At 44.5% G+C, this 57,671-nt stretch carries 46 protein-coding genes (1 of these 46 only partly in view); 28 read left to right on the top strand and 18 right to left on the bottom strand.

Features of this window, described 5'->3' with window-relative positions; genetic code table 11:
• From AB4138_RS12225 to AB4138_RS12215, 3 genes are all read left to right on the top strand, one after another.
• A protein-coding gene (locus AB4138_RS12225; protein ID WP_108208854.1) for an efflux RND transporter periplasmic adaptor subunit crosses the window boundary here: on the top strand, positions 1-445 show its final stretch. The gene continues 641 nt to the left of window position 1, outside the view; 445 of the gene's 1,086 nt are visible here — the last part of the coding sequence; its start codon lies beyond the left edge, outside the window; it ends in the stop codon at positions 443-445.
• Positions 438-3,548: an efflux RND transporter permease subunit gene (locus tag AB4138_RS12220; RefSeq protein ID WP_108208853.1), complete on the top strand. Its 3,111-nt coding sequence runs from the start codon at positions 438-440 to the stop codon at positions 3,546-3,548. Before AB4138_RS12225 ends, AB4138_RS12220 begins: the two co-directional genes overlap by 8 nt.
• 76 nt (positions 3,549-3,624) lie before the next feature.
• Entirely contained in the window at positions 3,625-4,191 is a 567-nt protein-coding gene (locus AB4138_RS12215) for a DNA-3-methyladenine glycosylase I (protein ID WP_017065337.1), read from the top strand.
• A gap of 244 nt (positions 4,192-4,435) precedes the next feature.
• Here the strand turns inward: AB4138_RS12215 and AB4138_RS12210 are convergent, their stop codons facing one another.
• Both AB4138_RS12210 and cls read right to left on the bottom strand, forming a co-directional pair.
• The gene (locus AB4138_RS12210; RefSeq protein ID WP_017065338.1) at positions 4,436-5,620 is read right to left on the bottom strand and encodes a cystathionine beta-lyase; all 1,185 of its coding nucleotides are present in this window, start codon (positions 5,618-5,620) and stop codon (positions 4,436-4,438) included.
• Positions 5,621-5,802: 182 nt separating this feature from the next.
• Entirely contained in the window at positions 5,803-7,257 is a 1,455-nt protein-coding gene (gene cls, locus AB4138_RS12205; RefSeq protein ID WP_017065339.1) for a cardiolipin synthase, read from the bottom strand.
• Positions 7,258-7,623: 366 nt separating this feature from the next.
• On the opposite strand from cls, the gene AB4138_RS12200 reads away from it, so the two are divergent.
• The 4 genes from AB4138_RS12200 to AB4138_RS12185 all read left to right on the top strand — a co-directional run bounded on the left by AB4138_RS12200 (position 7,624) and on the right by AB4138_RS12185 (position 12,679).
• The gene (locus AB4138_RS12200; RefSeq protein WP_050543975.1) at positions 7,624-9,057 is read left to right on the top strand and encodes a sodium-dependent transporter; all 1,434 of its coding nucleotides are present in this window, start codon (positions 7,624-7,626) and stop codon (positions 9,055-9,057) included.
• A gap of 166 nt (positions 9,058-9,223) precedes the next feature.
• A complete protein-coding gene (locus AB4138_RS12195; protein WP_372306211.1) occupies positions 9,224-10,840 on the top strand; it encodes a methyl-accepting chemotaxis protein in 1,617 nt (538 codons plus the stop codon).
• A 178-nt stretch (positions 10,841-11,018) separates the two neighbouring features.
• Positions 11,019-11,717 (top strand): TIGR01621 family pseudouridine synthase, encoded by a 699-nt coding sequence (locus AB4138_RS12190; protein ID WP_017060318.1) that lies wholly within the window; start codon positions 11,019-11,021, stop codon positions 11,715-11,717.
• Between the two features lie 8 nt (positions 11,718-11,725).
• On the top strand, positions 11,726-12,679 hold the full coding sequence (locus tag AB4138_RS12185; RefSeq protein WP_017068057.1) for a class I SAM-dependent methyltransferase: 954 nt from the start codon (positions 11,726-11,728) through the stop codon (positions 12,677-12,679).
• Positions 12,680-12,772: 93 nt separating this feature from the next.
• Here AB4138_RS12185 and AB4138_RS12180 read toward each other — a convergent pair whose 3' ends face one another.
• The 5 genes from AB4138_RS12180 to AB4138_RS12160 form a co-directional block, all read right to left on the bottom strand.
• Entirely contained in the window at positions 12,773-13,390 is a 618-nt protein-coding gene (locus tag AB4138_RS12180) for a CDP-alcohol phosphatidyltransferase family protein (protein ID WP_017060320.1), read from the bottom strand.
• Positions 13,380-14,030, bottom strand: coding sequence for an ATP-binding cassette domain-containing protein (locus AB4138_RS12175; protein ID WP_017065359.1), 651 nt, complete (start codon positions 14,028-14,030; stop codon positions 13,380-13,382). Before AB4138_RS12175 ends, AB4138_RS12180 begins: the two co-directional genes overlap by 11 nt.
• Complete coding sequence (locus AB4138_RS12170) at positions 13,996-15,696, bottom strand: ABC transporter permease (RefSeq protein WP_017065762.1); 1,701 nt, start codon at positions 15,694-15,696, stop codon at positions 13,996-13,998. The genes AB4138_RS12175 and AB4138_RS12170 overlap by 35 nt, the downstream gene beginning before the upstream one ends.
• A gap of 5 nt (positions 15,697-15,701) precedes the next feature.
• Positions 15,702-16,868, bottom strand: a complete 1,167-nt coding sequence (locus tag AB4138_RS12165; protein WP_372306208.1) for an ABC transporter substrate-binding protein — start codon at positions 16,866-16,868, stop codon at positions 15,702-15,704.
• A 428-nt stretch (positions 16,869-17,296) separates the two neighbouring features.
• Entirely contained in the window at positions 17,297-17,743 is a 447-nt protein-coding gene (locus tag AB4138_RS12160; RefSeq protein ID WP_004734625.1) for an META domain-containing protein, read from the bottom strand.
• Between the two features lie 188 nt (positions 17,744-17,931).
• Here AB4138_RS12160 and AB4138_RS12155 point away from each other — a divergent pair, with 188 nt between their 5' ends.
• Together AB4138_RS12155 and AB4138_RS12150 are read left to right on the top strand one after the other, a co-directional pair.
• Positions 17,932-18,195: a DUF1289 domain-containing protein gene (locus tag AB4138_RS12155; protein ID WP_017060324.1), complete on the top strand. Its 264-nt coding sequence runs from the start codon at positions 17,932-17,934 to the stop codon at positions 18,193-18,195.
• A 109-nt stretch (positions 18,196-18,304) separates the two neighbouring features.
• Positions 18,305-18,472: a hypothetical protein gene (locus AB4138_RS12150; RefSeq protein WP_017060325.1), complete on the top strand. Its 168-nt coding sequence runs from the start codon at positions 18,305-18,307 to the stop codon at positions 18,470-18,472.
• A 57-nt stretch (positions 18,473-18,529) separates the two neighbouring features.
• On the opposite strand, the gene AB4138_RS12145 is transcribed toward AB4138_RS12150, so the two are convergent.
• The 3 genes from AB4138_RS12145 to AB4138_RS12135 all read right to left on the bottom strand — a co-directional run bounded on the left by AB4138_RS12145 (position 18,530) and on the right by AB4138_RS12135 (position 20,673).
• On the bottom strand, positions 18,530-18,832 hold the full coding sequence (locus AB4138_RS12145; RefSeq protein WP_017065764.1) for a thiamine-binding protein: 303 nt from the start codon (positions 18,830-18,832) through the stop codon (positions 18,530-18,532).
• A 127-nt stretch (positions 18,833-18,959) separates the two neighbouring features.
• A complete protein-coding gene (locus AB4138_RS12140; RefSeq protein ID WP_017057116.1) occupies positions 18,960-19,181 on the bottom strand; it encodes a hypothetical protein in 222 nt (73 codons plus the stop codon).
• Between the two features lie 253 nt (positions 19,182-19,434).
• Entirely contained in the window at positions 19,435-20,673 is a 1,239-nt protein-coding gene (locus AB4138_RS12135; protein ID WP_372132421.1) for a DEAD/DEAH box helicase, read from the bottom strand.
• 209 nt (positions 20,674-20,882) lie between these two features.
• Between AB4138_RS12135 and AB4138_RS12130 the strand changes: the two genes are divergently transcribed.
• Both AB4138_RS12130 and AB4138_RS12125 read left to right on the top strand, forming a co-directional pair.
• Positions 20,883-21,509: a LysE family translocator gene (locus tag AB4138_RS12130; protein WP_017060328.1), complete on the top strand. Its 627-nt coding sequence runs from the start codon at positions 20,883-20,885 to the stop codon at positions 21,507-21,509.
• A gap of 267 nt (positions 21,510-21,776) precedes the next feature.
• Positions 21,777-22,133 (top strand): hypothetical protein, encoded by a 357-nt coding sequence (locus tag AB4138_RS12125; RefSeq protein ID WP_017060329.1) that lies wholly within the window; start codon positions 21,777-21,779, stop codon positions 22,131-22,133.
• Between the two features lie 143 nt (positions 22,134-22,276).
• On the opposite strand, the gene AB4138_RS12120 is transcribed toward AB4138_RS12125, so the two are convergent.
• Entirely contained in the window at positions 22,277-23,401 is a 1,125-nt protein-coding gene (locus AB4138_RS12120) for a M14-type cytosolic carboxypeptidase (protein WP_372132426.1), read from the bottom strand.
• A 135-nt stretch (positions 23,402-23,536) separates the two neighbouring features.
• Positions 23,537-23,812 carry a nitrogenase-stabilizing/protective protein NifW gene (locus AB4138_RS12115; RefSeq protein ID WP_017060331.1) on the bottom strand — a complete coding sequence of 92 codons (276 nt, stop codon included), beginning with the start codon at positions 23,810-23,812 and terminating at the stop codon, positions 23,537-23,539.
• 307 nt (positions 23,813-24,119) lie between these two features.
• Between AB4138_RS12115 and AB4138_RS12110 the strand changes: the two genes are divergently transcribed.
• From AB4138_RS12110 to AB4138_RS12100, 3 genes are all read left to right on the top strand, one after another.
• Positions 24,120-25,214 (top strand): NapC/NirT family cytochrome c, encoded by a 1,095-nt coding sequence (locus tag AB4138_RS12110; protein WP_017060332.1) that lies wholly within the window; start codon positions 24,120-24,122, stop codon positions 25,212-25,214.
• 22 nt (positions 25,215-25,236) lie between these two features.
• Entirely contained in the window at positions 25,237-27,684 is a 2,448-nt protein-coding gene (locus AB4138_RS12105; protein ID WP_017071931.1) for a molybdopterin guanine dinucleotide-containing S/N-oxide reductase, read from the top strand.
• A gap of 141 nt (positions 27,685-27,825) precedes the next feature.
• Positions 27,826-28,038, top strand: coding sequence for a TIGR02450 family Trp-rich protein (locus AB4138_RS12100; RefSeq protein ID WP_017071930.1), 213 nt, complete (start codon positions 27,826-27,828; stop codon positions 28,036-28,038).
• A 29-nt stretch (positions 28,039-28,067) separates the two neighbouring features.
• On the opposite strand, the gene AB4138_RS12095 is transcribed toward AB4138_RS12100, so the two are convergent.
• The gene (locus tag AB4138_RS12095) at positions 28,068-28,805 is read right to left on the bottom strand and encodes an HAD-IIB family hydrolase (RefSeq protein ID WP_102321519.1); all 738 of its coding nucleotides are present in this window, start codon (positions 28,803-28,805) and stop codon (positions 28,068-28,070) included.
• 640 nt (positions 28,806-29,445) lie between these two features.
• Between AB4138_RS12095 and proV the strand changes: the two genes are divergently transcribed.
• Genes proV through proX form a run of 3 tightly spaced genes read left to right on the top strand, consistent with a single transcriptional unit; the run spans position 29,446 to position 32,731 of the window.
• Complete coding sequence (proV, locus tag AB4138_RS12090) at positions 29,446-30,633, top strand: glycine betaine/L-proline ABC transporter ATP-binding protein ProV (RefSeq protein ID WP_048614446.1); 1,188 nt, start codon at positions 29,446-29,448, stop codon at positions 30,631-30,633.
• A gap of 3 nt (positions 30,634-30,636) precedes the next feature.
• Entirely contained in the window at positions 30,637-31,731 is a 1,095-nt protein-coding gene (proW, locus tag AB4138_RS12085; protein WP_372306205.1) for a glycine betaine/L-proline ABC transporter permease ProW, read from the top strand.
• Complete coding sequence (proX, locus tag AB4138_RS12080; protein WP_372306202.1) at positions 31,724-32,731, top strand: glycine betaine/L-proline ABC transporter substrate-binding protein ProX; 1,008 nt, start codon at positions 31,724-31,726, stop codon at positions 32,729-32,731. The genes proW and proX overlap by 8 nt, the downstream gene beginning before the upstream one ends.
• A 209-nt stretch (positions 32,732-32,940) precedes the next feature.
• Here the strand turns inward: proX and AB4138_RS12075 are convergent, their stop codons facing one another.
• The gene (locus AB4138_RS12075) at positions 32,941-33,315 is read right to left on the bottom strand and encodes a nuclear transport factor 2 family protein (RefSeq protein WP_372136201.1); all 375 of its coding nucleotides are present in this window, start codon (positions 33,313-33,315) and stop codon (positions 32,941-32,943) included.
• A gap of 141 nt (positions 33,316-33,456) precedes the next feature.
• On the opposite strand from AB4138_RS12075, the gene AB4138_RS12070 reads away from it, so the two are divergent.
• On the top strand, positions 33,457-34,323 hold the full coding sequence (locus AB4138_RS12070; RefSeq protein ID WP_372136202.1) for a LysR family transcriptional regulator: 867 nt from the start codon (positions 33,457-33,459) through the stop codon (positions 34,321-34,323).
• A gap of 28 nt (positions 34,324-34,351) precedes the next feature.
• On the opposite strand, the gene AB4138_RS12065 is transcribed toward AB4138_RS12070, so the two are convergent.
• On the bottom strand, positions 34,352-36,211 hold the full coding sequence (locus tag AB4138_RS12065; RefSeq protein ID WP_372306198.1) for a helix-turn-helix domain-containing protein: 1,860 nt from the start codon (positions 36,209-36,211) through the stop codon (positions 34,352-34,354).
• Positions 36,212-36,517: 306 nt separating this feature from the next.
• On the opposite strand from AB4138_RS12065, the gene AB4138_RS12060 reads away from it, so the two are divergent.
• The 3 genes from AB4138_RS12060 (at position 36,518) to AB4138_RS12050 (ending at position 51,467) form a co-directional block, all read left to right on the top strand.
• Entirely contained in the window at positions 36,518-46,912 is a 10,395-nt protein-coding gene (locus AB4138_RS12060; protein ID WP_372306230.1) for a hypothetical protein, read from the top strand.
• Positions 46,913-46,939: 27 nt separating this feature from the next.
• Positions 46,940-50,455 carry a hypothetical protein gene (locus tag AB4138_RS12055; protein WP_372306195.1) on the top strand — a complete coding sequence of 1,172 codons (3,516 nt, stop codon included), beginning with the start codon at positions 46,940-46,942 and terminating at the stop codon, positions 50,453-50,455.
• A gap of 61 nt (positions 50,456-50,516) precedes the next feature.
• Positions 50,517-51,467 (top strand): OmpA family protein, encoded by a 951-nt coding sequence (locus tag AB4138_RS12050; RefSeq protein ID WP_372306192.1) that lies wholly within the window; start codon positions 50,517-50,519, stop codon positions 51,465-51,467.
• 106 nt (positions 51,468-51,573) lie between these two features.
• Here AB4138_RS12050 and AB4138_RS12045 read toward each other — a convergent pair whose 3' ends face one another.
• Together AB4138_RS12045 and AB4138_RS12040 are read right to left on the bottom strand one after the other, a co-directional pair.
• Complete coding sequence (locus AB4138_RS12045) at positions 51,574-51,993, bottom strand: BLUF domain-containing protein (protein WP_372128963.1); 420 nt, start codon at positions 51,991-51,993, stop codon at positions 51,574-51,576.
• Between the two features lie 206 nt (positions 51,994-52,199).
• Positions 52,200-52,391, bottom strand: coding sequence for a hypothetical protein (locus tag AB4138_RS12040; protein WP_017065380.1), 192 nt, complete (start codon positions 52,389-52,391; stop codon positions 52,200-52,202).
• Between the two features lie 528 nt (positions 52,392-52,919).
• On the opposite strand from AB4138_RS12040, the gene AB4138_RS12035 reads away from it, so the two are divergent.
• From AB4138_RS12035 to AB4138_RS12005, 7 genes are all read left to right on the top strand, one after another.
• Complete coding sequence (locus AB4138_RS12035; protein ID WP_372125363.1) at positions 52,920-53,345, top strand: hypothetical protein; 426 nt, start codon at positions 52,920-52,922, stop codon at positions 53,343-53,345.
• Positions 53,346-53,563: 218 nt separating this feature from the next.
• A complete protein-coding gene (locus tag AB4138_RS12030; RefSeq protein ID WP_017065382.1) occupies positions 53,564-54,376 on the top strand; it encodes a hypothetical protein in 813 nt (270 codons plus the stop codon).
• 146 nt (positions 54,377-54,522) lie between these two features.
• The gene (locus AB4138_RS12025; RefSeq protein ID WP_017065383.1) at positions 54,523-55,044 is read left to right on the top strand and encodes a GNAT family N-acetyltransferase; all 522 of its coding nucleotides are present in this window, start codon (positions 54,523-54,525) and stop codon (positions 55,042-55,044) included.
• A 123-nt stretch (positions 55,045-55,167) separates the two neighbouring features.
• Entirely contained in the window at positions 55,168-55,419 is a 252-nt protein-coding gene (locus AB4138_RS12020; RefSeq protein ID WP_372306189.1) for a TIGR03643 family protein, read from the top strand.
• A 58-nt stretch (positions 55,420-55,477) separates the two neighbouring features.
• The gene (locus tag AB4138_RS12015) at positions 55,478-55,873 is read left to right on the top strand and encodes a DUF3465 domain-containing protein (RefSeq protein WP_017067223.1); all 396 of its coding nucleotides are present in this window, start codon (positions 55,478-55,480) and stop codon (positions 55,871-55,873) included.
• 50 nt (positions 55,874-55,923) lie between these two features.
• The gene (locus AB4138_RS12010; protein WP_372145962.1) at positions 55,924-56,460 is read left to right on the top strand and encodes a GNAT family N-acetyltransferase; all 537 of its coding nucleotides are present in this window, start codon (positions 55,924-55,926) and stop codon (positions 56,458-56,460) included.
• A 2-nt stretch (positions 56,461-56,462) separates the two neighbouring features.
• Complete coding sequence (locus AB4138_RS12005; protein ID WP_048609469.1) at positions 56,463-56,996, top strand: GNAT family N-acetyltransferase; 534 nt, start codon at positions 56,463-56,465, stop codon at positions 56,994-56,996.
• An 87-nt stretch (positions 56,997-57,083) separates the two neighbouring features.
• Here AB4138_RS12005 and AB4138_RS12000 read toward each other — a convergent pair whose 3' ends face one another.
• Positions 57,084-57,605 carry a type II secretion system protein gene (locus AB4138_RS12000; RefSeq protein WP_065608044.1) on the bottom strand — a complete coding sequence of 174 codons (522 nt, stop codon included), beginning with the start codon at positions 57,603-57,605 and terminating at the stop codon, positions 57,084-57,086.
• Positions 57,606-57,671 lie beyond the last annotated feature (66 nt).

Below are 57,671 nucleotides of genomic sequence, written 5' to 3'. Positions count from 1 at the left end.
TGTGGTAAGAGTACCCAGTGGCAATGAATACACGGCGGCTATTAAGGAGTTCACCACTGAACCTGACCCAAGCACGGGCACGTTCACGGTGACGCTTGCTCTACCTATGCCGGAAGATGATTTAATTCTGGATGGTATGGCCGTTGAGGTGACGTCAAATGGGCGAGATATCGGCTTGGAGTTAAAAGCTGGGGTACTTATCCCAATCGAAGCTGTGTTTAATGCGGATGGCGATGATTTAACGCGCCAGAACTCTTATGTATGGGTGCTTAACGACGACAAGACAGTCTCGAAACAACAAGTCGTGTTAGGAAAAGCAAACCAGGAAACATTGCAGGTAGTGAAAGGATTGGAAATGGGGCAGCATGTCGTTGTTGCAGGCGTATCGCGATTGCGAGATGGGATGACAGTGGAAGTATTGTCTCAGGAGACGAACAATGAGTGAAGTAAATAACAAGCCCCAAAATGACGATCAACAGGGTGATGATCAGATCACAGGTGTTGCTTCTTACTTTATACGTAACAAAGTCATTAGCTGGATGCTATCTCTGATCTTTCTTATTGGTGGTGTTTCAGCATTCTTCGGTTTGGGGCGTTTAGAAGATCCTGCCTTTACCATCAAAGATGCAATGGTCGTGACTTCATACCCGGGGGCAACGCCTCAGCAGGTGGAAGAAGAAGTTACCTACCCACTAGAGAAAGCGATTCAACAGCTTACCTATGTCGACGAAGTGAACTCTATTTCAAGCCGTGGCCTGTCTCAGGTAACGGTAACGATGAAGAACAACTACGGCCCAGACGATCTTCCGCAAATTTGGGATGAACTTCGCCGAAAAGTGAATGATCTTAAGGTTGAACTGCCACCTGGGGTCAATGATCCTCAAGTCATTGATGACTTCGGTGACGTTTACGGGATCTTGCTTGCGGTGACGGGTGATGGTTATAGCTACAAAGAGCTGCTGGATTACATTGATTATCTAAGGCGAGAGCTGGAGTTGGTTGATGGGGTCAGTAAGGTCTCTGTTTCTGGTCAACAACAAGAGCAAGTATTCATTGAGATATCGATGAAGCGGATAAGCTCTCTGGGTCTGTCTCCAAGCACGGTATTTAACCTTTTATCGACTCAAAATATTGTATCAAGTGCAGGAGCAGTAAGGATTGGTGATGAATATATTCGAATCCATCCAACGGGTGAGTTCCAGAACGTTGAACAGCTTGGAGATTTGATTCTTACGGAAGGTGGCGCTCAAGGGCTTATCTATCTAAAAGATGTGGCGAATGTAACTCGTGGTTACGTTGAGGTACCGAGTAACATCATTGGTTATAACGGCGAACTCGCGCTTAACCTGGGTGTCTCTTTTGCGCAAGGCGTGAACGTGGTCGCAGTGGGTGAAGACTTTGATCGAAGACTCGCCGAGCTTAAATATCAACAACCCGTCGGTATCGACATCTCCGAGGTTTATAACCAACCTAAAGAGGTGAACAAGTCGGTAAGCGGATTTGTGGTGAGTTTAGGGCAGGCGGTTGCGATCGTAATCGTGGTGTTACTGTTCTTCATGGGAGTACGATCGGGTCTGTTGATTGGTTTGATACTGCTATTGACCGTATTCGGCACCTTTATTTTCATGCAGTACTTCAAAATCGACCTTCAACGTATTTCACTGGGCGCGTTGGTTATTGCCTTGGGGATGCTGGTGGATAATGCCATTGTGGTGGTGGAGGGGATATTGATCGGCACGCAGAAGGGGCGAACCCGGATGCAGGCCGCCACTGATATCGTGACCCAAACCAAATGGCCACTGCTCGGTGCAACGGTGATTGCGGTCACCGCGTTTGCTCCAATTGGTTTGTCTGAAGATTCAACGGGCGAATACTGTGGCACCTTGTTCACGGTACTATTGATTTCATTGATGCTGAGTTGGTTTACTGCTATCTCGATCACGCCGTTTTTTGCCGATATCTTCTTCAGAGGACAGAAGGTTGATCCCGATAACGAAGGCAAAGACCCATACAACGGGATGGTTTTTGTTATCTATAAAAACTTCCTTGAGTTCTGTATGAAACGCGCGTGGCTAACCATGATCGTTCTGGTGATTGGTTTAGGTGCGAGTGTGTACGGTTTTGGCTTTGTGAAACAAGCATTCTTCCCATCTTCAACTACTCCGATGTTCCAAGTGGATGTTTGGATGCCAGAAGGTACGGATATTCGAGCAACTAATACCAAGTTGAGAGTGCTTGAGAGTTGGTTGTCGGAACAAAGTGAAGTTGAACATATCACGACCACGGCCGGTAAAGGTCTGCAGCGTTTCATGTTGACCTACTCACCCGAGAAGAGTTATAGCGCGTATGGCGAAATCACGGTTCGTGTGACAGATTATCAGGTACTTGAAGGGCTGATGCGTCGCTTCCGTGAACACGTTGACAGTCAGTTCCCTGAAATTGATTACAAACTTAAGCAAATTGAATTAGGCCCTAGTGGCGGTGCGAAAATTGAGGCTCGAATCGTCGGTTCAGACCCAACCGTGCTACGTTCAATCGCAGCTCAAGTTATGGACATCATGCGTGCTGATGACGGAGCATTTAACGTTCGTCATGATTGGCGTGAAAGAACTAAGGTATTAGAGCCTCAGTTCAATGAAAGCCAAGCGCGTCGTTATGGTATTACCAAGTCTGACGTTGATGATTTCCTAGCGATGTCTTTCTCTGGTAAGTCGATTGGTGTGTATCGTGATGGTACTACGTTGATGCCTATTGTGGCTCGTTTACCTGAAGATGAGCGAGTTGATATTCGCAACATCGAAGGTATGAAGATTTGGAGCCCGGCATTAAGCGAATATATTCCGTTGCAGCAAGTGACGCTTGGCTACGAATTGGAATGGGAAGATCCACTTATCATCCGTAAGAACCGTAAGCGTATGCTGACGGTAATGGCCGACAACGACCTATTGGGTGAAGAAACGGCTTCGACGTTACAGAAACGCTTACAGCCACAAATTGAAGCGATTGAGATGCCACCGGGTTATTCGTTGGAGTGGGGTGGTGAATATGAGTCATCTGCTGATGCACAAGCGTCTCTGTTTACCACTATGCCGATGGGTTACCTGTTCATGTTCTTGATTACCGTGTTCTTGTTCAACTCGGTCAAAGAACCGCTAATTGTTTGGCTAACGGTTCCATTAGCGCTAATCGGGGTAACGACAGGCTTATTAGCCTTGAATACACCATTTGGCTTCATGGCATTGCTAGGCTTCTTGAGTTTATCCGGGATGCTACTTAAGAACGGTATCGTACTGCTTGACCAAATTGAGATTGAGATGAAGTCCGGTAAAGATCCATATGTAGCGGTTGTTGATGCGGCACTGAGTCGTGTTCGTCCGGTATGTATGGCTGCGATTACCACCATTCTAGGTATGATCCCTCTACTACCGGATATCTTCTTCAAACCAATGGCAGTAACCATCATGTTTGGTTTAGGCTTTGCGACTGTACTCACGCTAATCGTAGTGCCTGTGCTGTATCGTTTGTTCCATAAAATTGAAGTGGCTTAACGTCAACTGACCTTTGAAATAATGCCCCTAATTGGGGCATTATTTTTATGTATGATTACTAAAAGAGACCATCGAAATGGAAGCTAATACAGTGGATAGAACGTGTGCATGGGCGCTTAAACATGAGCTTGAAAGGGAGTACCACGATGCAGAGTGGGGCGTGCCTGTTTATGATGACCAAGTTCTGTTTGAGTTCATTACTTTAGAAGGTGCTCAAGCAGGTCTGAGTTGGATTACGATCCTTAAAAAGCGTGAAGGCTATCGTGCCGCGTTCGATAATTACGATCTAAACAAGCTAGCTGAGCTGAATGAAGACAACGTGCCGCACATCATTGAAAACTTCGATGTGGTTAAACACAGGGGTAAGATTGCTTCGGTATACAACAATGCACGAGCAACGCTTGAATTACAGAAAGAGTTCGGCTCTCTTTCTAATGCCTTATGGCAATTTGTTGATAATGAAGTGATCGTGAATCAATGGACTGAGATGTCTCAAGTTCCCGCTTCTACCGAGCAATCTAAAGCGATGAGTAAGTTTTTGAAGAAGAGAGGCTTTAAGTTTGTAGGAGAAACAATCTGTTACGCATTTATGCAAGCAACAGGTATGGTCAATGATCATTTAGTCGGTTGCCCACACAAATAAAGTGTTATTTATTTCAGCGGAACAATCACTTAGAAATTGAAAAATTCATAGCCATTTTTTCATCGCTCTGAGATCTTTAAGTGGATGTGCTTTAAGGTTCAATATTGGCTTTGAAAGCTTCTGGACTATGAGCGGTTTGTATTATGAGCTGAAGTATCTGAATATGAGTATTTTGAGTTATGCTTTAAACAGAAAAAGGCAGGAATATCCTGCCTTTTTTGCATATTAGACCTATCGTCTCAGATTAAATCAGAGCGCTATAACGTTCTAATCCCGCCTCTAGATCAGCAATCAGGTCATCAACATCTTCTAACCCAATATGAACACGTATCAAGGTACCTTCGAAATTAGGATTGGCAACAGTTCTCAAGCTGTCAAAACTGCTTGGTTCGTTAGCTAGAATCAAACTTTCAAATCCACCCCAAGAGTAACCCATACTAAAATGTGTCATTCCATCAAGTAACGCTGTCGTCGCTTTGATATTAGAGTTGTTTAGTACAAAAGAGAACAAGCCATTACCGCCAGTAAAATCTCGTTTGAAGAATTCATGGCCTGGGCAAGACTCAAGAGCAGGGTGACGAACGTGGTTAACTTCAGGACGAGTCTCTAACCATTTTGCGACCTTCAAGCTGCTTTCTGCGTGTTGGCGTAGACGCACATCAAGAGTACGAATGCCGCGAAGCCCTAAATAAGCATCATCAGGTGAGACACATTGCCCCATCAAGTAACTTTGCTCTCTTAGTTGATCCCAGCATTTCTCATTGGCGACTGCCGTACCTAGCATCACATCAGAGTGACCCACGATGTATTTGGTCGCTGCTTGAATCGAGATATCAACACCAAAATCAAACGGTGAGAAGTTCACGCCAGCCGCCCAAGTATTGTCTAGCATAACGATGATGTCATGTTCATGAGCGATACGCGCTAGTGTTGGAATATCCTGCACTTCCATGGTGACAGAGCCTGGAGACTCAGTAAACAGCACCTTAGTGTTTGGCTTGATAAGGTCTTGGATACCTTCACCAATCGTTGGCTCGTAGTAAGTTGTCTCTACCCCCATCTTTTTCATGATGGTGTCACAGAAATCACGAGTAGGTTCGTAGCAGGTGTCAACCATTAAAATATGATCACCTGTTTCTACAAAAGAGAGAATGGCATTCGAAATTGCTGCTGTACCACACGGGTACAGTGCACAACCCGCGCCGCCTTCTACTTCAACCATCGCATCTTGGAAGGCAAAATGAGTGTTGGTTCCACGACGTCCGTAAAAAAGGGTCTTGTTAGCGCGGTTAATCGTAGCTTTACGCTTCTCTTCTACTGAGTTAAATACGACAGTTGAAGCGCGTTGTACTGGTGGGTTAACAACACCATTGGTCCACTTCTTATCACGACCGGCAGTGATAAGTTTAGTGGTTTTGTTCTCGGACATGCTGTGAATTCCTTATCAATCGGTTATGTCCTATTTAAAACATGCCAAGAGTGTTCAAAGCAAGAGCGGAGCGGGGATTTTTGCGCTTTTCTTACGATTTTTAACCTTTCACTCAGTTAACAGTGAAAGGTTAAAAATGATCGATGGGGAAACAACGAGCCATAATCGACTCATTGCTGGAATTATAGGAGTGGGTTGAACAAGTAGAACAGCCTCTCAAAGAAGCGATTACTAAGGTTTCTTTGCTCCCACTGTTCTAACTCTACAGAGTGGGATGAAGCGATATAAGATTTCTGCAGCTCAGACAGTTTTTGCGTGAAATGCACATCATCCACAGCCAGAGTCACTTCAAAGTTGAGCCACAAACTGCGCATGTCGATATTGACGGTTCCGATCAAGCAAAACTCTTCATCGATCACTACCGATTTGGTATGAAGAAGGCCACCGTAAAATTCATAGATCTTCACGCCAGCTTCAAGCAACTCGGTATAAAACGCACGAGAAGCCCATTTAACCATTAGTGAATCGTTATTGTGTGGAATGATCAGTTCTACAGTTACGCCGCGTTGAGCTGTCATCTTAAGTGTTTCGAGTAAGTCAGCACTTGGCACAAAATAAGGTGTAGTAATACGTACAGAATGATTCGCTTGATTGATGGCGATGGTCAGTACTTGTAAGATCAAATATTCCGGCATGCCAGGGCCAGACGGCACTACTTGAACCGGATGATGTGTCATGATTTCTTCAACTGGGCATTCAGGTATATCAGGGAGAATGCGTTCACCAGTCTCAACTTCCCAATCCCAGCCATGAATAGCGGATAACACATTAACGGTTGGCCCAGTCACTCTGACCATTACATCAATCCACTGACCAACGCCGGAACTTTGTTTGAAGTGAGCAGGATCTACCATGTTCATTGAACCCGTATAGGCGATAGTCTCGTCAATCACAATGATTTTGCGGTGTTGTCTTAAATCTAGGCGACGTAAAAAAATACGCCATGGGCTCACTTCTAGTGCTTGTACGACTTGAACGCCTGCGTCCTTCATCATTGACTGCCAGTGGCTTTTGAAAAAGCGAGGGCTACCGGCTGAATCGAGCAAAACTTTAACATCTACGCCACGTTTTGCAGCGCGAATCAGCGCAGAGGCAACCGAATCGGTCAGGCCACCTGGATGCCAAATATAGAAAACCATCTTGATACTGGTTTGTGCATTTTCTATATCTTCGATAATTGCGTGTAGGATCTCGTTTGGTGAAGATTGCAGCGATAGAGTGTTTCCACTGAGTGCAGGGATGCCCATTCGATTGTTACAAAGCTCGTCAATCTTATGGATAGGGGAGCCGACTTTCCCTGGTTGGTGAAGTTGGCAATCATTCAATTGACGGAACCAGTCGCCGAAAGGGGTAAACATACGATGAGCGCGTTCAGCCCTTTTTCTGCCTAGGTTTAGCTCACCAAAAAGGAAGTAACAAGCTACACCAACAATCGGGATAATGTAGATAACCATTAGCCAAGCAAGAGAAACGCTGACAGAGCGTCGTTTTAGTACAACACGAAACGTCACACCGGCTACGAGAACCCAGTACAAAACAACAGAGGCCAAAGTTAAAAAATGATAAAGCTTATCCACATTGAATACTCGAAAAAAGAGACACTTAGATAGTAATGCTATTTAACGGATATGGGAATTTAAGGATTCAACTATTTACAAAATAGAGCAAAAGATGTAAATAGGTTAAAGTTGTTAAGTTTTGGTCAACTTAAGAAGAAAACGATTGTTTTGTATGAAAAGTCGGCATTTAACCATAAAAATTTACATCTTTAACGAAATTTGTACGGTATGCTCTTCCAATTTTATTCTTAAACTGGTTTACTTGCTAGACAACGAGCGTCAATCAAATCTTTTAGGTGTGTAAATTTATTTATACACCTTCCTTTTAAAGACGCCACCCAAAGCAAAACACAACATCACATAACACAAAAGTTTGGAGTACACGTGGCTACTAGTAATACAACCACAACACCCCGCGATACCTGGGGTTCGAAGTTAGGATTCGTAATGGCTGCAGCAGGTTCTGCTGTTGGCTTAGGTAACATTTGGAAATTCCCATACACAGCAGGCGAAAGTGGCGGTGGTGCATTCGTTGCCATTTACCTGTTTTTTGTAATTTTTATTGGTTTCAGTGTCATGCTGACTGAATTTGCGATTGGCCGTCATACGCAAAAATCAGCAGTAGGTGCATTTAAAACAACTGACCGTCGTTGGACGTTCGCTGGCGTTATCGGCGTATTCAGTGGTCTACTTATCATGGGTTTCTACCCAGTAGTAGGCGGTTGGTCAATCGCATACATCGGTAAAATTGCAGGTGGTCTTCTAGACGCACCAGAAGCAATTGGTGATAGCTTTGGTGGCTTTATCTCAAACCCAGTTCAACCACTAATGTGGATGGGCTTATACCTACTACTTAACGTTGTTATCGTTATGAAAGGTATCTCTGGTGGTATTGAGAAAGCAGGTAAGATCCTGATGCCGCTTCTTTTCATTATCCTTATTGTAGTATCAATCAAAGGCATTATGCTTCCGGGCGCGATGGCTGGTCTTGAGTTCCTATTCAGTCCTGACTTCTCTAAAGTAGACAGCAATGTAATCCTAGCCGCTCTAGGTCAAGCATTCTTCTCTCTAAGTCTTGGTATGGGTTGTATGATGACATACGGTTCTTACCTTAAGAAGAAAGAGAACCTAGTTCAGACAACAGCAATGGTAACCGCAATGGATACTGGTGTTGCTATTCTAGCTGGTGTTGCAATGTTCCCTGCAATGTTCGCGTTCGGTATGGAACCTGCAGCGGGCCCTGGTTTAGTATTCGTTGTTGTTCCTCAGCTATTCGCTGAAATGGGCGGCGTAATCGGTCTTCTATTTGCTCTTATGTTCTTCGTTGGTTTGAGTGTTGCGGCACTAACATCTTCAGTATCTCTACTTGAAGTTGTGGTTTCTTACCTAATCGATGAGAAAGGCATGAAGCGTGTAACAGCGGTACTGTCTGCAAGTGTTGTAATGGCGATTCTATGTATCTTCGCTTCTCTATCACTTGGCGGCTTCGGTCCAACACTGTTTGATACTGGCGCGTTCGACATTTTCGACCTACTAACGGATAAGATTTTCCTAGCGGTTGGCGGTATGTTGGTATGTATCTTCGCTGGTTGGAGACTAAACCGTGCAGACCTAGAGAAAGAAATCACTAACGACGGTGAAGTCTCTTTCCCACTATTTGGTCTATGGTACACACTAGTTAAGTACATCATCCCTGTAGCTATCGCTATCGTTGCGTTCATGGGTATCTCTTCTGGCTTCGATAGCGGTAAAGGTGCAATCATGCTACTAGGTATTGGTATCATTGCTGGTTTTGCGCTGATTTCTAAGAAGTTCTAATCGCAAGATAAAGTAATTTGATAAACGGGAGCTCATTAGCTCCCATTTTTTTATGTCTGGAACTTAATTATTTAAGAAAAATAACCATTGAAGGTATCCGTCTGATAGCCGATATAAATGGAACGAATAGCTGTTAGAGCTATATTTTGATTTAGGTAGGTGTTGTTTGAAATTGTCAGTGAGAAAGAAACTGTATGCCGGTTTTGGCTCTATATTGGCGGTGCTTGTCACGTTAGTCAGTATTGTATGGATAGAAGTTATTGGCGCTCATAGAAGTGCTGATGAGATCAGAATGGACGATGTACCGGGCACTGTTACCTATCTTGTTCTGATAGATGAAGCTGGAGATGTCTACCGAGATGCGCTGGGTGCGATCATTCAGGTTGATAACGCGCTGAACGATTATCGAACCAATAAGAACGAATTTGCTCAAGCTATCGAGCAGGCTAAGCGTTTGGAGAGTAGAGGTTCGGAAGACCACCGCCGTATTCAGCGAATTGAAGACCTGATGGGGCGTTTCACTCAAGAGTTTGAATCAAAGCTTGTGCCGAAGATCAATGATGAAGCTGCGCTACTAGCCAATATTCAACAGCTACGATCTTTGTATGAGAGCAATCTTATCCCTATTGAGAACTTACTGGATCAAGCGTCAGCAAGTGAGCGCGCAGATACAGAACAGTCACTACTGACACTAACCGACACGTTTACTACCATCGAGCGCACCATCATGGTGTTGTCTGCTATTGCGATTGTCTTTGGTTGTGTGATTGCGTATCTATTGTCTAGCTCTATTACCAATCGTCTTACTCGTGTAGAACAAGTAGCACGACGTGTAGCAAATGGTGACCTAACGGCAGGCGACATTATTGATGATTCTGGTGATGAATTGGCTGAACTGGCTAAGTCGTTTAACCAGATGCAGAAATCACTAGTAGACCTATTAGGTTCAATCTCGTCTGTGACTCACCAAGTCCAATCGGTGACAGGGGAGCTCTCTTCTATTAGCCAAGACATCGTTACTGGTGCATCAGCTCAAGCAGACAAAGCTAACTTGATTGCAACGGCTGCTGAAGAGCTAAGCTTGACCATTTCTGAAGTGGCGCAGCAAGGTACTTCAACTTATGAAGAAGCACGTCGCTCAGAAACCTCTGCAGAAGATGGCCGCAACGTGATTGTTGAGATGGTGGCGAGTATTCAACAAGTGTCGACTCAAATGAGCGATATGTCGTTGCAAATGAATACTCTAGGTTCTCACGGTGAGCAGATTGGTAGCGTTATCAAGGTAATCGAAGACATTGCTGAGCAAACTAACCTGTTAGCTCTTAACGCTGCAATTGAAGCGGCACGTGCAGGCGAGTTTGGGCGTGGGTTTGCTGTAGTTGCTGATGAAGTGAGAGCGTTGGCTGAGAGAACAACCAAAGCGACACAAGAAGTATCGGGCATTATTCAATCAATTCAATCTGGTACGCAAGAAGCCGTTACTTACACGCAGGATAACTGTCGGTTAGTTGAGATTGGCGTAGAGAAAAGTTCAGGTGCGGTTTCAGCATTGGAAGCGATTGTTAGCGGAGCGGGCAATGTACAAAGCATGGTCAACTCTATTGCTACTGCAGCAGAAGAGCAGACAGCTGTAACCAAAGAAATTGCAGCGGACATTACGGCAATCAGTGATATCTCTGAGCAATCTTTGCAACTGGCGACTCGAAGCTCTGAAAACACATCAGGCTTGAACGCTAAGGTTGCTGAGCTAGAAGCATTAGTCGGTAAGTTTAAACTGGCGTAAAGCGGTGACTTGGTTCTATTTGCCGTGTGGTAATCGAGTAAAGACCAAGCACTGATTGCTAGTTGTTGAAAAGAAGCCCAATGATTCAATGTTTATTGAGTGAGTTGGGCTTTTTCGTAGCTGGAATCTGGGTTCAGACGCGGTATACTCCACGTTCTACAATGGAGCTAGCCTATACATGTTCGATATTCTTCTGAACCACTCTGATTTTTTACTTATCAATAAGCATCCTGGAGTCAGCGTCCACAAAGACGATGGCGATACCATGTTGCTTCAAGAAGTTGCTAAGGCAATTAATGAGCCTAAGCTGTATCTCGTTCATCGACTAGATAAAATGACTTCGGGCATTCTGCTGCTGGCAAAAAATGCGTCGGCGGCGAGCGAGCTTTCACAGCTATTTGCAAAGCGTGAAGTAGAAAAATACTACCTTGCGATTGGCTCTAAGAAGCCAAAGAAAAAGCAAGGTTTGATCTCAGGAGACATGGAGCGTTCACGACGCTCAAGTTGGAAACTTCTGACATCCAAAGAGAACCCTGCGATTACTCAGTTTTTATCAGCAACGGCTGAACCCGGTGAGCGTCTGCTGTTATGCAAACCCTATACAGGGCGAACTCACCAGATCCGTGTCGCGATGAAGTCGATCGGCTCAGCCATTGTTGGTGACCCTATTTATAATCCATCGAGTGAGGCTGACAGAGGTTATCTACATGCCTTCGCGATTCGATTTGCCTATCAATCACAAGCCTACGAATATGTCTGCGACCCAAGGAGCTTAAACTCTTTGGGTGAGAAGTGGCATCAGGAAACCGTGTCGAACGGTTTGGACAGTTGGCTTGAACCTTGGTCATTAACTTGGCCAAAGCTAAACACTAAGTGAGTGAAATAATGGAAGCATCAGCTTTACCTCTGTTTTTTAGTCATATTGAACAGCAACTTAATGAAGTACCAAACGAACTACGCCGTATTTTCCACGGGCGCGGTAAGTTTTGGCCTGGTCTAGAGCAACTGACATGTGACTGGGTTGATGGACAGCTACTGGTTAACGTGTTTAAAGAAGTCGACGATGAATTCTTGTCATCTCTTAAAGCTGGATTGGTTGAACTCACCAACAAAGATATCTGGCAATCAAAGCAGGGCACAAGCATTGTTCTGCAACACCGTTATGCCGATGGTGCGCCTTCAGAGGTTCTATGGGGTGAGTTGAATGACTCTCCGGTTGTGGTTGAGCATGGCCTTAAGTACCAATTAGACATTGGCCGTAATCAGAACTTCGGTTTGTTCCTAGACATGCGTAATGGTCGTCAGTGGGTACAAGATAATGCCAAGGATAAGAACGTTCTTAACCTGTTTGCATACACTTGTGGTTTCTCTGTCGCGGCTATCGCTGGTGGCGCTCGTCAATGCATGAACGTGGACATGTCACGTGGCTCGCTAAACAAAGGTCGCGATAACCACCGTCTGAATGAACACGATATGCGCTCGGTTAACTTCCTTGGCTACGATATCTTTAAGTCGTGGGGGAAAATCAAGAAGGGCGGTCCTTACGAGCTCGTTATCATCGATCCACCTTCGTTCCAAAAAGGCAGCTTTGCTCTAACCAAAGATTACAAAAAAATCTTACGTCGTTTGCCTGAACTTCTAACTGAAGGCGGTGAAGTGATTGCGTGTGTGAACTCACCAGCAGTATCACCAAACTTCCTGATTGAGACGATGGCAGAAGAAGCACCAAGCGTTGAGTTCATTGAGCGTCTGGACAACCCGCCTGAGTTTGTCGATGTCGACCTTGATTCAAGCCTGAAGGTATTGAGGTTTAAAATCACGGCTTCAGCTGAAGCTTGATGTCATGATTTAGCGGGCATTATCCATACTAATATAGAAAACGCCGCTCACAATGAGCGGCGTTTTTATAGGTGCAAGAAACTAACTCATTTATTAACTAGCTTGGTTTTTTAGTGTCTGAAAACCAAAATAAATACGCATGAACGTGGTTAGCCAACAAGCTGCACCAAAGGTGTAAGCGATAACCGCAAAGTGTTGAGGCCAAATACAAAACGCGATGAAACAAGCGATGGTTTCAGTGCCTTCGGTTAGCCCTGACATGTAGTACAGAGACTTATGCTTATAGACTGGGTTTTCAATGCCTCGCTTGCCTGCCATAACCGCAAACGCTAAAAAGCTGCTGCCTGTGCCGATAAAAGAGAAGATCAAAAATGCACCGGCAATGGCGTTGTGTTCTGGGTTGGCAATGACAAATCCAAAAGGGATCAACGAGTAGAATAGGAAATCTAGGCTGATGTCGAGGAAACCACCCGCATCACTAATGCCTTGGATTCGAGCCAAGGCTCCATCAAGCCCATCACATACTCTATTAAACACAATGAAGCCTAACGCCCACTCATATTGTTGAAATGCCAACGCTGGAAACGCTAAACACCCAATCAGAAATCCGAATAACGTGGTTTGATTGGCCGTGATACCCAATTGGTTTAGTAACTTAGCAGACTGATTTAATGGCCACTTAATGACCTTAATGGAGTACTTATCCAGCATGGTTACTTCTCCATGGCCAAGACAGTACTTCTGCCCCTTGAGGTACATCGGCTTCGTCGTGCGTGACCATTAATGTAGGGATATTCGCTTTGGTCAGCTGTTCGAAGACCCAATCGCGAAATTGTGCTCTTAACTCTTGGTCTAGCTTGCTGAACGGTTCGTCAAGCAGGGCGAGTTTAGGCTTGGCTAACAACATACGAGTCAAGCTTATTCTTGCGCGTTGACCGCCGGATATTTGATCCGGGAAAGATTCAGCTAAGTGAGTTAGCTCTATGTCTTTTAGTGCAGCCATTGCTTGTTTTTGGCGAGCGGAACCTTTAACAGAGTTCGGTAACGAAAAGGCCAAGTTTTCCCATACTTTGAGGTGCGGAAACAACAAGTCATCTTGAAACAAAATACCGACTTCACGCTGATGTGATGGAAGCTCGTCGAGCTGAATATTGTTCAACACAACGGTGCCAGAGTACGAAAACTCTTCACTTAAGTGACCAGCAATCGCATCCAGTAAGGTCGACTTTCCGCAGCCACTCGGCCCCATCAAAGCCAGTATTTGGCCAGATTCTAATGTGACGTTTAGCGCTGAGAACAGCGAATCTCCATCGGTTTTACGGATGGCGAGGTCGTTGAGGTACAGACTCATTACTTAGGAAACCTTTAAAAGTAAGACGGCGATATCTCAGTTGAAGTCGGCTGACTAATATCGCTAAAGAGAAAAAGAACAGAGGCAATAGGGCCTGCCAAATGGCATAGATTGCTGTCACCCTGCGGTCGAAACCACTGGTAAGTGCAACGGCTTCTGTGGTGATCGTGCTAATACGGCCCGCGCCGAGCATTAATGTTGGAAGGTATTGGGCCAAACTCACGCTGATCCCGACCGCCCAAGCAAAGGCAATCGCAGGAAGCAAGATTGGTAGTTTGATCGAATACCAACTCTGAAATGGCGATTTACCTAGGCTCAGCGAGGCTTTAATCAACCCATCATTGAAGCTTTTCCACGGGCCATCCAAAGACAGGTACACAAACGGGAAAGCAAAGAAAACATGCGCCCAAATCACCCAGAACTCATAGGCACTACTGCCGATGTAGAGGGTCGTGACTTGCATACCAAACAACACTGAAAGCTGCGGTATTAGCATTGGAATAGCGATAATGAAGCCCGGAACTTGCCACTTGTATTTGATTCTGTATTCGTGAGCAACCAGCGCAAGCAACAAAGCGATTGAAGCAGCAATCAGACCAATCCATAAGCTTTGACCAACGGTGCTCATGATGCCTTCCCACTCGAACTCCCAGAAGCGCGTGCTGTAGCGGCTCGGCAGTAAATCAGGGAAGCGCCAACGCTGAGCAACGCTCCAAATTACCATTAAAGGAATGATCAGCAGTGAAAGGCTAGCAAGGACAGTGAATACCGTTTTCCCCGGAAGGTTTGCCCCTGTTCTTCCGGAATACTGCCAAGTTCGAAAGTACTTAAGAACCGCCCATTCAACTAAACGCGCCAAGGCGATGATCAACGAAGCTAAACCAAACAAAACGATGGCACCAGCAGCAGCTCGCGGAAGTAGGTTAAGATCCGGATCGTTGAACCATTGCCATACCAAAACGGCAAAGGTCGGCGGGTTGGTTGGGCCTATGATCAAAGCAATATCGACAACCGAGACACTGTAAGCGAGTACCGCCAGCATTGGGAAACGAAGCTTAGTAAACCATTGTGGGAAAATACATTTCCACCAGATCTGAGCGCGGCTGTAACCGAGCGATGCACTGACCTTGGTGATACGCTCTACATCAATTTGCTGAAGTATCGAAATGCTCATCAGCAATAAGAAGGGGACTTCTTTGAGTGCGAGCATAATAATTAAGCCGAACGCGTATGGGTCTTTCACCAATAACGCCAATTCAGAGCTGGTAGCCGATTCGCCGAGCAAGTGATGTACCGCTCTTGCGCCAAGCCCCGTTGGACTAAACAGAAAAGCAAAGCCGATAGCGAAAGCTACATGTGGAATGGCAAGCATTGGCGATAGCGTAAACTCAATCTTTCTCCAAAACTTGTTTCCCCAAGAGGCTTGAAGAATACAAAAGGTCAGGAAGCAGGCTATATAGCTGCTTGCAATTGCTGAACCTAGGCTTAAGCCAATAGAGTGCCAAGCCCCTTCCCATTGAAAGACTTGGCTAAAACCGTTGAGTGTCGGCTCCTCTAAACCAAGGGGCGGGATGAAACTCAGTGACGAAGCCACGACTCCCGCTACCCCAGGAATGGTCGGGATAATGCATACAGCTATAACAACAAAATATAGAGCGCGTAGCATGAAGACTAGTTACCGTATCGCTTAAGCCACTCTTTCTCGAGCGCGTTTTGCCAGCTAGGGTGTGGTTCATCAACCGATTTAAATTGCTGGGTGTTTTTAGCGCTGCCAGTGAGGTACTTGCTGCTCAGAACCGAAGGATCGCCCCAAACATTGAGGTCCCCCTTGCGAGACTGTGCTTCAGGGCTCAGTAAGAAGTTAATGGTCACTTGAGCACCCGCGGTTGCATTGGCGTTCCAAGGAATCGCAAGGAAGTGAATGTTAGATAGAGCGCCGCTTTCTAGAGCATAAGCCTTAGTGGTTTCGGCTAAGCGACCACTGGCTTGTGCTGAATAAACAGAGTTTGGATTAAACGTAATCGCGAGATCGATCTGTCCGTCATCCAGAAGTTGGATGCTTTCCGATGTGCCTGCTGGGAATTGTTTGCCACCGCGCCAAGCCACTTTATGGAATTTATCTAAGTAAGCCCACAGTGGTGCCGTCACTTCTTGGAAGTTGTCTTCTGAAACCGGCTGAGCCAGTGCAGGGTTATTGTTTGTTAGTTCAATCAATAGAGACTTAATGAAGCTCGTGCCATGAAATTCTGGTGGGCGAGGGTAGCTTAAGCGATTTGGGAAAGCTTGAGCGTAGCTCAACATCTCTGAAAACGATTGTGGCGGGTTGTGTAGTGTCTCTTGATCGTGAATGAACACAAGTTGTCCCACGCCCCACGGTGCTTCCAAGCCTTCTGTCGGCTCTGAGAAATCAACATCAATCGGCAGAGACTTATCGACATACTGCCAATTTGGAAGTGACTCTGTAAATGGCCCAAACAATAGCGCGTTGTCTTTCATCGAGCGGAAGTTCTCGCCATTAATCCAGACGATATCGACGCTGCCTTCACTGTTCTTTCCTGCTGCTTTTTCAGCAAGCAGTCGAGTGGTGGTTTCCGCAATATCGATCACTTTCACATGCTTTAACGTGACACCGTAGTCACTTTGTAATTTCTTGCCTGCCCACTGTAGGTAACGATTGATCTCTTGGCTTCCGCCCCAAGCGTGAAAGTAGACAGTTTCTCCCTCTGCCTGCTGTTCTATTTGGTTCCAGCTGTCGGTGGATGTTGCTTCATCAGCATAAATGGTTGCGCTGTATGCAACGGTTGCCATGATTCCTAACGTACTTACTATCTTGTTCATAAACTTTTCCATTTGGTAGTGAACGGGCAAGAGCATTGTATTTTCGAACTCCCTAGTGCGTATTGACCCTTCGTGGTTAACGAAAGATCAACATGCCCTAATAGTTATTCTATCTGTTTCTGAAATAAATTCTAATTCAACAGTAAATTCAATCAATTACTTGAGAATAAGCAGGGAGTTCGCGGTCGAGTTTTGTTCGATACGTAATCATCTCGAAAACTCGACAGACTCTAGGCTTTTGCCATCCTAGCAACAGACCGCTGAACCGTTGAATTTATTGCATCTAAATGAGAGATTTTTGAGGTTTATTGGAGGTTGGTACGAAAAGTCGGCGATGAGCGTCAATTTTGAAGAAGTAGTGAGGGCAAGCTGACAATAAAAAAGGAGCCATCAGGCTCCTTTAATCAGTATTTGGTTTCGATGACGGATTAGTTTACCCAGTCACGAATTGTGTACGTTAGCGTGTGTACATCGTTTTTCAGTACTAGCGTATCGTTTGTTAGCGTTACGTCGCTCCACTCGCTTAGAGTAGCAGAAACCGATTGTTCGATTTCCATCGCAGAGCCGTGACACATTTTCATTGTCATGCCCATTTGCTTGATACGGAATTGACCGTCTTTCAGCTCGCCTTGACCGAAGAAGTTGTTACAACCAGCCATGCCGTTTGCAGTCATCTTTTCGCCGATCTCTAGACGAGGAGCTGCTTGGTCTTCGCTTTTCACAATGTCCTTGCCATCAATTTGCGCAAGTTCCCAATTATGGTGCTGTAGATCGGTTGGTGTTACTTGCATCGCGTTGTCACCTGTTGTTGTGCATGCTGCTAGCATCATAGGTAAAGCGGCTACTGCTAGTAATTTTTTTGAACTAAACTTCATATTATAAGGCTCCAAAGGAAAGAACGAAGTTACCGGATAAGTGTAACTTGATGGGTTCAAAGTATAGTTTACAAAACACTATATGTGTCAGTATAAGGTCATAGTTTAGTATGGATTTCACGAGCCAGGCGACAAATTAATCGCTTATTTTTGAGAGAGTAAGCGTAATTTTGAATGTGTAAGGAGGCATGGTGGAGCAGTTAGAGTTTTTCCAAGTTCCAAGCCCTTGCGTTGGGGTTTGTTCAAGCGATGACAAAGGCTATTGCAACGGTTGTATGCGCAAGAGAGAAGAGCGCTTTAATTGGATGTCGATGACACCGTCAGAACAATTGCACGTGATAAAGCTGTGTCGTCAGCGCTATAGAAGAAAAATAATGAATCAAAAAAACTTGATTGGTAAGCAGGTCGATGAAGAGGGAAATACCAGTCCCCAAAGAGATCTTTTTGGCTAAAGAGGAAGTATTTAGATTTTATTTAACTCCGAAGTAACTATTACTTTACATAATGGTTGGGGTGTAATATTAAAGTAGGTACCTTTGTACCTGAAGGAGTGGTGTCGGTATGAATAAAAAGAACGTAAAAATCAAAAAAGAGCCAGTCAAAGCACTTGACCGAAAACCGATCGGGGCAAAAGATGACCCTGAAGAGACTCCGCGTGATTGGCATTCGATGTCAGAAGAAGAACGAATGGAAATCCTTTCTCACCTCTCAGACATGCCTTTCCAATAACACCACTGGTTCTTCAGAGCCTTTCTTAAAGCTCAGTTTTCAGAAACAAAAATGTGATTAAACAAACATGTGATTCGCTTTCGTTACACCACGATGGTACGTGCAAAATGTATCATCGGCCTCGGTGGTTTTACTGTGAATCTTAATGTTTGTGATCACTTCTACCGCCCCTGCATCGTAGCAAGCTTGTTCTGCTTTTTTAACGATATCGAGTAATTGGTTGAGTTCACCTTTCATCGTAGTTTCCATCGCACCGACTTGGAAAGGCACATCGGCAGCTTTCACAACTTCAATGGCTTTATCAACCACTTCGAAGTTGTTGCCTTCTTTAACGCGAGGTATCACTTGGAAGGCAACCATCACTTCTTTTTCTCTTTTTAACTCAGACACTTTCTGCTTACTCTAGGATAGGGAATTGTTGCAGATGATAGGTTAATTCGGAGACGAATTCTACAGCGATTATGCTGGTTGGATTACTCTCTTTGTCCTACTTGTTACCCCAGTGGTCACTTACCCAACCACCTATGTGCTCATCAAAATGACTGCCACTGAACCTCTGGTTGCGTTCAACCGAAGTATCACAATCATCTTTATTATCTATTAGGGTTTGTATGTAGTTTGCCATCGGGTCATTGGAACGTTGACGATCTCGGCGAGTTGCCACTTCCTTAATCAGTTGTAATCGATATGTAGAGCTAGCACGTTTCATTTCAATGACCTCCTGTTGTAGACACTAATAGAAAAATCTAGTTGCTAGATATAGGGGCGTCAACGTGATTTAAGAGTATTTTTTTTGAGCAACCAAGAATCAATACGTTGGCATCATAATTCACAAAAGTGTCATTTAAGTTGGCAACTTTAGGGAAGTTTTTGGGTGTGAATTTGTATTTTGTTGCATATAAAAAAGCCCAGTACAAACTGAGCTGACCATTCTATTTCTGGTTACTTAGAGTTATTTCTGGTTACTTAGAGCTATTTGGTTTGCTTTTAAATTGCTTAATGCTTTTCTTTTTAGCTGTTCTTCGATTGGCCATTTTATCTTTAGGTGGACGCTTGCGAGCGGTCGTTTCAGATGCAGGTTTGTCGGTAACCGGGAAACCCTCTAATGGTTGCAGCACTAACGGCTTATTGGTCAAGGTGCGAATCGCATTGAGGTAGTCAGTTTCGCTGTGGCTAACCAGAGAGACCGCGCAGCCAGTACTTCCTGCTCTTGCTGTACGACCAACGCGGTGTACGTAAGTTGCTGAGTGAGAAGGTAATTCGAAGTTAATTACGACAGGTAATTGATCAATATGAATGCCTCTAGCCATCACGTCTGTCGCGATAAGCACACGAGTCTCGCCATTTTTGAAACTTTCTAATGCTTGCTCTCGTTCTTCTTGGCTCTTATTTCCATGTAACGCACTCACACTGATTTTGGCTTTATTCAATCGTTTGGTTAATGCATCGGCATTGTCTTTTGCGCCAATAAATACCAATACTTGCGGCCATGTGTGTTGATTGAGTAGTGCGATGAGCGCTTGAGCTTTACTGCCTTTGTTCACTAAATACAGGGTTTCTTCAATAGCCGCGACCACGCTGTTTTCTTGATGTGTCGTGACCTTAACTGGATTTGAAAGAAGCTCTTCAGCCTGACCTACTAATTCGGGCGGAAGTGTCGCAGAGAACAACAGTGACTGACGTTTGCTCGGTAGTGCTGAAGTAATCGCTTGAATATCTGGCCAAAATCCCATGTCGATCAGGCGGTCGGCTTCATCAAGAACCAATGATGAACACCGAGCTATATCCAGTTCATCACTTTTGATTAAAGCAAGTAGGCGGCCCGGTGTGGCGATGGCTAATTGTGGTTTAGTCGATAATTGTTGCTGTTGATCATCAGTATTTACGCCGCCCGTTAGCGTTACCCATTTGATATTGAGCGTTGTCGCGATCGGTTCTAAAGATTTGGTCACTTGAGATGCAAGTTCACGGGTTGGAACAATGATCAGTGCTTGCAGTTCATTCACATCTTGGTTGATGTTATTCAGTAAAGGTAAGCCGAACGCCAATGTTTTACCGCTGCCCGTTTGAGCCAATGCGAGTACGTCTTTCCCCGCAATAATGGTAGGAATTACCGCTTGCTGTATCTCTGTCGGCTTATTGAATTGAGATGAGAGCGCGGAGACGGTTTTTGCGTTAAGGGTTAGGCTATCAAATGACATAAATGAACCAAGTATCAAAAAGGAGGTGGAGTCTATCAGGGCTACAAATGTTAGAGAATCAGTTTTGTATGTTAGACGATAAACACATTCATTATACGCGCGAATTATGTCTGTTAGCTATACGCGATAATTAAGCGTTTATCATATTGTAATGGCACTGAATGGACGTACAATGTCCGCCCTAAAAATGTTCATGAAATGAGATCGAAATGAGTTGGGACAGTATCTGGCTGTTTATCGTGATCGTGTTTTTTATTGCCATTATCCCGGGCCCAAATGCGCTGTTGGTATTAAGCACAGCCTTAACTCAAAGGAAGCTGTTCGCATTTGTGAACGTGTTGGGCGTGTCATGTGGTTTCTTTTTTCATGCCTTTATCTCGGCTAACGGCATAAGCTTATTACTGTCGAACACTCCCATGGCCTTTGAAGGGCTAAAGTGGGCTGGGGTTTTGTATCTTGTCTGGCTTGGGTATAACCATTTTCGTGCGGCGCTGCGCGCTCAAGAGGGCGTGCTCTCTGTGGTCAGTGCATCGGGAAGTAAGCTTTATAAGCAATTTTTCAAAGGGCTTCTCACTAATCTACTGAATCCTAAAATTGTCCTGTTTTATCTTTCTATATTCCCTCAATTTGTTTCAACAGATGCGATTGTGACAGACAGTTTGATACTTGGTGCAATTCAAGCGTCAGTGGTGTCGATGTGGTTCTTAGTTGTGATCTTAATGGCGGATACCTTTAAGCGCTTGTTAGTTCAAAAGCGCACCTCGCAAATGATGAACATTGTGTGTGGGATTCTATTCGTGGGCTTCAGCATTCAGTTGGCATTGTTTCAGCTTTAGGGTGCGATGCGAAGAATTGGGTTTTTAGCTATTGGTTCAGTTCATTTCCGGCTTAGTTCTCGTTTCCATCTTAGTTTTCATTTCCGATTCAGTTCTCATTTTTTACTGAATGCTAAGCAATCAGTGTTTCTCTGTATAAATCTCTAAAGCATTAGCTCGGGAAGTCGATATAATTATTAGCTATCAATTTGGTGAATGTGTTTATTTGAGACCAATTGAAGCTACAGCCTATTGCTTGACCGAAATAACAGAGACAGGGAGTCACCAATGCGTGAAGATTCATTCACCCAGAAACGCAAATATTACCGCTTAAAGTACCCTCAAAAGGCTCGTCCGGTGATGCGAATTAAGGATGAGCTTTTTCATGTCAGCGAAGTTTCTGAAAAGGGTGTACGCCTGATGATGCGTAACATCATTCCGGTTTATCGTGGCTTTTCAATGGCCGGCACCTTGAGGTTGCATGACAACAACAGTATCGATATTAGCGGTGCTGTATTGCGACAAGAAGGTGACGAAGTGATCGTTCAGTTATCACAAGGTCCGAGCTTCAAAGATATGGTGTCTGAACAACGCCACATTAGGCAAAGATACCCAGTGTTTTTTGCTAGCCTCAGAGTGGCATAGAAAGCTTTTAAAGTTAGATTCACTCATCCAAGCCGATATTAAAAAGCCCAGCACTTTCACAAGTGCTGGGCTTTGTTCTATCTATAGCCCAGATTCTTATAAACCAAAGGCGATACAGGTAAAGCTAATGAGCTTAGTTCGCCTTATAGCTCGTCTACTGTAGCCCAAACTGCGGCTAGCATATCGTGACCAAACGCGACACTTCGTTCTGGAGACCAGCCGTAAAGTTCGTCAGCGTGACTGATGTGATCTTTAAATGGCATCTCGACGGTGTAAGTCAAACACTTGAATTGCTCACCAATCCAGTTTGTGCCAACTGTCATGTTTGCTTTGCCTGGTTCGTCTTTATCGTAACCAAATTCATCTTGGAACTCTGGCGTGATAGTGAGCAGTGCTTGCTTGAAGTGGCTCTCTAGCTTCGCGATGCGCTCGTTGTAAGAAGGTGTGCCTTCGCTACCTGCTACAAAGTTATATGGAATCGCTTCGTCGCCGTGAATATCTAGACACAGGTCAACGCCCGTTTCCAGCATACGCTCGCGAACAAGGAATACCTCTGGGCTGCGTTCCATAGAAGGTGATTGCCATTCGCGGTTCAGGTTTACGCCAATCGCGTTAGTACGCAGGTGACCGCGGATGCTGCCATCTGGATTCATGTTTGGTACAACTCTGAACACAACGCTGTCTAGAAGAGAGCGACCAACCGTATCTGTTTCATCAAGTAGGCGTTGTAGCAGGCCTTCGATCAGCCATTCAGCCATCGTCTCGCCAGGGTGTTGGCGACCAATAACCCAGATGTTTTTCTTCTCTTCACTTGGCTCGCCGATGGTTAGCAAAGTGATGTCGTTGTTGTCTAGCGTCTGACCTAGAGTTTCAAGCTTACAAGCAGGGTGCGTTTGAGCATTGTGCAGAAGATCTTGGTGACGATCGTATGAGTACGGCGCGAAGTACGCGAAGTACATTGAATCGTGTTCAGGGATGATATCGAAGCTTAATGTATCGCCATCGAACTGAGATGGGATACGGAACCACTCTTCACGGTCATACGATGCAACTACATCGTAATCTTTCCAGCCTTCAGGGTAGGCAGATGTTGCCAATTGACCGATTTCAAAGTGGTGAGATTGTTGAGCTTCACTTTCTAAGCGGAAGTGAAACCACTGAGAGATTTCAGTTTGGTAGTCTGCTGGGATCGTCAGTTGAATGTTTTGTGGTGAATCTGCAGAAACGACGTGAATGTTGCCGCTTTCGAAATTGCTGAAAATTTTCATTGTAGTTTTTATCTCGTAGTTGAGTTGCCGTAAGACTAGCACACTTTTTTTCGAGCAAACCACTAACTAAATCGTAATGAGATGTTATTTCAACTATCTACTTTTTAGTTCTCTACTTTGAGCAGTACTTCCTATCTATCGACGCTGACAAGTTGTACACCCACGACAGGCTGAACGTGTGTGGCGATCTAACTTGCTGCGTTGAACCTTACAATAAGCGTTTTTCAGCGCTCTTCTTCCTGAGAACCAATCATCGGGTTTTGACAGGATCAGATAACCATTAAAGCGTTTCATAAGCTCGACTCTATTTTGGTTGATGAACTTGCTATCAAACCCAATTTCGAAGTAATCAAGCGCTTGTTCAATCGAGGTGAAACTCGCCATTTTTTGTTGGAATTCTGTTTGGTTCATTGAGTGAGGAGTTTATGAAAAATAGATAGCCAATATTGTAATAGATTTACAATTTACTTCTTTGACTTAGAAAGCCGTTTTGTCTCGTTGATGTTGGATTAATCAATAATGAATATTTAACCGCTGCCTCTTATTTGGTGGGTGATTGTATCTGGTGGGGAATAATTTCGTGAAGTGACCTTGGGTTCTCATAAAGGTTCAATTTTTGTTCCTCAGAATGCGATTTATGATCCAAATCAAACTGATCTACCCCTAAAGTACTATTCTGATCTTAATTGTAACCAATTGTTGAAGATGATTAAGAATTATGACAATAAAAAAACGTTATATCGCACTAATAGCGGCGGTTGGTATAGGTATTGGCTGGTTAACCTTAGGGGGAACTGCAGCCGTTATGCACTATACATCGAGCACTGAGTTTTGTGTTTCTTGCCACACAATGGAAGCACCCCACAAAGAATACCAAGGTTCTGTACACTTCAGTAACGCAAAAGGCATTCGAGCTGAATGTGCCGATTGCCACATTCCAACTGATCCGATTGACTACGTGATCACCAAAGTAAGAGCGTCCAAAGACATCTACCACGAATTTATTTCAGGTAAGATAGACACGCCTGAGAAATATGAAGCACACCGTGAAGAGATGGCTGAGACAGTTTGGGCTCAATTCCGCGAGAATGACTCAGCGACTTGTCGCTCTTGTCACGAATTCGATGCAATGGAAGAGTTCGAGCAATCTCGTGATGCAGCAAAAATGCATGCTTATGGTCGTGAAAATAACCAAACGTGTATCGATTGTCACAAAGGCGTTGCACATTTTGCTCCTGAAGCTCAGCTAGATAGCAAAGCGTTCGATACCCTGATCGCATTTACGAAAAACACGCCAGCAGATGCGAAAGTGGTTTACCCAGTAACCGATATCGCAATGGGTGACTTCGGCAGTGTAAACCCAACAGCAGAACTGCAAGTGGTTAAGGCTGAAGGCGACAACCGTACTGTGACTTTGAATGCATTCCAAATGAAAGGTGCAGAGCAAGTGCTTTACTTCGGTGAAGGCCAACGTGCAATCGTTGCGACATTGACAGACAAAGGTCAAGAAGCACTGACTACTGGTGACTATAAAGCAGATGCTTATGGTAACGAGTGGCGTTCAGTTGCGCTAACGGGTGATATCACTTCTCCAGTTGTCGATAAACTAGACCCAATCTGGTCTTACGCAGAAGAGTTGGACAACGTTTACTGTGCAACGTGTCACGCGAAAATTCCTTCAAACCACTTCACTGTGAATGCTTGGGGGCCTGTTGCGAAAAGTATGGGCGACCGTACAGACATTTCTGAGCAAAACCTTGAGCTGCTGACTAAGTACTTCCAAAACCACGCGAAAGACGTTGTTGGTCACTAAAGAGAATTAGAAGGATAAAATTATGACTAATATGACACGTCGTGGATTTATGAAAGGCACAGGTATTACAGCTGGTGCGTTGGCATTCACATCTTTGACGCCGATGAGCGCAATTGCTTCGGACAAACGTGGTTCTGGTGTTCTAACATCAGGACGTATGGGACCAATGCTGTGTGAAGTGAAAGATGGCAAGTTAGTGTCGACGACGAATGCACTGGCACAAACGGTTCCAAATAGCCTGCAGACCACAGGCCCTGATCAAGTACACACCAAAGCGCGTGTTAAGTACCCTATGGTTCGTAAAGGCTACTTGGCTAACCCATCTGCACCTGAAGGTGTACGTGGTAGTGATGAATTTGTTCGTATCTCTTGGGATGAAGTGTACAAATTGATTCACCAACAACACTCACGTATTCGTCAAGAGCACGGTGCGGAATCTGTATTCGCAGGCTCTTATGGCTGGCGTTCAAGTGGTGTTCTGCACAAAGCGCAAACGCTTCTACAACGTTACATGAGCATGGCTGGTGGTTACTCTGGTCACTTAGGTGATTACTCAACAGGTGCTGCGCAAGTTATCATGCCGCACGTTGTGGGTTCGATTGAGGTGTATGAACAGCAGACGACTTACCCAGTTATCCTTGAGCACAGTGATGTGGTGGTACTTTGGGGCCTAAACCCAATTAACACCTTGAAGATCGCTTGGAGCTCAACCGACTGTGCAGGTCTTGAGTTCTTCCACCAGTTGAAGAAGTCGGGCAAGACAGTGATTGCGATTGACCCAATGCGCTCTGAGACTATCGAGTTTTTTGGTGACAACGCAGAGTGGATTGCTCCTCACCCAATGACTGACGTAGCCATGATGATGGGTATCGCACACACGTTAGTGAAACAGGGCAAGCACGATAAAGAATTCTTGGGTAAATACACAACAGGTTACGACGTATTCGAAGCTTACTTGATGGGTAAGGAAGACGGCGTAGAAAAATCTGCTGAGTGGGCGTCTGAGATCTGTGGTGTGCCAGTGAAGCAGCTTGAGCTACTTGCGGATATCTTCAGTAAGAACCGTACTATGCTGATGTCTGGCTGGGGTATGCAGCGTCAACAATACGGTGAACAACGTCACTGGATGTTGGTTACGCTAGCGACAATGCTAGGTCAAGTTGGCTTGCCTGGTGGTGGTTTCGGTCTTTCTTACCACTACTCAAACGGTGGTAACCCTGCTCGTGATGCAGGCGTACTTCCTGCGATTTCAGCGTCACTTGGCGGTGGTTCTTCGGCGGGTAACGATTGGGCTGTTTCAGGATCTGTGAACGCATTCCCTGTAGCGCGTATTGTTGAAGCGCTAGAAAACCCGGGTTCAAGCTACCATCACAATGGTCACAACCTAACGTTCCCAGAGATCAAAATGATCTGGTGGGCAGGCGGTGCGAACTTTACTCACCACCAAGATACCAACCGCTTGATCAAAGCTTGGCAAAAGCCTGAGCTGATTGTTATCTCAGAACCTTACTGGACAGCAGCAGCTAAGCACGCGGATATTGTTCTGCCAATTACTACATCGTTTGAACGTAATGATATGACGATGACGGGTGACTACAGTAACCAACACTTAGTGCCAATGAAGAAAGTGGTTGAGCCACAAGGTGAAGCTCGTAACGATTTCGATGTATTTGCGGACATGTCTGAGTTACTTGCTCCGGGTGGTCGTGATGTGTACACCGAAGGCAAGACCGAGATGGAATGGCTGTATGGTTTCTACAAAACCGCACAGCAAGGTGGTCGTGGTCAGCGTATCGTAATGCCTAACTTCAGCAAGTTCTGGGAAGATAATCAGTTGATCGAGATGAAGTGGAACGAGAAGAACGCACAGTTTGTTCGTTACGCTGATTTTCGTGAGAACCCAATCATGAACCCACTAGGTACACCAAGTGGCAAGTTCGAGATATTCTCAAGAACCATTGAAGGTTACCAACTAGATGATTGCCCTGCACACCCAACTTGGTTAGAACCAACAGAGTACACAGGCAACGCTAAAGATGGCGAACTGCAACTGATGACAGCGCACGCCGCGCACCGTCTGCATAGCCAGTTCAACTACGCGAAGATCCGCGAAGAGTATGCGATTGCAGACCGTGAGCCGATTTCAATTCACCCTGAAGATGCGAAAGCTCGAGGCATTAAAACGGGTGACTTGGTTCGTGCACATAATGGTCGTGGACAAGTATTGGTGGGTGCATTAGTGACGGACGGCATCAAACAAGGCTCTGTATGTATCCATGAAGGCGGTTGGCCTGATTTAGATAAAGAGACAGGCCTATGTAAAAACGGTGGCTGTAACGTGCTTACGTTAGATATCCCGACTTCTCGTTTGGCGAATGGCTGTGCTGCAAACTCTGCGCTTGTGAAGATTGAAAAATACACAGGTCCAGTATTAGAACTCACGGCATTTGATCCACCTAAAAACGGCTAATCTTTAACAAGTAATAGCTAACTGAATGAAGCCAGCCTAATCGCTGGCTTTTTTTGATCCTTTTCTTGCGATGAAGACTATTACTCAATGTCGGCTAGACATCCCATAATAATCAATGACATCTAAGCGAGAAATAAGCTCATGAATCGAATCAATCCAAAGAAACTACTTCGCAGTAAATGGACGGCCGTTAGCCCAATAAAGAAAGAAAAACACTTCATGGTCACAGAGGTCGAGTTTGAAGAAGGGGAGGTCATTCGTTGTTTAATAGAAGCGGTGATGACCAAACGTGAGGAAGACATCAACTGGCGGGATCTCACCGACAAGGATCATTGGCTTCCCGGTTGGAAATAAGGATAGCAAGTAGGGAGCAGTCCTTATTTCTAATTACCCGCTGCTGCACGTCCTTGCCAGTATTTAAGGCCTTCTAAGACACCCTCAGCATGTGTTGCTCTACTCGTGTATACGTTGTCTCTATCCGATAGGTGAGCAACCTCTGGGTAATGGTTAGCAACCAGTATCGAGTTTACGCCTTCAATGGTGAGCATTGAGGTGTCGTTAGCTGAGTCACCTGCGACGCACACTTCTGCAACGCTCAAATCGTGTTGTTCGAGTAGGTGGTGAATCGCAGTCGCCTTGTTAACGCCTTTTGGTGTGATATCTAAGTACCAATCATGAGAGTAAGTAAGGTGAACATCTAATCCGTGGATCTCCAAACTAGATTCAATCAGTTCGTGTTGAGGCTCTGAAAGCTTTCCTTCAAAAGTGATCTTGTAATCGCCTTGATGGTTCTCTATCCGCTCACCCATAAAATCAAGGGGGGCGAGAGCCGTCTCTACCCTTGATTTGTTCCAAGAAGCTTCCAGTTGGTTATGCCAAACATGGTCTGGTTTTTGGGAATGAACATGATGAATTTTGGTGCCCACATCGCTAATAATACTGTGTGGCTTCGGGTAGTTATCCGATTCTAAACCCATTCGAATCGAAGGTAATGTTCTTCCTGTCGCGATGATAAAGCGAATATCAGGTTGTTCTGTGAGGTAATCAAATAGCTGGTTAACACCGTGAGATGAGCCTCCATCAAGCGTACCGTCAAAGTCACACACCAACATTTTTATCATTCGAATTCCTTGTCTTTTTCTCTATTTCGTCACGGGGAAATGCTTATTTCTTTTATAAAGAATGGCTCAGCAATGAGCACTCTACAAGTTGAAGTTCAGCTTAGATAATCAACAATTGACAGTTTGCAGCAAGTATCACAGTTGGTGTGACGTATTAAAATTCTTGGTTGAAAAGGTTGATTTCAACTCGCTGACTTTAGCCGGTTGACCTTTGGTTTTTAGGTAGAGATTGAGAGTTGATCTTATATTTTTTATCGAGCGAACTTTCGCCTCGGAAACATCATGAAAGCTTAATAAATAGTTCGTATTCGAATTGTTTGTGCACGAACTAATTATGGCTTTTGTTGGTTCATTCAGCCTATTAATTACTCTAATGTAAAATTAATATTCAATAATCTACGACTACGTAATACATAATATTGGCCGTACGCTTATCTAATTTATCCCTTTTATTATCAGTAGCTTGCTTTGTTTTTGCTTATTTTTTGGTCTTGTTGTTGCTGGTCTGGTTTCAGTCTGTTGCCTTGTTTTACCGAGCGAAGAACCTTGATTTACACGTGTCAATTACTTAGAGTGCTAATTGTTTTTCGGGTTTAAATAACCAATTTAAGTTTAAATAACTGAGAAAGGATTAGATTACATGGATCCCATACTGGAAGTTAAGGGACTGTACAAGGTGTTTGGTGAAGACACCGACCGTGCTTTTACAATGATTAATGAAGGCGCAAATAAAGATAAAGTTTTCGAAGAAACAGGGCTAACGATCGGCGTTAACGATGTTTCTCTTAGTATCCAAGAAGGCGAGATTTTCGTCATAATGGGACTGTCAGGATCTGGCAAATCAACCCTAGTACGCCTTCTTAACCGCTTGATCGAACCAACCAAAGGCAATGTGCTTCTTCGAGGCAAAGACATTGCCCACATCTCAGAAGATGAACTCCGCGAAGTTCGCCGCAACAACATCTCGATGGTTTTCCAAAATTTCGCTTTGATGCCGCATATGACGGTCATCGAGAATGCCGCATTTGGTCTAGAGCTTGCGGGTGTTGAAGTTGAGCAACGAAAGCAGTCAGCACTTGAAGCACTTGAACGTGTTGGCCTTGGCGCATATTCAGAATCTTACCCAGATGAACTATCTGGTGGTATGAAGCAGCGTGTTGGTTTGGCTCGTGCACTAGCATGTGACCCAGATATCTTGTTGATGGATGAAGCGTTCTCGGCGCTCGATCCTTTGATTCGTACAGAAATGCAAGATGAGCTTATTCGCCTTCAAAATGACGATAAACGAACCATTGTTTTTATCTCGCATGATTTGGATGAAGCGATGCGTATCGGTGACCGAATTGCGATTATGCAAAATGGCGAAGTGGTTCAAGTAGGTACTCCAGACGATATTCTTAATAACCCAGCCAACGATTATGTCGAAGCTTTCTTCCGCGGTGTGAACGTGGCAAGCGTGCTTACTGTGAAAGACATTGCGCGTAAGAAGCCAGCCGCGGTATTTAAAAAATCAGAACACGATGGCCCGGCGTCCGCTCTGCAAATTTTAATGGATAACGACCGCGAATACGGCATCGTAGTTGAGAAGAGCAGCCGTTACTCCGGCATTGTCTCTATTGACTCGCTTCGTAAAGCTCACAAAGAGAACAAATCACTCGTCAGCGCGCAGCTCGATGATGGATTAACGCTGAACCCTGATTTACCAATCAATGATGTGCTTGGCCTAGTTGGTGGTGTTCCTTACTCAGTGCCTGTTGTGGATGAGCAAGGTAATTACTTTGGCGTGGTGACTAAGTCACGACTGTTACAAACATTGGATAAGGGGTAGATCATGTCGTCTGAACAAACAAATAATGACCCATGGTCTCAATCGGCCCCTGCAGCTCAACCTGCAAGTGATCCTTGGGGGCAAGCGGCTGATACCTCACCATCAGCAGATTGGTTAAGCAGCGAAACCGTTGAAACGACACCTTTTGATCCACTTAACCCTTTTGCAGAGGCTGTGCTGCCTGTTGATACTTGGGTTGAGTCTGGACTGAATTGGTTAGTTGAGCACGGACGCCCATTATTCCAGGCAATCCGTGTGCCTATCGATTTTATCCTAAGTTCATTTGAAACGGCGTTGGTGTCTACGCCAGCACCATTCATGTTGATCATCTTGTTTCTAGTGGCATGGCAGTTTTCAAACTTGAAGCTTGGCGTTGCAACGGCCGTGTCTTTGACTTTCATCGGCTTGATTGGCGCTTGGTCTGAAGCCATGACCACGCTTTCGTTGGTGATGACGTCGGTCTTCTTCTGCCTGTTGATTGGTTTACCCATGGGGATATGGCTCGCGCGTAGTAATACTGCGGCTAAATTCGTACGCCCAATTCTCGACGCCATGCAAACGACGCCAGCCTTCGTTTATCTTGTACCCATCGTAATGTTGTTTGGTATCGGTAACGTTCCGGGTGTGGTGGTGACCATCATATTCGCACTTCCTCCTGTTGTACGTTTGACTATCTTGGGTATTCAGCAAGTACCGGAAGAGTTGATCGAAGCGGGTCACTCATTCGGTGCAAGCAAAAAGCAGATGCTATATCGAATTCAACTGCCACTGGCATTGCCAACCATTATGGCGGGCGTAAACCAAACACTAATGTTGTCGCTATCGATGGTGGTTATCGCATCAATGATCGCGGTAGGTGGTTTAGGTCAAATGGTACTGAGAGGTATCGGCCGTTTAGACATGGGACTGGCCGCTGTTGGTGGTCTAGGCATTGTTATTTTGGCAATCCTACTTGACCGTATTACCCAAGTTCTTGGGGTAAATGCCGGCAATACAAAATTACGCTGGTATCACATGGGGCCTGTTTCTCTTGTGCTAAAAGCTTTAAATCGCGGTAAACAATCAGAACTACAACTAAGGAAAAACACCAATGAATAATTCATGGAAGAGCAAACTAGCCGTTAGCATCGTTTCGACACTGGCTGTATCAACGAACGTGTGGGCAGCAAGCTTGCCAGGTGAAGGTGTATCAGTTCAACCTGTTCAATCTTCAGTTGCTGAAGAAACGTTCCAAACACTGATTGTTAACCGTGCTTTAGAAGAGCTTGGCTACGACGTGAAATCAACACAAGAAGTGGACTACAACGTAGCTTACACCTCAATTGCAAAAGGTGATGCAACGTTCCTAACTGTAGGTTGGTTCCCACTTCATGCTGAAAAGTACACCATGGCGGGTGGCGATGACAAATTCTACCGCGAAGGTCAGTATGTTAGTGGTGCTGCTCAAGGTTACCTGATTGATAAGAAAACGGCAGAAAAGTACAACATCACTAATATTGGTCAGTTAACCGATCCAAAAATCGCAAAGCTGTTTGATGCAGACGGTGATGGCAAAGCAGACCTAACAGGCTGTAACCCAGGTTGGGGCTGTGAAATGGTTATCGAACACCAACTATCGGCATTCAAACTGGACGATACGGTGACTCACAACCAAGGTAACTACGCGGCAATCATTGCAGACACAATTTCACGTTACCAGAAAGGTGAATCAATCCTTTACTACACGTGGACACCTTACTGGGTGAGTGGCGTATTGGTGCCTAACGAAGATGTAGTATGGCTAGAAGTTCCGTTCTCTTCACTACCTGGTGAGCGTGCGAATGTTGATACTACTTTGTCTAATGGTAAAAACTACGGCTTCGAAATGAACTCAATGCGCATTATTGCGAATAAAGAGTTTGCTAAGAACAACCCATCAGCAGCGAAGCTTTTTGAAATCATCAAACTTAACATCAATGATGTAAGCGCTCAGAACATGATGATGAGTAAAGGTAAGAACCGCTCTGCGGATATCGAAGCGCACGTAAACGGTTGGATCAAAGCGAACCAAAGCACGTTCGATGGTTGGATTACAGAAGCGAAGAAAGCAGCACTGTAACTTTGACTTGTATTTGTTCTGTCTTACCAGACATTTTGATTTGAAATGATGAGCGTGTGAGTGATTGTGTAGAGTCACTCAATCACCTTCAAATCAAGTGAAATGGCGACAAGAGTGAACATTAAAAAGCCAGCAGTCCATTTGGATTGCTGGCTTTTTGTTTTCTGTTTCTATTTTGAGTTTTGAGCTTCTAGCCTTTAATTACAGCTCTAGCGTTCACCTTGAACTTCGAAGTCATCGCTGACAAGACGAGCTTTACCATCTTCTTGTACTGCCCAGTGTTCACGGTGTACAACACCAAATGCTTTATTCATTGTCCAACTAGCAGTAAGGATGTAGCCGCCTTCTGGGTGCTCTTCCCATTTCACGTCAGTGTAATCAACGTCTTTGAAGCCTTGGTCTATGATACCTTGCCAAAACGCTTGAATCGCTTCTCGACCTTCAAAAGTACCAAATGGACGCGCTTCCATTACACAGCTTTCAGTATATTGATCGGCACAACCTTTCGCATCTTGGCTGTTGAAAGCTTTTTGCCACGCGTTAATGCCTTGCTTACATGCTTCTAAAATTTGGTTGTCTAACATTGTCTTTCTCCATAACAGTCTTGCTTCGAGCACTGTCTTTTTGATTTGGTATCTCGATAAGTTGAATTGAGTTTAGTCTTGGAAATTGATTTGAAAAACAGAGATAATAGAAAATACTGTTTGTAAAAAGAGAACAATAAAATGAGTAAGCTAAAGCAGATGTCGATTTTCGCTCATATCGTAGAGCAGGGTTCAGTATCAGCTGCGGCTGAAAAGCTTGAGTTGTCTAAATCTGTCGTCAGTCAGCACCTCAAAATCTTAGAACAAGAGCTAGGCGCTTCTCTTCTTAAGCGCACAACACGCAGGCAATCTCTGACCAGTATGGGTGAGCGTTTTTATTTGAGTTGCAAAGACATCAACGTGATCGCTGAATCGGCTTGGGATATGGCGAAAGCTGAGCTAGAAGAGCCCCAAGGTCGGATTCGTATTACGGCGTCGAATGCTCTGATGGACTTGCTCGTCGTACCCGTCATTGCAGATCTAATGAAGCAATATCCGAAGTTAAAGCCAGAACTGATAAGCGACGATCAGCATCTAGACTTCATGGAACACGATATTGATCTCGCAGTACGAGTAGGAACTTCTCGTGACAGTAACTTAAAGCAGAAGAGGTTAGGTGAGTTTAAAGATGTGTTATGTGGCGTTGAAAGCATGCGTGAACGTGAGCTTGAATCGATTCCTTACATTGCAAACTCTTGGCAGGGAAAGCAGGTGACTCATCATTTTAGTTCTCAAACTGAGCAGGACTTTGTCTACCAACAGCAAGCTAGTTGCGTCACCAATTCGTTCCACAGTTGCCTTGCACTGATTAAATCAGGTGTTGGTATCGGTGTGATTCCAGATTTCTGCATTCCTCAGTTATTTGGTGATGTTGTCGACGTGCTGCCAAGCTTTGAATTACCCACCAACACGGTTTATGCGCTAAATCCATTCGCTTCAAATACGCCTATCGCCATCAAGCTGTGTATCCATGCGTTGGAAGAAAAGCTTAAGCAGAATTTAGTATAAGCTTTCTATCGTTGGTAAAATCCGGTGCTTAACCATATTTACTAATAAAAGAAATAACATGCTTATTACTCAGTAATTCAATCTTGTCGATAGTCAGTACGCAATAGCGGTAGTTTTTGTTTTTGAAGGTGATGTTCGACTTTTCTTCTGTTGGTTCTGAAAACTTCCATATTTCAAATCCAAGGTTTTTCATCAGCTCCAATGCATTTGGGTTTTTGATCATCATAGAGAATTTCTTGATCTTAGTATTGCTTGCAAGAAGCTTCATATCGGAAATCAGGTTCGCAATAGATTGTTCGCGCTTTTCAGAGTGACCGCTAACCACAATGTAATTTAAGTTCTGGTTAGAATCTAAAGAGCAAGCTTGCTTAATATGCAGATGTTTATTTTGATATTGCTCGAATACCTCTTCGTTGAAGAAAAAACCTAGGCTATGACTAACAATATCGCCATTAACATCGACCATTTTTCGGCCATGCGCCTTTTTTTCACTGCAATAGAGGAACAGATCGATAGTATCAAGAGCTGAAGGATCCATCTTTGTATATTGTGAAATCAGCTTTATTCTATCTATTACTGCTTTGTCATTCTGATCTGTCATTAGTGGCATGATCTGACAGTCGCAGCCTTCTTCTATTTCCCCTTTAGTGATAGACGATATTCGGCTTTGAAACGAAAAGAACCTCTCACGAAGGAAGTCTTCAAGTAGTGCACTGTCTTCGTTATCTTCTGAATCAAAGGATTTCAACGTTGTATACAAGTCCAGACCAAGGCAGTCCAATAGCTTTAGGGCTTTGTAATTACTTGGCTTTACTTTGCTATTTTCCCATCGATTTATCGTTACGACATCTACAGAGCTGAATTCATCATCTAAGTGATTAATGTATGCCGCAAAATCCTTTTGCGTTAACTTCAATTTCTTGCGCGCTTCGCGCAGTAATTGCGGAAATTTCATCATGGTAGAATATTCATCTTTGATTAGTGACATTACGTTCCGATTAGTCAGATAGTCTATTTTATCAATCGTTAATATACAGTAGCTATAATATTTATTTTTGAATGTAATATTACATTTTTTAGCAGAAGGTTCTGAAAATTTAAATACTTCAAATCCCACACTCTTCAAGAGTCTCATCATATTGGGGTCTTTTACTAAAACAGAATATTTTTTAATGTTTTTGTTCTGAGAAAGTAACTGTATATCTGAAACTATATGCTCAATAACATGATCTTTTGTCTCTGAGTGTGAGCTTATATTAAAATAATTTATGCTTTTGCTTGAATTTAAAGAGCAGGCCATTCTTAGATCTAGCTCTTGAGTTTTTAATGTCTCAAATTGATGGTCTTTAAAGAAAAAGCCTACGTTGTGACTCACAATGTCGCCATCAACATTGATCAGCTTGTGACCATGTGCTTTTTTCTCACAGTAGTAGAGATATAAATCAATTTGGTCCAGTGGCGAAATATCGACTTTTGTGAATTTAGAAAGTAGTTTGATTCTGTCGATAACGCCAGTGTCACACGGCTCTGACATTAAAGGCAGTGACTTAAAGTTGCGTTCGCCTTGTTGTTGATTCAGGCCTGATAGAGCTGAAATTCTACTTTGAAATGAGCCATAGGATTCGTTTAAAAACAGTTCGATTAGTGTGTCTTTTTGTTCGGACTTAAAGCTCTTTATTGTCTCAAACAAATCTCCGCCAAGGTACTGTAATATCTTGAGTGCTTTGTATGTACTAGGTTTTACCTTACTGTTTTCCCAACGATTTATCGTTACGACGTCAACCGCATTAAACTCATCGTCCAGCTGATTTAAGTAGGTTGCAAACTCTGTTTGTGTAAATTGAAGTTCCTTTCTGAAGTTACGTAACAACTGTGAAAACTCACTCATTAAAACATTAACCTTCTGATAATTAACTCAATGTCTTGATTCTAATTTAGACATCAGACTCTCTATTTAACATCTTCAGTAATTTGTTTTTTACGGATGTTAATTGTTCGGATTATTTGAACTGTATGTTGCGCATGTCCCTAACAGGCTAAGTGCCAAATTAGTGACGTCAAATCTATGGCTTTTTGCCTAGACGCTTGTCAATCTACTGTGAAGTGCGCGTTAATGTTCAGATACAATCTTGCCTTTTTCTTATCCATTCTATTGTTTCCATTGGCCTCCTATGCGGACACAACGGGTCTTGTTATGGATCTGTCTGTTGACAGCGCGTCTTACGACAACGACCAAGAGGTGGCTTATACGCTTGTTTTAACGAATGAGTCGGATAAAGCTATCGCTGAGTTGGACGTTAAAGATGAGCTGTTAAATATCTTAACGACAGATGACCAAGGGAATAATGTCAACGCGTTCTCGCAAGTCTCGACTCAAGCGCAATCCTCCTTCCTTTCATCTCCAGGTGATTACAGTCGCTTCGGAAACTTAGATGCATCAGGTGTGCGTATTGCGGCTGGTGGGTCGGTGACCTACACCATGGTCGCCACCGTTTCTGCTGACGCAGCCGGTACGATTGATAACGTCGCAAGTGCGAGCACTGGACTGTTGGATGCTGTTGAATCAAATACAGAATCCATTCAGCGTGGCGTGTATCAACACGATGTTGTTGTTTCGGTCGATAAGGCGAACTATCAACTCAATAACAAACTCACCTATAAGATTAAGGTTTCGAATACTGGCGATACGTTTATTCAGACGCTCGACGTTCAAGATGTCCTTTCAGACATAAAGGCACTCGATATTGAAGGGGCTTTGCAACAAGCCTTTACTGACAACGTTAACTCAGTCAGCAAGGTTGAAGGCAGCAAGAGCGAACCAGGCACCTTCGCCGAATCAGGGGACTTATCAGTAAGTGGTGCGTCGATTGATATAGGCGGGTCTGTGACTTACGAAATTCAAGCGACCGTTGCCGACAGTTTAGTCGGCGACATTGTTAATGACGACATAACTGCTGAAACACGCGATGACTTGGTCACAGTTGATGAGGTTATCACTCCGCCCACTGAGCCTAGTATCACCCTGACACATACCTTGAACCAATCGGATAGCTACCTAGTCGACGATGAGTTTTCCTATACGGTCACGGTTGCCAACCAAGCAAACTCCGGTATTGCTTACCATTATTCGGTTCAGCAGTTTCTTGCAGATCTTAAAACCGATCTAGGTAACGATGTCAGCAACGAAAAGAACGCAACTGACACTGTTGGTAATCCTTACGATTTTTGGACCAATGAAGTGACCTCGATTGGTTCTAATAGCCTTTCTGAACTCAATGTATCTGGAAAGGAGTCCAACAAGTCACTAGAAGACAAAGTGTCTATCTATCCCGGTGAGCAGATTGTTTATTCCGTTGTGGTGGACGTTAGCCCTGTGTCTATTGGTCAAATTCCCCAAGTTGCTGCCCGAGTGGTTGATGCTGATGGCCTCGCGGATTCTGGCGATGCTTTGGCCAATATTCTCGATTCGAAAGACGTTCTGACGACGTCATCAAGTCAAATTACACGTAATAAGAACACCACAGATACGACTTATGTTCCGGGGATAGTCGGTGATAACGAAGTGGTCTATGACATTGTTATTTCTAACAAGGACACAGAGTTCTTCGCCAACGATATCGAAGTTGTCGATAAATTTGCTTGTATCGTGACAGAGCAAGCGGATGGCTCTAATGCTTCAGCATTTTCCGAGTGGAAGCTTGAAGTCGCTGATAGAAGTGGTGAAGGATCGAATTATGGTTCATTTAATTACAATACTTGGACAACAAACGACATCAATTTGAAAGTCGACCTCGCACCTGAGGGCTTCGTTCATTATAAGCTGACCGCAAAAGTGGCAGATACCAGTGTGGGGCAGATTGTTGATGATGGTACCGATGCCGGCTTGTGCTTAGGGGATAACTTAGGCGAGTCGGGTTCTGGCGTCCAAATGCCAAACTCGAAATTAAAGGTCCAAAAGGAAGTGGATTCTCGTTACTACTCAGCTGGCGGTACCCTGAACTACGACATCACGGTAGAGAATAACGGTGACGGCTATGCGATTGATATACCGGTTTATGATGATTTAGTCTCTGTCATGACTCAGTCTATTAATGATACACCGACTAAAGCGTATTTGAGCTGGATTATTACTGCGAAATCTTATGCCTCTGACGGCTCAATTTCGACAAACAGTGATCCCGGATTTACTGATGACATAGAAGGTAATCAGAAGAATCAAAAGATCTTAGATGTGAAGGCAAAGCTAGCTCCACACGATAAGATCGTTTATAGCATTGCCGCGATCGTAAACCCCATTGCCGATGATGAAATCCGTAATGAAGTGACGGTTGACAGCGTACTTTATTCCGATAGAGGCTCATACCCACGAGATTACTACTTAGTATTGGATAAGCGTGTTGATGGTCATGACGAACAAAACGCGTATACCGACACCACCAATACTGTCACTTATACGATCAGCATTACCAACCCAGCAGGGAACGGTTTCGCCTCTAACATCAATGTTAAAGATGAAATCAGTACCATAGAAGCAGAGTTACTTCACGAGCCGGGTGAAACCAAGCCCGTGTTCTCTTCGTGGACGATCAGTGCAGAAAGAGAGGCAGACTCCCCGTGGGTGAAAGCCGTGACTGACCCTGGATCGTTCTCGGATAACAATGATCTGGATGCCACCGCTCAGCTCCCACCAGGTGCGACGATTACTTATACCATTGTTGGGACACTCGATCGCAGTGTCGACAGTGAGATTCTTTGGGGAGCATTCACCAATACCGCAACAGTGACGGGACCAGATACTAATCTATCGGATACGGTACGTACCTATCCTAGCGAGCCGAATCTTGTAGTCGCTAAGACCGCTCAAAATACCGACTTTGTTGTAGGTGAGCGCGCTACGTTCGATATTTATATCTATAACCGCGGTGTTGGCTATGCAAATGACGCAACGGTACAAGATAGTATTTCAGCGCTTAACTTCTTTAATAGTTGGACAATTGTAGGTTCGACCAACACAGATAAACCGGGTTCTCGTTACGGTGGCATTGCTAACGACACTGACATCGATACCGACGTTGATATCACTCCCGGAGGGTGGGTTCACTATGAGGTGAGCGGCATTGTTAAGTCTGACTATGAAGAAGAACAAGTATCGAACCGTGTTGATGTTTACGATCCTATTACAGACCGTGACCACAGCTCTTCCGCTCAAATAGATAACTCACACAGTACCTATGACATCAATGTTTCATTAGCCAAAACGACCGATGTTGTCCGCTACACGCCGGGTGAAGATCTCACCTACACCATCGTTATTAGCAATAACAGCGACACTGATGAGACCGATCTTATCTTCATGGATCGCCTGAGTGAGATCACTACTACGCTAGCGAATGATAAAGATGGTGAAGTAGAAGATGTTCTTAATCAAAACCCGTTTGACTATTGGTCTGTTGATACTGGCTCTGGTTTCGGCCCTCAAACGACTGAAGATGTGGAGTTCCCAGTTTCAATTCCGGCCAAAGACTTTGTCACGGTGCGTATTAAGGCGCATGTCAAAGACAATGCGGTATCTAACGGTGTAGCGGACAGAGACGGCGGCATAATCCGCAACGAAGCCGTGCTGATTCATGATGATAATGCCGATTGTACTGACGATTGTGAGTATGCCAAACGTGCCGTGGCTGAAAACCATCAGGTACATAATAACGGCGGCGTTGTTCGCACTACTAACATTAACCGCTACTCTCCGGGAGATGAGTTGACTTATACCATTAGGTACAACTCTCAAGATGGACATGGTTATCGAAACAACGTAGACGTTAACGAACTGATTAATGACATATCAGTGGAGCTACAAGATGGCAATTCAGGTAATCCATTTTTCGATGATTCGGTAGGTTCAAACAAGTTTACGGTGGCGGTTGCTAAGAGCGATCCTGCGAACGCGGGTACAACAGATGGTACCAAAGACGGTGATGTTGCGAACGACACTGACATCGTAACCTCGATTGATATCGATGCTGGCGAAGACGTGACTTACACAGTAACAGGTACCGTAAGACCGGATGCGGTCGGTGATATTCATTATCGAGATACCGTCGTGATTCCCGATGGCTACCATTTAGATTTTGATAAAACGACTGATGAAGCGGTGTACGAGCCCGCTCAAACCGTGACCTATCACTTAGTGATTGAGAATGACGGCAAAGGTAACGCTCACGATATTCCAATCGTCGATAACCTCGAAGATATTACGGTCAGCTTAGTGGATGGTAATACAGGACCAGCGTATTCAGATTGGACCATCACATCGATCGCAACTGGAACTGATTCTGAGTATGTGGATGCGGGCGCAGGTGCTGGCAATGTTTACACATCAACCAACAGTAACCTAAATGTTGAAGCCGATATTCCGATGGGCGCTAAGCTTGAGTACCAAGTTGTCGCGACCATCAATGACAAAGCCAATGGCGATGTTGTTAACGTTCTAACCGTCGATGGCGACACGATATCTCATAATATTTCGCAAACTGGTCGCAAAATTGATTACGAAAAAAACATTCTGGCTTACTACGACACGGATGGTAATGAGTTGGTTGGTGCTACCAATTACATGCCTGGCGGCTACATCGAGTATGAAATCCTAATCGAGAACATCGCATCGGCGCACGTTGATGACATTAGCCTGCGTGATGATATCGACCAGATAACGACTCAATACTACGATGGAACTCGCGGTTCGGCGTTTGATAGTTGGACGATTGAAACTTTCGCTGATGGATCGGGGATTTCAGATCCTGATGTAGATAACTCGATTAAAGACAATCAACCGATTGATACGCACTTTGATATATCGGCAGACAACTTTGGCGGTGTAGTATTGTCATCGTTTGTGCGTTACGTCATCAAGGCCAAAATCAGTCCGAAAGCAGTAGGTTCTTTCACTAACCGAGCGTACATCGATGAAGATGACGGAAATGAACTAATTGCCGTATCTCCACCTGCAAAGATGGCTGAGCCTGAAATTTCGTTCTCTAAGAAAGCATTTTATGACGCAGGCCTCTCCTCGGCAAAGACTGAGTATTCTCAAGTCGCTGGTGAAAGTGAGGTTTACTACCGAGTTCAAATTAAGAACACGGGTAATGGTATTGAGTATGGTTCTCGCCTTGAAGATACTATTTCTGCAATTCAGACTCGCATTGCAGAAGATGCCTCGACGTCTGGCACTGACCCTGTCGGCCAGCCATTTTTATCTGGTTGGGAAGTGCAGCTAGAAAAAACGGCAGCGGTAGGTTCGATTACAGACGCGGTTGACTTCGTTTCTGGTAATAACGTCAATATTGATAACGACATTGTTATCGCGCCTCAAGAAAGCCTAACGTTCACCATCCATGCTGAGATTCGTGAGGATGCGTTGGGCGATATTCAAAACAAAGCGAATTATGACGGTAAGGTTCGTACTGCGACTCTAATGCCACTAGGAAATAATATCAGTGTTGAAAAACGCGTGGTGTCGATTAACGGCAACCCGTTCAATGATGGGGATACCTATCTGCCGGGTGACGAAGTTGAGTATGAATTTGTGGTCACTAACACTGAAAACGGTTGGGCGAATGATATTCAAATCAAAGACACGGTAAAGGATATCCAAGTCGAAGTGATTGGCGGTAAAACGGAATCCGCTTTTGTTTCTGGCGATATGACCCATGAAGTCAGCAATGGTATTGATGCCAATATTGATACTTATGTACCAAGCTACAACACCAGTGGCAACCTTGACATTGAAACCGATATTGCCGCGGGAGAAGGGCTGACCTTTAACTTAACCGGTGTCGTTCGTGACGACGCTTTGGGCACGATTGATGCGAACCAAGTGACCGCAGGAAGTGGCTCTGCAACGTCGCAAGTGATCCCCCCTAAAGATGCCGAGCTCGATTACTTCAAAACCTTGGTGTATACCGATGGTGAATCGGCAGGGTGTTCTGTTCCTTCAAACGATGGTAGCGGTTGTACTTACGCACCACGTGGTGATGTTGAGTATCAAGTTACGTTAGATAACACAGGCGATAGCATCGCAAATGATGTGAGCGTTATTGATGCGATTCACACCATCAAAACCGAAGATGGTGATGATGCGTTCTCTAGCTGGACAACGGCTATTGCGGTTGAACCTGCAGGCACTTATGACGTGCAAGGTAACTACAACGGTAGCGTCCCATTGAATGCAACTGTCGATCTTCGTCCTGGCGAGCGTATTGTGTTTGATGTGAAAGGCACCGTGTCGACTTCAGCGACAGGCACTATTACCAACACGGCGCAAGTGAACGGTGATAACACCAACGACATCGTACTTGATCCGGGCCGCTCGAATATCCTGATTGATAAATGGACGGATACGCCTGAGTACGTGCCGGGAGGAACAGTGAATTACTACATCGATATTACCAACGATGATGTGGATTCTGGCCTGTTTTCAATCCGCGACATCATCAGTGGCTTCGAAGTCGAAACTGTCGATGGTTCGATGCAAACCGCACTCACGGAGTGGAGCGTCGATTACGATGTGCTTTATAACTCCGCGCCATCAGACCCTGACGCTAATGATTTTTCAGAGTTAGATAAGCTAGTTGGTCAAAACAGTCCAGACATCGATTTACCTGTTGAATCGATCAAGATGGCTGGGCGTGACGATGCTGGTACGGGTGGTGGTGATAAGTACACAGCTGTCCGTATTCACGTTCAAGGTAAGGTTCGTGATGATGCGATTGGGCGCTTTACCAATACGGCTTATCTACGACATGGTTTGGACGATTCGAAGATCGCTCGCTTACGAGAAGGCTTTATCACTCCGAAGTCGGGTCAATTGGTTCTAACCAAAGAAACGACGCCAATTGCAGAACCTGATGCTAAGTATCAACCGGGTCAACCTATCTCATACAAGATCACCGTGGCTAACACAGGTGAAGGTTACCTTGTCGATCAAGTCCTGACGGATCGCATCGATACCATCATGACAGAGGTGGCTAACAGCCCAGATCAAGAGCAAGCGTTGACAGGTAATTGGATCATTAGCGACGAACAGCTTGATGGCAGTGGCGATCCAGCCCTGAACGCTCGCAAAGATGTGGTTAATAACGCACAGGGTTATAGTGCGACTTACAGCATTCACCCGGGTGACAGTTATTCATTTGTCGTGACCAACACTGTTAATGATAAGGCCAAAGGCGAGATCACTAACGTCGTTAAAGTTGATAGCGACGACGGTGAGCACTCTGCAGACGCGACCTACATTCCAGAAGATGCGCAAGTTGAGATCACTAAAGATGTCGATAAAGCAGAGTACCTTCCGGGAGAAACACTTCAGTACACCGTGACCGTTAAGAATAACGGCTTAGGTTGGGCTGAAGATGTTGCTATTGAAGATGCGCTGAAGTCGGTTGAAACCACGATTGCAGGTGGTACGACTGAACAAGCTTTTGACCCTGCTTCAATCCAAATATCGGCGGTATCGACAACCGGTGAAACCCCAGTACCGGATGCAACCCGTGGTGAAGACCTTCATGAGACGCTCGATATTGCGCCTCAAGACAGTATTGTTTTCACTATTCAAGTTGCGACTAATCCGTTGGCGACAGGCGATATTACTAACATCGCATCAGCGACCTTTGACGGCACAACATTTGATGACAGTGCTACCAGTACACCAGTGTTGGCGACGGTTTCGGTCAAGAAGACGGTTGATACGCCATCGTATGAAGTAACCAAGCTGATTAACTACGACATCACCGTAACCAACAGCTCTGATGCGTTTGCATCTGGTGTTCAACTTCAAGACATCATCAGTGACATTCAAGTCGACACGACCGCGGATAAACAAGAGTCGGCATTCCTACTATGGGAAGTGAGCTTTGACGCCTCGGATGATCGCTCTGTTGTCACTCCCAAGACGTTCGACTTGAGTGAAGATATCGATGTGAGTATGGATGTGGCGCCACAAAGTACCGTGACATTCCATGTTAAGGCGTTGATTCGTACGACGGCGATTGGCGATATCAGTAACACGGCAACCATCACTTATAACGGAACACCACAAGACTCAACGGTAGTCATGACACCGAAAGACTCTGAGCTTGTTGCGACGAAAACTAACGTACAAACCGAGTATGAGCCGGGTGGTGAGCTGGAATTCTTGATTACCATTGAAAACACCTCTAACAACTACATCAGCGATTTAAGTGTTGTCGATGACATGAGCACGATAGAGGTGGGCTATTACGATGGTACCACTGGGCCTGCTTTTGTTGCTGGAACCACTTCTTTGGTTGTTGAGTCAACCACGGTAGGAACGACGACGGAGCAAATTAGCCCGATTGAGTACAGTGTGGATATTGCACCGCACGGCACAGTTGTGTTCCGCTCAAAAGGCACCGTAGTCGATACCGCGACCGGACACATCATTAATACTGCGCAAGTAGATGGCGGCGATGTTATCAGTCCTCCAGTTCAAACAGTTGCGGCTGTGGTTCAAGCTGAGCTGTTTACCGATGCCCCGTATTACGTGCCGGGAGAGCAGGTTGAGTATCACTTAGTGGTGCAAAACATAGGCCGAGGTATAGCCAAAGATGTCGCGCTTTACACCCAGTTCTCTGAATCCATGGGTGATCATATTGATGGTAATTTTAGTAATGCGTTTGATGAATGGACACTAACGGCAACATCAGAAGGGGCTGAAACTCAACCTGGCACCTTTGATGACGACAAAGACCTGTTCACCTTGGTCGACATATCGCCGGGCGGCAAGATTGATTACACGTTCACATTGACGGTCAACGAAGACATGCTGACTAATATCGATGTGCTTGGATACTACCTCGACTTAACTGGTAGCCCAGCGATGCGCGCTCGTTCTAAAGGCATGTTGGCCTCTGAAACCTCGATGCAGGCAGTGGCAGATCAAGTATCTGCTTTGGATTTGCCGCCAGTGGGTGCTGATCTGGTTGTTGAAAAACGTTCTGATAAGCCTGAATACACCGAAGATGACGACAGTGTCACTTATTACTTAGCCGTGACCAACAACGGTCAAGGTAACGCGGCTAATGTTCGTCTAACCGATGAGATCAGTGGACTACAAAACAGCACAGGTAATAAAGTCTTTATCGATTGGACAATTGAAGGTGTGGAAGTCGACGACTCAGGCGCGGTTATTCAGCGTCATTCTTTCCCGTCGAATAAAGACTTAGACACTACCGTTAACCTGAAATCCAACAAACGAAATGCTTACGCGTTTGAGGTCGTGGGTACGCTAGGTAAGGGCTTGGATGACGACATTACCAATACCTTTACGGCGACCGAATCTGACGGTACCGAAACCAGCGACAGTGTAACTACTCATATCAAGAAGATTCCTGATAATTCTGGAGAGTTGGAGCTGACCAAGTCTGCGTTGCAAGATACCGCGCAAGTGGGTGATGCGGTTGAGTACGAGATCATCGTTGAGAACAACAATGAATCTTACTTTAAGAACGTGACTGTGGAAGACCGTTACCCAGGTGGTCTGAAATACATCGTGGATACATCAGAAGTTGTGCTAAGCGGCATTGATGGTGAGTTCGGTACGGAAGACGATCAGGTTATCTCTCAAGATCCATCAGATACGGGCAAGTTAATGTTCACATCGTTGAACTTTGATCCGGGCGAGAAGCTGCGTATTCGTTACTTATTGCGTGTCTCGGTAGGTGCCACTTTTGGTGATTACATCAACACCGCAGTAGCGAAGGTTGATGGCTCGGCTGTTTCTAATGAAGACACCGCCAAAGTGACCATTGAGCCGGACAAGGTGTTCGATACCTCATCGATCATCGGTAAAGTTTTTGAAGATCATAACAAAGATGGATTCCAAGCTGATGCAACCGCGTTTGATGTTGAGCTAACTGCGAACTTAGCAACACAAGGCTACATCGCTGATTCGACGCACATCATTCGTGATGGTCAAGACGTTGCTATTCAAGATGGTGCGATAACCACTGCACTTGAACAAGGTTTGGAGCTTGGTGACCTTTGGGGACATTCAGTGAACCGAACACTGCCAGAAACCAGCAAAGTGGTGATTCAATTTAAAACTCGCACACAGCAAAGCTTTGATTTCTACGTCACAACCGATGCGGGCTCTCGTATCGAGTTCGACGCACAAGGTCAGATTCAGTTTAAGCATGAATCGGACAAGAAAAAGGGACTGAGCGCGGAAAACCTCAACGTAACCAGAAACCTGTATCGCGATGGCGAGGATTACCTGTGGGAAATCGTTATCGAGAACAAAGGTATTTACGAAGATGGTATTCCGGGCGTTAAGTTGATGACGGTTGAGGGAATCGTTATTTACACAGACCAGTACGGTCGTTACCACGTGCCCGACCAATGGGTACTCAATAAGAAAGGTAAGAACTTCCTCGTGAAGTTGGACACTGATTCGCTCTCCACCTCCATGGAAGTGGTGAGCGAAAACCCAAAAGTGTTGCGAATTACCCCGAACAAGCTCACCAAGTTCAACTTTAGCGTTCATCGCAAAGACCAACAAAGTGAACAGAAGTAAGCCATTGGAACCGTAACTGGAAATTGTATGAAAGTATTTAGTAAGTCTCGTTTAGCGACGTGTGTGTTAACGGCCATTCCTGTGATGGCGGTAGCGAAAGACACAGGTAAGCTTGAAAAACTCGGTTCTGAGACGACTGGCATTGAAATCACCAAGCCGAACCAAGACCAAGACAGCTCGCGTATTTACTTAGAGCAAGGCGCTATTTGGGCAAGCCGTGACATCACTCGCTTTGACCCAGTATTAGATGTCAGTGTCAGCGATGAATTAGAAGTCGAACAAGGCACACTGCGTGACAGCGTCGGTTTCACCATTACCACCAACTACGGTTACTACATCAAAAAGTACCAGTTGGAAGTGTACCGAGTGGGTGACTTTGGTCTGTCTGAGCCAATCGCTGTGCTTGAAGGCGATAAACTGGCGAACGACTCTGACATCAATTGGGATGGTCAAACTGATGTTGATTATCAGTTTGAGGTCGGTGAGCAGCTGATGTTCCGCCTAAAAGCGTGGGACAAAGATGGCAACATGGATGTGACCACCGTTGGTGTGACTGACTTAGTTAAGCCGGACTCTGAAGTCGATATCGACCGAAACGATAACGACGATGAAGAGAGCAAAGGTAAAAGTTACGGACAGGCAAAGCTGATGCGTCACAACATCCCGACCAATGCGGGTTTAGCGAAGTTCATCGGCACTGGCTTGAAAGGCGTAGATAAAGTCATCATCGGTGAAGATGAATTTGATGTCGAAGATGGCAACTTATATGCAGAGCAGTACTTACCAACAGACTCCTACATTTTCCCTACCAAGGTTGTGTTTGATAACGGTGATGAACGTCGTTACAAGCTGTACGTTCGTATTCCAGATACGTACTACGCACAAACCGGTTTGGCTGATCTTTATGTTGGTAAGAATAATGTGTCTGGTAATAGCGATGCATTAAGTGTCGATGACCAGTATCAAAATGACATCTATAATCAAGGTCGTTTAGCGTACTTTGGTCAGGGTAAATTTGGCGACAAACTTCGTGTAACAACTCACTTTGATACGCGAGAAAGTGAAATCAAAGACATGTTCAAACATCCGTTCGCCTCAGACGATTCGGATGTGTTCGATATCCTCGAAGACGACGATGAGCTTTATTACGGTAACTATGGTGACAGCTCAAACATCGAAAAAGTGGTCAACACCAAGGGCAAGGTTTACCTCAATGTGGAATACGATAAGTCTCAATACTTGTGGGGTAACTACAACACGGGTTTAACAGGCACTGAGAACAACGATTACAACCGTAGCCTCTATGGTTTCAAAGCTGATTATCGCACTCGCGATACTACACAATACGGTGAAGATCGTCTGAACATGGTCGGTTTTACCGCAGAAGCAGATTCGTTGTATGCACACGATGAGTTCTTGGGTACAGGCGGCTCTCTGTACTTCCTTCGTCATGGTGAAGCGGTACCGGGAAGTGACAAAGTTTACGTCAAAGTAAAAGATGAATCTGGCCTAGTGCAGAATGAAATCCCACTTGAGCCGGGCGTCGACTATGACTTTGACCCGTACCAAGGTCGAATTATTTTGACCAAGCCACTCGACAACATCCTATCCGACAGCTTTGGCAGCGTGATTGAAAACGGAGACGACTACGAAAACTTTCTGGTTGTCGACTATGAGTACGTCCCACAAGGTTCAGATTCATTAGATGCGATGTCTTACGGTGGTCGTGCTAAAGGTTGGATCAACGATTACGTTGGTGTTGGCGTGACGTATGCGACTCAAGAAAAGGACAACCAAGACTACGAGTCTTACGGTACGGACTTAACGTTGCGTGCAACAGAAGGTACCTACATTAAGGCTGAGTTTGCACACAGTGAAGGCAGGCAAACCGAGTCGAATTTCGTCTCTACCGATGGTGGTTTAACCTTTACGCCCATTGGCGATACGTTAGAAGATCGCGAGGGTGACAGTATCCAAATAACGGCTGTGACTAGCCTTTACGATCTTGCTCCAACCATCTTTGGTGCCGTTGGCAATGACCTTAAGCTTTGGTACCGAGACAAAGACGCGGGATACAGCTACGCGAGCAGCAGCGATGATCTAGAGCAAGAGGCATACGGTGCTGAACTTCGTTTGCAAGCTACCGATCGCTTGGCGGTTCTCTCTCGCTTCTCGACCAATGAAGAGCGCGATGTCGATGGTAATCTAGAAACAGATACTGAAACGATTGAGATTGAGACTCAAGTTAAAATCACCGAGCACATTAAGGTTTCGGCGGCAGGGCAACAAACTGAAGAGCTTAACCAAAACGACGAGCACAGTGATGCCACCTTAGCGGGTGTGCGTTTGGAATACATGTGGGACAGTGAGAACAGCGTTTACGTCAAAGGGCAAAAGACCGTCGACCAGTCGGATGACTATGATGAAAACGACAGCGCGTCGATTGGTGCTGAATTCCAAGTGTTGGAAGACTTGTCTCTTGGTGGCGAATACACCGATGGCGACCGAGGCCAAGTAGCAGAAGCGACTGTGACTTACGATGTATCCGATGACCACTCAACCTACGTAACTTATGTAGATGATAACTACGAAGGCCAAAACAACGTGATTGTTGGTCAGCGTGCAGATCTCACCAGCAGTGTCGATTTTTACCAAGAGAACCAGTTTGTTGATGAAAATGATGGTCATGGCCGTATCGACTCATACGGCTTTGGCTACGATGTGACGGAAGATGTCGAGATGGGGATTGGTTATCAGCTTGGTGAAATTGAAGATGACCAGAACATTACCACAGAGCGTGAATCTATCAGCTTCAATGCCTCAATTGACCTAGATGACATAACCCTTAGCCACAAATTTGAATACCGAGTGGATAAGAGTGAAGACGACCCTGACATCGCTCAGCGAGAACTTCAACAAATCGTGACGACCAACCGTTATACGCATCACTTAACGGAAGAGTACACGCTATTTGGTAAGTTTAACTACTCAATCACGGAGAGCGAAACCACGGGCGAAACCATGGCGCAATTTACTGAAGCCACTGGCGGCCTTGCGTATCGTCCGATCTACAACGATCGACTTAATTTACTGAGCCGCTACACCTATATTGCAGATTTCGATCAACTGGATCGCGATGTGGATTATCAAGACGAAACCAGTCAGATCATTGAAGTTGAAGCGATCTATTCGATTGACCAACATTGGGACGTCGGTACTAAGTACGCCCATAAAGACAAACAGCAAGCTTTTGAACGAGCATCTGGTGCGAATGAGATGGTTAAAAGTGACATCGACCTATATGGACTTAGCGCTTCTTATCGCGTGATGAAAGAGTGGGATGTGACGGGTGAATACCACTGGAAAACAGACACACTCAACGATGAGCTAGAACACGGTGCGCTAGTTTCGGTGAACAAGCACATTGGCGAGAACTTTAAAATGGGGATTGGTTATAACTTCTCTGCGTTTGATAGTGACTTAACCAATGATGACGACTACGACGCATCCGGTGTGTTCATTAACTTAGTCGGTAAGATCTAAGCCAGCCCACCGTGGCTTGAAAGTTAAGAGTTGAGAATTCGAAGTGACAGTTAAGAGTATGATGAAAACAATTATTTTCCTAATAAGCGCAGTGATGAGTACTTTGCTGCTTTCCGGCTGTGCAACCGACACCTATGTGAGTCAGGAGAACCGAGACAAGTTTGCTGGCATCGATGTGTCTAAGTTTTTAATCAGCGAGTGTTTGGCGCCAGAGCGTGAGGTGCATATCGCCATCGCAGAGCATTTTGCGTTTGATAGATATCAATTACGCGACCTCGACAAGATTAACTTAGATACCTTTGTTAAAGAGATCAGAGGCTTAAAAGGGCGCATCACGATTGTCGGCCATACTGATTTCAAGGGTTCTCTCGAATATAATGAGCGCCTTTCACAGCGACGCGCTAAATCGGTCGCAGATTATTTGAAAGGGCAACTAGACCCAACGCAATATGACTGGGAAGTAAAACACCTTGGTGAGACTCAACCCCTTCTGCTTGGTAAGACAGATAAAGACCTAGCGGAGAACCGCCGTGCATTTATCGTGTTTGAAGAAGCTCAGAAGTACGAAGAGATGCCTTTCTGTGAGCCACCAAAACCAGAACGTAAAGTTTATATGGCAATGACGCCACACTTCGATTTCGACAAATCAGTGCTTAAGCAAGAAGATCTAACTCAGTTAGATGACTTCACAACTAAGTTGAGTGGCCTGCAAGGTAGCATAATGGTGGCAGGGCACACCGACCAAGCGGGTTCACTTTCTTACAATGAAAAGCTAGCAGAGCGCCGCGCAGAAACGGTGGTTGAATACCTCAAAACCAAACTCGACCCTAAGCAGTTCATCTGGGAAGTGAAGTCATTTGGTAAGTTGCAGCCTGCGATTAATGAACGCTCTGAAAAAGCCGATGCATTAAACCGCCGCGCGTTCATTGTGTTCAAAGAATCTGATATTACCGCCGAACAGCAGGCTCTTGCCGGCAGTGAAAAAGAGGCGGTGAGCAGCGAGAGCGAGTAGAGTTCACCGAAGAATAACGAATAGTTGCCTTTACAATAAAACGCAAAAAGCCCCATACGTTGGGGCTTTTTGTTGCTTGCTCTACGGATTAAGTTGGGTCGAAGAGCTATTCTGATGGCAAATTTTGTTTCAATTCCAGAAGCATTCGGTAGGCACTTTCTCCTGACATCTCATACGGGTTGAACTGGTCTGATGTTGAAAACTGTAAATTAACCAGTTCAGTTAGGCTAGATTGTGGAATGTCACCCATAGACCAATCACCAAACTGCCTACAATCGATTTCTTTGAAATATAAAATCATGACGTTTTTGTGTCGCGTGTCATTCAAGATATGATTGTAAGTATGGTTCACTGTGGTTCTCGAACCTTCAATACATTGTAGGAAATACTTATCATTGTGGCTTAGAAGGCCTGTTAAATGGCTTTGCTTATTGCGGTCGTGTGAAATCTGAAGAATGTCGTTCAAAGCCTGAGAATCGCAACTTTCACAGAGCGTACTGACATAAATTAACCGAGTTAGGAACATAGGCATCATTTCGAATTTTTTTTCAAAGGGTATTAATAAATATAAGCCAAGATCATGGAATTGCGAGTTATTGATTTAATTGTCACTCGGTGGCTTTTGGAAGAGAAGAGGGTGGGGATGAAGTAGAAAAGGGCAGGTTGCAAGATACGCTAAAATGACTCGAATGTTGGCCATTCAATTATTTTAGCGACCTGCTTGTGAGCTCGTTAGTTGTTTAGAGTTGAAATCGATTCAACGTTAGAAGAGGAATCAAATCGAACGTTGACCAACACATTTTCACGTTCGAAAGTCACATCATCAAAGTCAGTCGTTGCGATCTTAAATCCATTTCTTGCGAATAAACTCGTCACCGTTGTTCGTTGTTTCTGTTCCATACCGCATGTCAGTAGTTCGTTCATCGTGATCTTCATTAGGTAACCGTGTGCATAGTGTAAGCGTACAGACTCTACATTATGAGATCAATTGCTTAATCGATAAGCTATATTGATATGTTCAATTGAGTGATTCAGGTATTTAAAAGCCGGATGGATAGTGGGCAAGGGAGTTATGCGACCTATGACAAGTGGAGCGTTATGTGACCACTGTTCAGCATTCCTTGAACACGAAGTTTGTCGCAAAAATCGCGTTGAAATAAGTGGTTACAAAGCAGGAGGAATTATGCCCGCCGTTTGGTATGTTTGGTCGGTTATTGGAAATATTATCGGCCTATATCTCACTTAACTAAAGTACATCGATTTACGATGAGTAGACTCCTCAATAAGCCTTCTTTTTATTTGAATTTTATATGCTAAGTGGTGTTGTTATAATTGTTATTAATTGCATAGGCTTGATTTTAATATTGGTTTGATTTATAAAACAAGCATTCGTTCATTAACTTCATGATTATATTAGTTTTTACTAACCTTTAAATAACATGGAGAAAGGCGATGAATAAGAACCAAACACGCAACAGGTTAGCGAATTTAGTGCGACTTCGTAGGTCATACAAAGCATCAGACTTTCTGGTGGGTTCTGATGAACTCCGAGTTAAAAAAGATGTGTATAGCTTACGTAAAATCAAACAGTTAGAAATTCGTCAATTGGGTCTTAAAGAAAACGCAATCAATATCGTTTCGTTGGCTTTAGTCCTCTCGGCGGCGACTTGGGCATTTGTTCCTCAGTTCGGTTTACCAATGCTTGCACTGACCTTTATTTTGGCGTTTGTTACATGGCGACGATATGAGTTGCGTGCAGAGTTTAAAGGGGTCGATGAAACTGGCGACCATTGGGTTTCCGTGGCGCGCGGTTGTACTCGAGAAGAGTTCAAAGTATTGAAAAACGTTGAATTGGCTTTACGCGATCAGCTGTCTTAGTGGCTAGATCTGTTAAGGTTAAGGTCTTATAAGCGTTAAGCTCCCATAATCAACAAGGCTCGTCATTGTATGGCGAGCTTTTTATTTTCTGAAAAACACAGGTAGTGCAGGTTACTTTGAGAGGCCAATGCTTATATGTGTAATGGGGGTTGATATGAATCTTAAGTCACGGCGTTTTTGATGCTCTTTGTGGTTTTGAATATAGGGAGAGGGTGGAAATGAATACACGAGTCAGTGAGAGTTCTTTTAAAAGGCTCATCCAGTTAGTTGGTTGTGTTTTGATTATAGTGTTGAGCAATAGTCGACTCTCCAATGCTCAAAGCATCGAGTTTCCTACTTGTGTACAGAGCGAGGTTTTGAATACAGAAATCCACCTTTATGTTGATGAATCGGTGTTAGATGAATATTCCAAAGCATTTATAGCCTCTAAAATAGCGACATGGGAAAGCTATTCGAATCTGGTGTTAAAAAACTCCTGCGTCCCTATGACGAGAAAAGTCACTAAGGTGACTTATACGTCTGAAATCGACAGCCTTTGGTTTCAAGATTTGGGCGCAGCAGAGAGGTTATTAAAACTCTCGATGGAAGAACCGATTCCAGAAACAACAGAAGACGGCGTCCCCATTTTTACTGGGATAGTATTTTCTAATTATAATTTTAGCTTTGAGTCTGATTATTGTGGTATGTCTTCTTCGGTATCCTACTTTTTTTCTTTAGCGATAAACTGCCCTGATTACTTAATGGAGCATGAAATTGGCCATTTAAGTGGTGCTAATCATGACTATAAAACGTTATTGAAAGATTTTGATAGTATAGAAAGTTACATTTCTGGAACGTATCCAAGAGCTCCTCAATATTCCTTCGGTACAATTTGTGCTGACAGAGGCACAGTGATGTCTTATGAGCGAGATGTTATACCTGCATATTCCAGCCCGGACATCAGAGTAGATGGCACAAAGTGCGGGGATAGCAAATACCACAATAATGCGAGAGTGCTTAGAGAGTTCGCACAAGCTTATTTAACCCCATGATTGCCTAGCTGCTAGATTGGTAGTCATCCGATTTAGTTACTTTATTATTAATGGTTATTATGAGATTAATGACTGCTGTGGTCGCGACTAATCCCTCTAGAACTTAGACCAAGAACCATACCTAAGCACCAAACCAAGGAGAGAAAATGCAGGTAAGTATTAGGCCCGCCATGCCAAGCGAATTGGCAGCCATTTATTCCTTGGTTATCTCAAACGATGAGTGGACGAAGTTTAACGGCCCTTATTTTCCATACTCACCGCCATCACTAGAAGAGTTTGAAAGCCGTTCGTTTCAACGGTTACTCAATGGATCCGACTTACAGTTGGTGGTTGTAGACGATGTGCCTGTAGGAACCGTCAGTTGTTATTGGGAGTGTGAAGAGACACGTTGGCTTGAAGTCGGAGTAGTCATTTATAACTCCGACTATTGGGGGAAGGGTATTGCTGCGTTAGCTCTTCCTCTTTGGGTATCTTACCTATTCGAAAACAAGCAGATAGAGCGTGTCGGTTTAACCACTTGGTCGGGTAATCCGCGGATGATGTCACTAGCCCTCAAATTAGGCTTCCAGCAAGAAGCTAGGCTAAGAAAAGTGCGTTATTACCAAGGCGAGTATTATGACTCGATTAAGTATGGTCTATTGCGTTCTGAGTGGCTGGAAAGCAAATAGCCATAATTTGAGTTAGCTTGTTGTTTTATTGAACTTTATAAGTCGTGTAGTTCAAAGTGGTCACTTGTGATCTTTAAATCTAAGACGGGCGTATTTCTTCCAGTTTATAAAGGAAGAGTATGCATGATGCTGTCTAAAGAGAATGAATCAAGAATTATCGAAATGGCGTGGGAAGACCGAACGCCATTTGAGGCAATAGAGCACCAATTTGGTTTAAATGAATCGCAAGTGATTCGTTTTATGCGTATCCATCTCAAGCTTGGCAGTTTTAAGCTGTGGCGCTCACGTGTTTCTGGGCGCTCGACCAAGCATGTAAAACTGCGCAGTTCGGACGTTTCGAGAGGTTATTGTCCGACTCAGTACAAGCATCGTTAAAAGAGGGGATGCCCAGCCAGTATCCCAAATCAACACACAGATATGGGAAATGAAAGGAATGAAACAATTTTGCGCTCTACTTTTGGTGCTGCTTAGCTTCGGCATCAGTCATGTTCAAGCGAATGATACGCGACTTAAGCAAGCTTACGAAAATCACCAAAGCGACGTTCAGGTGCGCGGATCGGGTACGGTGTATCGAGTACTTCCTGATGATAATAAAGGCTCTCGACATCAGAAATTCATTTTGCGACTCGATAGCGGACAAACCTTGTTAGTCGCACATAATATTGACTTAGCGCCTCGTGTTCAGGGACTGGCAAAGGGCGATCGAGTTGAATTTTATGGTGAATATGAATGGAACAAGAAAGGTGGCGTAATGCACTGGACGCACAAAGACCCTCGTAATCATCACACTCATGGTTGGTTGAAGCATAACGGGAAAGTATACGAGTAAACACCTCCGAGACTTTTCCCTTCAAGGCTATAAGATAAAAAGGAATTTTGATGTTTAAGCTGGAAACTGACAGGTTAATTCTTCGAGATATGAGTATCGAAGACGAGTGTGCCTTTGTTGCGATGTCTCAAGACGCTAAGTATCAGCGTTTCTATGACGAAAGTGATTGCGAACCTAACAAATATCGAGAGCTAACCCAGCTGTTTGTTGAGCAGGCTTCAGAAGTTCCTCGACAGTCCTATCAGCTTGCAGTTGAAAACAAAGATTCGGGGAAGTTTATTGGAACCGTTTGTTTGCGCCTTGAGGGCGATAAACAAGCTTCGATGGGCTGTGCTTTCTCAAGGGAAATTCAGGGAAAAGGGCTTTCTATAGAAGCTTCTGAAGCCCTCGCTGATTTTGGTTTCTCAGAGTTAGGCATATACCGTATCTACGCTGAAACCATCAGCAAGAACTTGGCTGCGATTAAGTTATGTAAGTCACTAGGAATGAAACAAGAAGCGTGTTTTAAAGATCATCGATTCTTCAAAGGTCAATGGTGGGATACAGTTGTGTTGGCGGTTGTTCGATCTGATTGGGGAAAGGCTTAGTGATGGAAAGTGAAAGGCTCAAATTAACCCCTCCATCATTAAAATACAGCGAAGAGATGTTTGAGGTGATAAATGAGTGCAAGGCCGAGTTTTCCCCATTCTTACCTTGGGTTTCTGATTCTCTAACTAAAGAGCAGCTAGAACTTAACATTCAAGATGCTACCAATAATTTCGCCAACTTTACTGGCGAGTTCTGGTTCAATATTATTGAAAAGCAAACAGGGGCATTTATCGGGGCTATTGGCTTTATGATCAGAGACGATACTGTCCCTTACTTTGAAATCGGCTACTGGTTGCAAACATCAAAAACGGGCTTGGGTTACGTGAGTGAAGCTGTCCGAATTATCGAAGAATATGCATTCACTCAAAAAGGTGCGAAAAGAGTCGAAATTAGGATGGCAGGCTCGAATCTTAAAAGTCAGGCCGTGGCCAAACGATGTGGCTATCAACTTGAAGATCGCTTAGCCAATGATCGACGTTTGCCATCAGGAGATATGGACAGCACGCTCGTTTACGCCAAAATAAGCCAGTCTTAAATGTGTGCTGTTGATTCTTAATGTGTGGCACTTTTATTGAGAGAAACCGTAAATTCCCAAGTAATCTGAAAGACCAACATTTAGCGCTTAGTTATCTGGCTCATCGTCTACAGTGACGTCACCATTCATTGAGTTGTAGTAAATGGAGATTCCAGGCACTACTCGATAGTGGTAGATACATTGATCGGTTTGAATGTATTCAGCGATGTAGTCTGTATCTGTAGGCGAATTAAAGCTAGAAACACTAGGGGGATCAAGAAGTAGAGCGCCCCACACCGAAATGCAATCTTCGGTATTGTCCAGTCTTGGAAAGTCTTCTTCTGCGTACCATTGCTGGGCTGGATATCCCCATTCATTGAAATCGAGCTGACCTGTTGCAGATTCATCATAGATAGGTACATTCGTAGATGCACCGCCACCGTTTGAGGTTAAATTTTTTGAATAGGCAAAATCGACACCTGTTTTAAAAGAAGCGCCAGTGCCTTTCACAACTGCAATATGAGAATCAGTACTTACGTTGAGGAACCTTGGAGCAGCAGTTACGGCGAGTATTCCAAGGATCACAATAACGACAACAAGCTCAATAAGTGTAAAACCGTTCTTTTTCATTTAGCACCTCTTTTAAAGGCCGCTAGTATGCATTATAAGTTACTCTTACCAAAGGGAATATCCTTA

The organism is Vibrio sp. 10N.286.52.C3, assembly GCF_041468865.1.
GTDB classification, from domain to species: domain Bacteria; phylum Pseudomonadota; class Gammaproteobacteria; order Enterobacterales; family Vibrionaceae; genus Vibrio; species Vibrio crassostreae_C.
The sequence above is the reverse complement of the archived record's forward strand: the minus strand, read 5'-3'. Positions and strand labels throughout refer to the sequence as shown.

Coding starts and splice junctions, on each gene's coding strand:
- AB4138_RS12050 (WP_372306192.1), top strand. CDS start 50,517: ATGAAAACAATTATTTTCCTAATAAGCGCAGTGATGAGTACTTTGCTG.
- AB4138_RS12110 (WP_017060332.1), top strand. CDS start 24,120: ATGACAATAAAAAAACGTTATATCGCACTAATAGCGGCGGTTGGTATA.
- AB4138_RS12075 (WP_372136201.1), bottom strand. CDS start 33,315: ATGTTAGACAACCAAATTTTAGAAGCATGTAAGCAAGGCATTAACGCG.
- AB4138_RS12065 (WP_372306198.1), bottom strand. CDS start 36,211: ATGAGTGAGTTTTCACAGTTGTTACGTAACTTCAGAAAGGAACTTCAA.
- AB4138_RS12100 (WP_017071930.1), top strand. CDS start 27,826: ATGAATCGAATCAATCCAAAGAAACTACTTCGCAGTAAATGGACGGCC.
- AB4138_RS12060 (WP_372306230.1), top strand. CDS start 36,518: ATGGATCTGTCTGTTGACAGCGCGTCTTACGACAACGACCAAGAGGTG.
- AB4138_RS12030 (WP_017065382.1), top strand. CDS start 53,564: ATGAATACACGAGTCAGTGAGAGTTCTTTTAAAAGGCTCATCCAGTTA.
- AB4138_RS12045 (WP_372128963.1), bottom strand. CDS start 51,993: ATGTTCCTAACTCGGTTAATTTATGTCAGTACGCTCTGTGAAAGTTGC.
- AB4138_RS12170 (WP_017065762.1), bottom strand. CDS start 15,696: ATGCTACGCGCTCTATATTTTGTTGTTATAGCTGTATGCATTATCCCG.
- AB4138_RS12130 (WP_017060328.1), top strand. CDS start 20,883: ATGAGTTGGGACAGTATCTGGCTGTTTATCGTGATCGTGTTTTTTATT.
- AB4138_RS12145 (WP_017065764.1), bottom strand. CDS start 18,832: ATGGTTGCCTTCCAAGTGATACCTCGCGTTAAAGAAGGCAACAACTTC.
- AB4138_RS12220 (WP_108208853.1), top strand. CDS start 438: ATGAGTGAAGTAAATAACAAGCCCCAAAATGACGATCAACAGGGTGAT.
- AB4138_RS12180 (WP_017060320.1), bottom strand. CDS start 13,390: ATGCTGGATAAGTACTCCATTAAGGTCATTAAGTGGCCATTAAATCAG.
- AB4138_RS12210 (WP_017065338.1), bottom strand. CDS start 5,620: ATGTCCGAGAACAAAACCACTAAACTTATCACTGCCGGTCGTGATAAG.
- AB4138_RS12160 (WP_004734625.1), bottom strand. CDS start 17,743: ATGAAGTTTAGTTCAAAAAAATTACTAGCAGTAGCCGCTTTACCTATG.
- proX (WP_372306202.1), top strand. CDS start 31,724: ATGAATAATTCATGGAAGAGCAAACTAGCCGTTAGCATCGTTTCGACA.
- AB4138_RS12025 (WP_017065383.1), top strand. CDS start 54,523: ATGCAGGTAAGTATTAGGCCCGCCATGCCAAGCGAATTGGCAGCCATT.
- AB4138_RS12070 (WP_372136202.1), top strand. CDS start 33,457: ATGAGTAAGCTAAAGCAGATGTCGATTTTCGCTCATATCGTAGAGCAG.
- AB4138_RS12120 (WP_372132426.1), bottom strand. CDS start 23,401: ATGAAAATTTTCAGCAATTTCGAAAGCGGCAACATTCACGTCGTTTCT.
- proV (WP_048614446.1), top strand. CDS start 29,446: ATGGATCCCATACTGGAAGTTAAGGGACTGTACAAGGTGTTTGGTGAA.
- AB4138_RS12175 (WP_017065359.1), bottom strand. CDS start 14,030: ATGAGTCTGTACCTCAACGACCTCGCCATCCGTAAAACCGATGGAGAT.
- AB4138_RS12010 (WP_372145962.1), top strand. CDS start 55,924: ATGTTTAAGCTGGAAACTGACAGGTTAATTCTTCGAGATATGAGTATC.
- proW (WP_372306205.1), top strand. CDS start 30,637: ATGTCGTCTGAACAAACAAATAATGACCCATGGTCTCAATCGGCCCCT.
- AB4138_RS12190 (WP_017060318.1), top strand. CDS start 11,019: ATGTTCGATATTCTTCTGAACCACTCTGATTTTTTACTTATCAATAAG.
- AB4138_RS12020 (WP_372306189.1), top strand. CDS start 55,168: ATGATGCTGTCTAAAGAGAATGAATCAAGAATTATCGAAATGGCGTGG.
- AB4138_RS12005 (WP_048609469.1), top strand. CDS start 56,463: ATGGAAAGTGAAAGGCTCAAATTAACCCCTCCATCATTAAAATACAGC.
- AB4138_RS12140 (WP_017057116.1), bottom strand. CDS start 19,181: ATGAAACGTGCTAGCTCTACATATCGATTACAACTGATTAAGGAAGTG.
- AB4138_RS12215 (WP_017065337.1), top strand. CDS start 3,625: ATGGAAGCTAATACAGTGGATAGAACGTGTGCATGGGCGCTTAAACAT.
- AB4138_RS12105 (WP_017071931.1), top strand. CDS start 25,237: ATGACTAATATGACACGTCGTGGATTTATGAAAGGCACAGGTATTACA.
- AB4138_RS12035 (WP_372125363.1), top strand. CDS start 52,920: ATGAATAAGAACCAAACACGCAACAGGTTAGCGAATTTAGTGCGACTT.
- AB4138_RS12185 (WP_017068057.1), top strand. CDS start 11,726: ATGGAAGCATCAGCTTTACCTCTGTTTTTTAGTCATATTGAACAGCAA.
- AB4138_RS12040 (WP_017065380.1), bottom strand. CDS start 52,391: ATGAACGAACTACTGACATGCGGTATGGAACAGAAACAACGAACAACG.
- AB4138_RS12115 (WP_017060331.1), bottom strand. CDS start 23,812: ATGAACCAAACAGAATTCCAACAAAAAATGGCGAGTTTCACCTCGATT.
- AB4138_RS12155 (WP_017060324.1), top strand. CDS start 17,932: ATGGTGGAGCAGTTAGAGTTTTTCCAAGTTCCAAGCCCTTGCGTTGGG.
- AB4138_RS12055 (WP_372306195.1), top strand. CDS start 46,940: ATGAAAGTATTTAGTAAGTCTCGTTTAGCGACGTGTGTGTTAACGGCC.
- AB4138_RS12150 (WP_017060325.1), top strand. CDS start 18,305: ATGAATAAAAAGAACGTAAAAATCAAAAAAGAGCCAGTCAAAGCACTT.
- AB4138_RS12000 (WP_065608044.1), bottom strand. CDS start 57,605: ATGAAAAAGAACGGTTTTACACTTATTGAGCTTGTTGTCGTTATTGTG.
- AB4138_RS12135 (WP_372132421.1), bottom strand. CDS start 20,673: ATGTCATTTGATAGCCTAACCCTTAACGCAAAAACCGTCTCCGCGCTC.
- AB4138_RS12095 (WP_102321519.1), bottom strand. CDS start 28,805: ATGATAAAAATGTTGGTGTGTGACTTTGACGGTACGCTTGATGGAGGC.
- AB4138_RS12165 (WP_372306208.1), bottom strand. CDS start 16,868: ATGAACAAGATAGTAAGTACGTTAGGAATCATGGCAACCGTTGCATAC.
- AB4138_RS12125 (WP_017060329.1), top strand. CDS start 21,777: ATGCGTGAAGATTCATTCACCCAGAAACGCAAATATTACCGCTTAAAG.
- AB4138_RS12015 (WP_017067223.1), top strand. CDS start 55,478: ATGAAACAATTTTGCGCTCTACTTTTGGTGCTGCTTAGCTTCGGCATC.